The organism is Flavobacterium cucumis (assembly GCF_900148835.1).
Classification (GTDB): Bacteria; Bacteroidota; Bacteroidia; order Flavobacteriales; family Flavobacteriaceae; genus Flavobacterium; species Flavobacterium cucumis.
The window spans coordinates 1-52,642 of sequence record NZ_FRYK01000007.1 but is presented as its reverse complement, the minus strand read 5'-3'; the positions used below and the strand labels follow the sequence as shown (position 1 = coordinate 52,642).

Sequence of the window (52,642 nt, the reverse complement as noted above, 5' to 3'; positions counted from 1 at the left end):
CCTCGCTTAAAAGTACTTAAACGAGGTCGGAATTTTATATTTTTTGTCCCGATCCTTCGGGATATTTTAAAAAATGGTAGTTGTGCAACAGTTACCGCTGTTACAAGCAGTATTTTTAGAATTCTTCGTTTAAATATTTTTCAATTTCACTTTCGTCTTTTAAATCAATTACGACTGTTAAGTCCCAATCGTTTAATAGTAAGTTCAGTTCATCGCCAATTTTCCATAATACACTTTTCAGTTTGTTTTTAGTTTCATCATTTTTATGGAATCTAAAACCGTCAACCCAAAAATCATGAACTAAATTGTCTTTTAAGGAAACGAAAATTTGAGCACTATCATAAACATAAGCAAAAGTATTTTCACATTTCCATTTTTCCGAACCATAACCTTCATAAACTTCTGTTATCTTTTCAAGACCTAGTGTTAAAAGAATTTTATCAAGTTCTTCAAAATCTATTTTCTTGTCAGCTATTGTTTTGGGACTTTCATCTCTTATATAAATATCTGTGAATCCATGTCCATCAAAATTTTCTTTAGAAAAGTTTTCAATCTTTTGATTTTCACTTTTCAGATATTCTTTATTTTCCCGAGGCAAAAATTCAACTTGATTGAAAGTGTCTTCGTGAAAATAAACTCCAGTTTCATTTTCTTCGATTACGTTCTGCTGTATTTTTTTTCTTCTAAATATGTCGAATATGCTCATCGTATGTATATTGCTTGTAACTAGTAAATATCACCAAATATATACAACTTTTTTAAACCTTAATAGTAATAATTTCATCAATTCTTGTTGTGTAAGACTTTGATAATTTTTCTTGTTTCATTTTCCATTGTCTGCCTAGGGATTGGTTGGCGAACTTGATTTTGTTTTTGCCGTAGGCTCTATTAAGTTTATCAACTACTGACATTAATGGTTGATGTTTTGGATTTGAGGTGTTGAATAATGATAATTGGGTTTGGTCGTTTGGTGTTAAACCCATTACTATTACGCCTGCTTTTTTGTAATTATAACCTTCTTTGAAAATTGCTTTTAAACCAATTTGTGCATATTTGTTTAACTCGATTGTTGAGTTTGTTGGGAAATCGGTATTGATTACTATGTTTCTTGAGTATTGTGGTTGGTCCTTTCTGAAATAATTGGTGTGTAGAAAAACCATTATCATGTTGCAATGACTGTTTTGTTTTCTTAGTTTTTCGGCACAGGAAGTTGTGAACGTTGCAATGCGTTCAGAAACATCTTCCATTTTAGTCATTGGTTTTTCAAACGATCTTGTAGTAGCAATCATTTTTTTACTTTTTGGAGTTTCTAAATCCAATGTTGGTTTTCCTTCTAATTCGTGTTTTAATCTCAACCCTACAACTGCCATTTCTTTTCTAACCCAATCATCGTGTAATTGTGTGAATTGATATGCATTAAAAACATTTACTGCTTGTAAGCGTTTTGCGTGTTTTCTTCCAATACCCCAAACATCTTCAATTTTAGTCCATTTAAGGGCTTTTATTCTCTTTTCTTCATTGTCTATTATATAGACACTTTTGGTTCGTTCTGGGAACTTCTTTGCTATTTTATTGGCTACTTTTGCTAATGCTTTTGTTGGTGCAAATCCTACACTGATTGGAATACCTGTATTTTTAGTTACGGTTCTTTGAATCTTAATTCCGTACTCTTCCAGGTTAAAGAATTCAAAACCTTCGAATTTTAGAAAAGCTTCGTCAATACTATAGACTTCTATTTCCGGTGTGTAGGTTGCAAGGATGTTCATTACTCTGCTGCTCATATCACCATACAAGGCATAGTTTGAAGAATAGACAAATACATTATTGTCTTCGAATAGTTTTTTGAATTCGAATGCAGGAGCTCCCATTGGAATGCCTAATGCTTTAGCTTCGTTAGAACGCGCAATAACACAACCATCATTATTGGAAAGTATTACTACTGGTTTCCCAATTAAATGTGGTTCGAATACTCTTTGACAAGAGGCGTAAAAGTTATTGCAGTCTACTAAGGCAAACATTCTTTTTGAGTGATTAGTAATTAGTGAATAGTGATTAGTCTTTTTTGAACTTTGTTCAAAAGGATAGCCTACTATGTAGGAGATACTTTGGCAAGCTCAGTATGACAAATTGCGGTTAAAATGTTTTAATGCTATGGATTACGATTCCCCAAATCATTAGTTCGTTTTCTTCTGTAACTTTTATGGGTTTGTAGTCTTCATTTTCGGCAATTAACCAAACTATGTCGTTTTCTTTTTTGATTCTTTTTACTGTAAAATCTCCATCTATTTGACAAATAGCAATTTTACCATCCTGTGGTTCTAAGCTTTTATCAATGATTAGTAAATCGCCATCGAAAATACCTGCATTCTTCATGGAATCCCCTTTTACTTTAGCGAAAAAAGTACTGTCTTTATGTTTTATTAATTCTCTATTTAAGTCGATTGTTAGCTCAATAAAGTCATCTGCAGGAGAAGGGAAACCGGCACTAATACCTACATCAACATATGGTAGTTCCAATTCTGTTGAGAAATCTGGTGCATAAAAATCGAACACCTTTGTATTATGTAAATTTTTTAATTTCATTATTAAACAAAATTAGGTAAGTATTGTAATAGAAAATAGTAATATTGAAAAAATAGTTATTAACCCTTCGACAAAGCTCAGAATGAAGTAATAGAAACCAGGAATGCCTGATCGCTTCAAAAAATTCTATATATGAGTACTAAAATAGAAAACCGGCATCTGATAGTTTTTTTACTCTATGCTCAAATGTTCCAATCTTCTTACGAGTGATTCCAAAGACATCAAAAAATGCGTCTAAAAATGGTTTTGCATCGGCTTCTTCATTAGTTGTATCTTTCCATTCTTTAGAAAACTTAACTGCTCTGTCTTTTATCTCATTCCAGCTTAACGCCATTTGTATTTTGTTTTAATTGTAGTATAATTCCCAAACATAACGAAAAAAAAGGGTATTTACAACCCGTAAAAATTCCTGATTTTGAAACCAGGTAAAAATACATAGGAAATTACAACAGCTAAGGTAAAAAAAGGGATTGAGATAAAAATGAGGAAAACCGTACAGAAGTTAGTTTTCTGTACGGTTTTCCTCATTCGAAGAAAATTTTTAGTTTTCTGCTGTAGTTGATTTTTGCAAGGTAGTCAATGAATTCTGGGAGTTCGGATAGTGAGAGTAAGCCGTTTGTGTTTCTTGGTAGTGGTTTGAAGTGGACTTCTTTTATGTGTTTTTTGAAGTTTACTTCTCCGAGTGTAAAATAAAGCAAAAAAGATAAATTGAATTTTTCCAGAGATTCTGGTACATAAATTATCAAAACCACTTTTTTGGTTGCTGTGTTGTAATCTTCTAATTTGATGAAGACTTGTTGCATTGCAATTGAAATAAAAGAAGGCAAAATGTGCTTATTGTCTGGAGCTATTGGTTTGATAAAAGTATGGATTGTAAAGTGTTCTAATTTAGGAGCTGCATCGCCCAATGCGATTACTTTTGGAAATAGTTTTTTATATCCTAATGCCGAAATCATGATGTGTAATTTATTAACTTGATTCGGGACTTCATAAATAATAATTTCTATTCTTTTTGAGATATAGTTGAGGTTTCTTTGGATGTGAAAGAAAACTTCTTCTTTGTTGATTTCCAGTTTGCAAGCGTTGTAGATGGCTTGTTCGTTGTCTTGGAACCAGTTCCAGAAATTTTGGATGGTTTTTATTTGGCGAGGGTTTAATTGTTTGTTCATTTTTTTGGATTTTACGTTGCACTTGGTTGGCACGCGGATGAAGCGGATTTTCAAGCGCGGGTTTGACGGATTTTTTTGTTGTCTGTTGTAGGTTGTCTGGGTGGTTTTAAGCTGCGCTTAAAAGGTTTGGACTACTGGGTAGTTTAGGTTTTACCACATAGGAACATAGGTTTTGTTTTTAGGCGTTTTACTTTGGTTAGGACGTTTAGCTGTTTAAGCTGCGCTTAAAAGGGAAAGCCTGCTTTACAGGAGATTCCTAGTTTCACTCGGAATGACACAATCATTTTCATTATCATTGAAAATTTTATCTTTTATCCCTGGATTCATTGCTGAAGGTGATTAGGTTGAACATAGATCTCATCCTTGAGCGGAGGCGGTTGCCGTAGAGGGCTTCGATTTCGCTGGCGGATAGGTTAGTGGTGATGTGGGTGATGGATTGATTTTGAACGAAGTCTTCGTAGCGTGAAATGATAATTTCTGCCATGACGTTGAGGTCGTTGCCGTAATGTTTGATGTTTTGTTCGGCTCCTAAGTCGTCAAAACAGTAGCCGGTTAAACGTGATTGTGTGTGTTCTTTTTGGGTGTAATGATGAAGTGATTCGAAGCCGTTTTTTGCGAATTCGAAAGATATTTCTCTACACGTCTTGATTTTGTAGTCGTGTTTGTGGTAAAAAAATGGTCGAATTAACGCCATAATTGACGTTTTCCCGCAACCAATTGGTCCCGACAATAAAATACCTTTATTGAGGTCTAAATTGAGCTCTAAAGCCTTTTTTTCGTCTCGAATGGCATAAATTACCAATTTGAGAATGGTTTGGTGGTCGATGGCTTCAATTTTGAAGTAACGTCCGTAGATGATTTTGCCTTGGTACTCGATGTAGTTTAAGCACCAATTGAAGTTGTAGACTTTGATTCCGTTTTGAATAACGAAAGTGTCTTTGACGGTGTTAAAGTGCTTCTCCATAGTTTTTTTGATTTGTTACGTGGAGGAGTTTTGGGTTTAAATTGATTGTTTTGGGTTCTGTTTGAGCTGAAGCATTAGTTTTATTTTCAAACTTTCTTGCGTTGAGCATCCAATTTCTTGCTGCAGCTTTCCAGTCTTTCATTTTGGTTCTGCCACCGACTAACCAGCCGTTGCTCTCGAAGTAATTGAAAAAGCGTTGTGCTTCGATTTCGGGAAAGTTTTTTTCAAGGAAGTAGATTTGGGTTTCTTCCTGAGTGGGTTTTGAAAATTTTGAAAGAAGCTTCTCGACTGAGTTTATGGAAACAGAAGAATCATTTGAAAAATTCTTTTTCTTTTTTTCGCGCAACTTTTTTTGACAACTTTTTTCAGTTTGTTTTTTATCGGTGTTGTCGAATGCAAGCATTTCTTTTTCATTTTCAATTTTTAAATCCGATTCTTGAACCTCATCAAAAATTGAATTTGTAAAAATTGATTTTTTTTCATTTTTTGAAATTTCTTGCTTAGCTAAGTTTATAATGTTTGTATTGTTTATATTGTTTATATAAGGTACATGTTTAGAGCTTGTTTGATGCTTGTTTAGAGCTTGTTTAGTAACCTGTTCATTAACCTGTTCAATGACTTGGTTATTTTTTGACTTGGTTGCACGCTTTTTTAGTTCTTTTTTTGGAACTGGTTTGGTGTAAAAATCCAACTTGCAGACTTCCAAAATTGACCCTTTGAACGGGTTGAATGATGGTTTGTAAATCACGTATTCTCTATCCGTTAAATCCTTCATGCATTTGTGATAGGTTGCTGTAGATGCAATTTTGCTAATACGCATAAGTTCGTCTCGTGAAATGCTAATTGGATTTTGAAAGCGGTTTTGGTTCCATAATTGGAATATGGCCATGTAGAGGCTTATGTGGGTGGGGTTGAGGTCGTAATCGGCGCTTACTTTTTCGAAGAAGCCGGTTAGGTGTTTTATATAATTCATGGTTTTAATGTTTCAAGTTTCAGGTTTCAAGTTTCAGGTTGTGGTTTTAAGCTGCGCTTAAAAGGTTTGGACTACTGTGTAGTTTAGGTTTTACCACATAGAAACATAGGTTTTGTTTTTAGGTGTTTTACTTTGCATAGGTTGTATAGTTGGCTTGAACTTTGTTCAAGGGTTAACCTACTCTGTAGGAGATACTTTGGCAAGCGCAGAATGACAACTTTGTGTGTGCGATTTGCAGGTGCCGTTGCAGGTGTTTATGTTTTCGTTCATATTACTTCTCAAGCATTTTTACGATGTCTTCGTAGTTGTAGTAGATGATGCCGCCGATGCGTTTGTATTTTAGCGTTCCGTTGATGCGGAGGTTTTGAAGGGTCCCTGGAGAGATGTTTAGGAGTTTTCGAACCTCGGTTGATTTTAGCCATTGTTTGGTTGGGGTTTCGCTAGTTTTTACGTTTTTGATTTCGTTTAGAAGTAGATTGCCTAAGTTTAGTAAATCTCTTTTGGTTACTACTTGGTGGTTTAGTAGTTCGATGTTTTCTGCTTCTGGAAACAGAACTTTGTGATTGAAGTTCATTTTGTTTTGTTTTAAAAATTATTAGGGCAAAACAAGTGGATTTGAATAAGAATGTTTCCCAAGTTGGTACCAACTTGGGAACGATTTTTATGCATTTTTGATGAAAATTGTACTTTTTGGTTCGAAATAGGTTGGTTTTTTTAAAAAAAAGTATCAAGTTGGATTTTAAAAATGGTGTTTTACTCTTGAATGAAATTGTCTTAATTTCTGATTTATCTTAATTTATACATTTAGGTCTTCTTAAATTTGAATAAGCTGTATGATGTTGGTTGATTTTCGAATTTCAGATTTGGTGTTTGGAGGAATTTTGATCGGTAAAATGTGGTTTATTGGAACTGTTATTTTAAAAAGAAAAGTTCCCAAGTTTGTACCAACTTGGGAACGATTTTTACTGTTATATTGTGGGAAAAGGTAGTTTTATTTCATGTCACTTTCAATTTTATCGTCTAATGCATAAAGTAGTTGGTAAATAAAACGCTTTGGTTCAGTTTTTCGGTTTTTAATATCGATGAAGCTTCGTGTGATGTTTTCGCCTAAGTCGATTTGGAATGCTTTTTCAAAAACATTGGTGATTTCTTTGATGTCGGCTTGTCCATTGTCGAATACTTTTGCTTCGTGTAGCGCATAAATTAGTTCGATTAAATCTATTTTTTTGGCTGTCCAGTGTAGGTTGGATTGGAGTTGGTTTGAATTTATGGTACAGGATTGGTTGAGGTTGTCAATTCGGTTTTCGATATGAAGTGTTAGTAATTCATAAGCCAGAACCTCTGCTACTAAGAAGTCGTGTGAGGTGCAAAGTTTAGCATCATGATTGATGATTATGCAATCGGTGAGGAATAGATCTCTATACATTTTCCTGGAAAAGTAGAGTTCATCAAAATGCGTGGATTGGCTTTTGATGTATTTTATAAATTCTCTATTCTTCCTGTTGAAATGTCGGATTGCTTCAAGCTTTTTTTCGTAGTGCTTTACTTTTTTGTTTTTTTCTACTGGTAGTGTGGCTACTAAAAACAATAATTCTTTGTAGAAGATCAGTTTGGCAACAATGTTGGGTTTTATTTCTTTAAAAAATTTGATTTCGTCTTGAATGGAATCGAAAGTGTGTGTTTTTAACCAGTCTGTTAGCTGTAATAATATATTATCTATAAAAATGATAATCTTTTTAGCTTTTTCTACTTCGCTAGTATTTGAATTTAATATTTGTGCGAGCTCGTGTTCAAAATCTACCAAAGAGTTGTTTTTTATAGCAGTAATCATAAAAAAAATAGATTTTAGTTTGCCAAAATAAACTAAAATCTATTAATGGATTTGCTAATAAAATACTAAAAATATTACAATTTTATTTAAATTTTTAGCAATTTATTGATTTGCTTTGGGTTTGCGTATTAGCATTGAATTTAGCTTTCAATATTTGCATATCCTCACTGATTTTCTTGTCTAAAATCTTAGCGTAATGTTGTGTTGTTTTTAGGTTTGTATGCCCCAACATTTTACTTACGGTTTCGATTGGAACTCCGTTGCTCAATGTTACAGTTGTTGCAAAAGTGTGTCGCGCTATATGGAATGTTAGTTCTTTGTTGATTCCGCATACATCAGCAATTTCTTTTAAGTAAGCGTTCATTTTTTGATTAGAAAATATCGGAAGTAATTTATCTTCATTTTTACAAACTGGATGATTAGCATATTTATTCAAGATATATTGAGCTGTTGGAAGTAATGGAATTTTGGAATTCGTATCGGTTTTTTGTCGGTTTTTGTTTATCCATTTATCGCCATCGATACCTAATACAATGTTGTCCTTTGAAAGTTGTTTGACATCAATGTAAGCTAATCCCGTAAAGCAGCTGAATATGAAAATATCGCGTACCAATTCTAGACGATCCGATACCAATTCTTTTTCCATCAAATCTTGAATTTCTTGTTCTGTAAGGAATTCACGAACTACTTCTTTGACTTTTGCTTTATAATTTGCGAATGGGTCCTTATTTAGCCATCCATTGGCCAAGCAAATGTTTATAATCTTGTGGAAGTTTTTAATATACTTTACAGCTGTATTGTTCGCACACTTTCTTTCTGTACGAAGATAAAATTCATACTCGGTAATAAAAGCATGATCTATTTTCTCAATATCAATATCAGAAACTCTGTATTTCCATTGAAGAAATTCTTTAGTATGTTTTAAAGATGTTTCATAACGTTCTAGTGTTCCTGGAGCGTACTCGCTTCCAACCAGTTCTTTAATTTTTCGGTTGTGTTCTGTGAAGATTGGGATTAGTAGGCGTTCGCGTTCTTTGATGCCCAAGTACTCATTTTTGAAATTTTCAAAATTTAAAGTTTCGTTTTTGATTAATAATTGTTTTTCTATCTCGAAAACATGCATTCTTAATAGTTCAAGATGATTGTTTATCAAACGAGCTTCTTCTGAATTACCTTTTAAACGTGATGTTTCTGTACTCCATTTTTCAGGTAGTACATATTTTCCGGTACTCTTGTCGATACGCTTTCCTTCGACTGTAATACGGATAAAAATTGGCACAAGTCCGTTGCTGTTGATTTTTGCTCTTTTAATGTAAAAAAGCACATTTACTGTTGCATTCATTTTTGGTAACCTTTAGTGTTAATTAAATTTCGAAAAACTAACATCAAAAGTCAAGATGTTTAAAAGCTAAACAGCCTATAAATACTGGCTATTACGACTATCGAGGGGTACATTTTTTTATAAAATTAAAGTACCCCTTTTAGTACTCCTACATTTTGATTAAAAATGAATAAAATGATAAAGTGGTAAAAGAAAAAACCCTTTAAATACAAAGATTTAAAGGGTTTTGATTTAATTTGCTTTCCAGCTGGCGGAGAAAGAGGGATTCGAACCCCCGGACCTGTTACAGTCAACAGTTTTCAAGACTGCCGCATTCGACCACTCTGCCATTTCTCCAATAAGTCGCGCAGTCATTTCCTGATTGCGAGTGCAAATATAGAACGAATTTTTGTTTCTGCAAATGTTTTTAAAAGAAAATAAGAAAAAAAATAGGTCTAAAGATTCTGATTTTTATAAATATTTGAATATCAATAGTTGTTTGGGTCGGGTGCTGAATAAAATATTTTAAAAATAGCAACTATTATCTTGTATTATCTATGTTTACTAATAAAACAGCAATTGTTTTTCCATACTATCAAAGACTTAACCTTTACTTATATTTTTTCATTTAAAAATTTTAAAAATAATGCCTGATCCTCTTTGTTTGAAATTTTAGCTAAATTTTCTACTTTGTTTCTGTACTCTTGATTCTTAAGTAATCTTCTAATGTTATCTCTTCCATATTTGGTAAACTGCCATTTGTGATGTATCGTTGTCTTAAATAATAAGGAAATTACTTCCTCATCATATGGATTTATTTGCAATAACAATTCTAAAGCATTTTGCCTCACCGAACTTTCGTAGTTTTCAGATGCAAAATCCAACAATTGGTTATACGAATTTGATTTTATGTCTTCCGTTAGCTTTTCAGTATTCATTGCTAAAGCCAACCAAGTAAGGCGGAAACTTTTATCGTTATTTCCAATGATTTCTTTCGTTTGTTCTAAATAGCGCAAATGATCTTCAGGAAAATTTTGCCATAGATTGAGCAATGCAATTTCTTTGGTTTGATAGGAAGCATCATACAATAACGTCTCGTATTGTGATTTAAAAGCCTCTGGAATTATCGGTGTTGATTCGGCAACAGCTCTTCGTACTAAAATATTATTTGTAGCCAAAGCGGTTTCTAAAATCACTTTACGCTCTTCAAATGGTACATTTTGTGTTTGATATACAATGTGCTGTTTGATAGGGTAATAGGCATCGGATTTCAGAATTTCAGTTAATTCGCCTAATGATTTCTTACTTTTCTTTACAGCAAAATAGTTTTGAAGGAATTGGTTTTTAAACAAATATTTTTGTGCGATTTCCATTTCAAATCCGGGTTTTTCCAACCAGACTTTTTTAAAATGCTCCACATCATAATTCGAAACTTCTTTTATAATTTTTAAAAAATCATCCGTGTTTACATTCTTATATTGGTATTTCTTCAAATATTTTTTAACTGCTTTCTGAAAATTCTTGACTCCTATATCTTCACGCATCACATGTAAGGCCCAAGCCCCTTTTTTATAAAACGATAACGAGCTCGCTTTTTCATTCATTACTGGAATTGTATCGGTTTTGGAAGCGCGTTTTAATTGTTCGGCATAATCATTTAATTCTTCATAGAAATAATTATCTCCAAATAAATGACGTTCTGCCAATAATGCGTAATAAGTAGCAAAACCTTCTTGCAACCAATGGTGTTTTCCAGACTGAGCCGTAATCAAATCGCCAAACCATTGATGGGCTAATTCGTGTGCGTTGACGTTCACATAGTTTCTATCGTTAAATCCTATTTCATCCACTACAAAATCTTGTGCAAAAATCGTAGAAGTTGTATTCTCCATTCCCGCATATAAAAAGTCCCGCACCGGAATTTGTCGGTAAATACCCCAAGGGTATTTTACGCCAATTTCTTGCTCCAAATAATCAAACATTTCTTTGGAATAACGATACGTAGGTTCAAATTTGGAAACATCCTTTTTGTTTAGGAAAAATTCTAAGGGTGTACCTGATTTAGTTCTCGCCGTTTGCTTTTCAAAATTCCCAATGGCTAACATAACTAAATAAGAAGACATTGGTTTTTTCATTTCAAAAGAGTAATGATCAATGTACATTACATCTGGTTTTTTCTTTGGTAAACCATTAGAAATAATCTTAAAAATTGGATTTACATCTGTTACAGTAATATTAAAAATCACTTTTTCATTCACATCATCAAAACTAGGTAACCAATGGCTGGTGTAGCGTCCTTGACCTTGTGTCCAAATTTGTAAATTTTCATGATAACCCGTAAAATAAAGGGTTTGTTTCGGTTTTACTGAATAACTGAAAGTTAGCTTATTTTTTCCTTTTTTAAATCCTTCAAACAAATCCAATGTTTTTCCTGAATTCTTGTATTGTACAGATTTTCCGTTAATCATAACTCTTGAAAATTCCATATTCTTCGCATCAATTTTAATAGTATCAATGGCATTTTTCACTTTAAATTCATAAGTAACATCACCATAAATTGATTTTTCTGAGGCATTTGGAGAAACTGATGCATCACATTTGATAAAATCAACTTTATCTGTTTGTTGGGCAAAAGATATAGTAATTAAAAAAAAAGCTAAAAGAATACGAAACATCTTGATGGATTTTAATAATGTACGAATATAAACATTTTCAATTTCACAGATTTTAAATTAACAAATTATCAACTATCTTCGCTTTTGAATCCACACATAAGTACAGACAAGTCGCGACTTGTCACTACGATAATTAATAATAAATGAATTTACTTGAAACTCCCATAGAATATCTCAAAGGCGTTGGTCCGCAACGTGGCGATTTATTGCGCAAGGAGTTGGGTATTCATAAATATATCGATTTACTTAATTTATTTCCCAACCGTTATATCGATAGAACCCGTTATTACAAAATTAACGAGCTCCAAAACAGCAATTCCGAAGTTCAAATTGTAGGTAAAATTATTAATATCAAAACGGTTGAACAAGGAAAAGGGAAATCAAGACTAGTGGCCACTTTTGTAGATGATACAGGTCAAATGGAACTCGTGTGGTTTCAAGGTCAAAAATGGATTCGTGAAAGTATCAAAATCAATGTTCCGTATGTGATTTTTGGAAAAGTTAGTCAGTTTGGTGCTACTTACAATATGGCGCATCCCGAAATGGAAATGTTAGAAGAACACAAATCCAGCCTTCGTTCGGCGATGCAACCCGTTTATCCGAGTACAGAAAAATTAGCCAATAAAGGGATTTCGAATAAAGTCATTAATAAAATGATGCAACAATTGTTTGTGGAAACGCAAGCTCTGTTTTCTGAAAACTTACCGAATTATCTTTTAGACGAATTGAAGTTGATTCCTAAAAATGCGGCGTTGTTCAATATTCATTTTCCAAAAAGTCAAGATTTATTAGCAAAAGCGCAATTCCGATTGAAGTTTGAAGAGTTGTTTTTCATTCAATTGCAATTGATTACGAAGAATCTTATTCGCAAGCATAAAATTAAAGGAATGCCATTTGAAAGAGTGGGGGAAAACTTCAATAATTTCTACAAAAATCATTTGCCTTTCGATTTAACCAATGCCCAAAAACGCGTACTAAAAGAAATCCGAAACGATTTAGGGAGTAACGCTCAAATGAATCGTTTGCTCCAAGGCGACGTAGGTTCTGGAAAAACGATTGTAGCTTTAATGTGTATGCTTTTAGCAAAAGACAACGGATTTCAAAGTTGCTTAATGGCGCCTACAGAAATTCTAGCCAACCAGCATTTTAATGGAATAACCGAATTAGCGAAAGAATTAAATATAACAATAAAAATTTTAACAGGTTCTACTAAAACTGCCGAAAGAAAAATAATTCACGAAGCGTTAGAAAATGGAACTTTAGATATTTTAATTGGAACGCATGCTTTGTTAGAAGACAAAGTGCAATTTCATAATTTAGGTTTAGCCATTATAGATGAACAACATCGATTTGGTGTAGAACAAAGAAGTAAACTGTGGGGAAAAGCCTCCCCTAACCCCTCCAGAAGAGGGGAAACGGAACGTGTAATACAGAAATATCAAACAGCACGCCCTTCAACTTATGCACTTTTAAAAGAACTTAAAACTGAGAATAAAAAAAATAGTACCCAAGCAGAAAATGTTCTTTGGGAATGTTTAAGAAATAAAAATCTAAAGTATAAGTTTAGGAGACAACATGTTATAGATATTTTCATTGCTGACTTTATTTGTTTAGAAAAAAATCTAATAATTGAAGTTGATAGTGGTTACCATAATACGTTAGAACAAAGAGAAGCTGATGAATTACGAACACAAATACTTAGTGAATTTGGTTTTAAAGTGATTCGTTTCACCAACGAAGAAGTAATTAATAATACCGAAAATACACTAAAAAAAATAACCAGAATTTTGGAGAGCCTCCCTTCTGGGGAGGTTGGAGGGGCTGTTCCTCCTCATGTACTCGTAATGACTGCTACTCCAATTCCTCGAACTTTAGCGATGAGTTTGTATGGTGATTTGGATATTTCTGTTATTGATGAATTACCTCCTGGAAGAAAACCAATACAAACAGTTCATCGCTATGATTCTAACCGATTAAAAGTTTGGAAATTCTTAAAAGATGAAATTGCCAAAGGGCGTCAAGTGTACATTGTGTATCCGTTAATTCAAGAATCGGAAAAAATGGATTACAAGGATTTGATGGACGGTTATGAAAGTATTTCTAGAGATTTTCCATTACCTCAATATTCTATTTCCATTGTTCATGGAAAAATGAAACCCGCGGATAAAGATGAAGAAATGCGCCGTTTTGCAGAAGGGAAAACCAATATCATGATTGCAACAACGGTGATTGAAGTTGGGGTAAACGTACCAAACGCTTCTGTCATGGTGATTGAAAGTGCGGAACGTTTTGGTTTGTCGCAATTGCATCAGTTACGCGGTCGTGTAGGTCGAGGAGCAGAACAAAGTTATTGTATCTTGATGACAGGTCATAAACTCAGTAATGATAGTAAAATTCGAATGGAAACAATGGTTCGCACGAATGATGGTTTTGAAATTTCGGAAGTTGACTTAAAATTGCGGGGACCTGGAGATATTATGGGAAAACAGCAAAGTGGGGTGTTAAATCTTCAAATAGCTGATTTAGTAAAAGATAAAGAAATTCTACAATTAGCGCGTTATCATGCTATAAAACTCCTAAAGGACGATGCTCCTATGGAAAAACCGGAACATGTCAAATTACGCGAAGCCTTCATCGAATTAGGAAAGAAAAAGACTATTTGGAATTATATTAGTTAGAGGTTATGGGTTATGGGTTATGGGTTGGTTGAAAATAAATTACTTCAAATTTCTATGAGAACATTTGTATCTACAACAATGTTAAATAAATGGTAAGGTTTTGGCATTTTTAATTCGTAAAACATAGTTTTGTAGCGTATAAAGTAATTCTCATCATGAAAATAAAAACCATAAGCATCACGTTACTAATTGTAGTAATCGTAGGATTAATTGGATATCGTATTGTATCAAACAAGGAAGCATCGGGTAAGGGAGGACAAAAAGGAGATAAAAAACCAGCAGTAACAGTTGATGGTGTAGTTTTGGCTTCGAATGACTTTGCAAATGTTATTTCTCTTTCTGGATCTATTGAAGCAAATGAAAATGTTGAAATTAGAAGTGAGGTTTCTGGTATAGTTGAAAAAATATATTTTACAGAAGGTACAAATGTGAGTAAAGGACAAGTGCTATTGAAGGTTAATGATGTTGAATTGCGTGCCCAGTTATCGCAAGCGATTACCAGACAGAATTTAGCTGCTGAAAATGAGAGAAGAGCAAAATTGTTACTACAGAAAGAAGCTATAAGTCAAGAAGAATATGATATTGCTAGTGCGGAGTATAGAAGCTTAAAAGCGCAAGCAGATTTGATACAAGCTCAAATTGCAAAAACCACGATTAGAGCTCCTTTTTCAGGACGTATAGGTTTGAGAAATATTTCGCCGGGCACCTATGTTACGCCTACTACTTTGATTACCAAGTTGGTAAGTTCTAATCAGGTTAAAATTAGTTTCTCAATTCCAGAAAAATATGCGTCTGAAGTTGAAAACAATACCCAAATACAATTCACGATTCCTAATCATCCTGAAAAATTTACGGCCAAAATTTATGCTATTGAACCTGAAATTGAGATTGCTACTCGTACTTTAAAAATTAGAGCTTCGGGTGAAAATCCTGACGGGAAATTGATAGCAGGTACTTTCGCTACAGTAGAATTACCCCTTAAAAATATTAAAAATGCAATTCGTATTCCTTCAGAAGCTGTAGTGCCTGTTCAGGATGGTAAAGTGGTTTACATTGCCAATAACGGAAAAGCGAAAGAAGTTAAAATAGAGACGATTACAAGAACAGCGAAAGATGTTATTGTTACTGATGGTGTTAAATCAGGAGACACACTTTTAACGTCAGGCATTATGTCATTGAAGAATGATGCCGATATTAAAGTTAATTTAAAGCAAAAAACCAAATAAAGGTTCTTTTTTAAATCATAAAAAACCTAACTACCAATGACTTTATCAACACTAAGTATAAAAAGACCCGTATTCACCATCGTAATAAATCTTTTGATTATATTATTTGGAATTTTGGGCTACAGCTATCTAGGAGTCAGAGAATATCCTTCTATTGACCCTGCAGTAATTAATGTGAGAACAAATTATACCGGTGCTAATTCCGATATTATTGAATCGCAAATTACGGAACCTTTAGAAAAGGCGATCAATTCCATTGATGGTATTCGAAATATTAGTTCGTCAAGTAATCAAGGATCCAGTAATATTACAATTGAGTTTAAACTTGAAAAAAATCTGGAAGAAGCGGCTAATGACGTACGAGATAAAGTTTCACAAGCCATTAGAAGTCTTCCGCAAGATATTGATGCACCACCAGTAGTATCAAAAGCGGATGCAGACTCCGATGCCATTATTTCGATGACCGTTCAAAGTAATTCCAAAAACCCCCTTGAACTGAGTGACTATGCTGAAAATGTTATAGCAGAGCGAATTCAAACTATACCAGGAGTTAGTAGCGTTCAAATTTGGGGTCAAAAAAGGTACTCTATGCGTATTTGGATGGATCCAATAAAATTGAACTCTTATGGGATTACGGTTTCTGATGTTAGAGCTGCACTAGACAAACAAAACGTTGAACTACCATCGGGAAAACTTACAGGAGCTAACACCGAACTAATGGTAAAAACTCTTGGAAACCTATCTACTGAGAAAGAATTTAATGAAATCATTATCGTATCAGATGCTAATAAGACGGTACGCTTGAGCGATATTGGTTATGCTGTTTTGGCTCCTGAAAATTTGGAAACAAAATTAACGGCTAATGGTAAGCCTATGGTTGCTGTCGCAATTATTCCTCAGCCTGGGACCAATTATTTAGAAATTGCGGATCAGTTTTATAAAGAGTTTGAGCGATTAAAAAAAGAGTTACCTTCGGATATAGAGCTTAATATTGCTCTTGATAACACTTTATTTATAAAAAAATCGGTAGTTGAAGTTGCTGAAACGTTATTAATCTCTGTAATTCTAGTTATTATCATTATCTTTTTGTTTTTTAGAGATTGGTCCATAGCGTTTCGACCATTGATTGACATTCCCGTTTCTTTGATAGCAACTTTTTTTATCATGTATTTGTGTGGGTTTTCAATCAATGTATTAACTCTTTTAGCAATTGTTTTAGCCACGGGATTAGTGGTAGATGATGGAATCGTAGTCACAGAAAATATCTTTAAAAAAGTAGAGGAAGGGATGTCGCCAATCGAAGCAGCTATAAAAGGTTCAAACGAGATTTTCTTTGCTGTAATTTCGATTTCTGTAACGCTAGCGGCTGTATTCTTACCAATTGTTTTCTTAGAAGGTTTCGTTGGGCGATTGTTCCGAGAATTTGGTGTAGTAATCGGCGCTGCGGTATTGATATCTGCTTTTGTTTCACTTACGCTAACCCCAATGTTGAATGCTTATTTAATGAAGGGTGGTGAACAAAAAAGAACCAAGTTTTATGAGTTTACCGAACCGTTTTTCTTGAATTTGAACAAAACGTATGCTAATTCACTTGCTCGTTTTTTAAGTAGAAAATGGTTAAGTTTCCCGATAATTGTAGGATGTGTAGGTTTGATTGTATTGTTCTTTTCTATTCTTCCAAAAGAGACAGCTCCTTATGATGATAGAAGTTTAGGAGTAGTCAGTGTTACTACCCCAGAAGGTTCTACCTACGAATATACAGATCGATTTATGCAAGAATTGTCGCAATTGATTACAGATTCAATTCCTGAGAGAAAAATTGCTTTAGTAATTACTTCACCTGGATTTTTATCATCATCAGTAAATTCAGGGAGAGTACGTTTAGCTTTAGTTGAACCTAATGAACGAGAAAAATCTCAAAAGGACATTGTTAATGATTTAAATAAATGGACTAAAAAATATCCACAAGCTAAGGTAAATGTTTCTGAACAACCCACTATTTCAGTAAATCGAAGAGGTGGTTTGCCGATACAATACATTATTCAAGCCCCTAACTTTGAAAAGTTAAGAGAAAAAATTCCACAATTTATGGAAGAGGCAAGTAAGAATGAAACCTTTTCTAATGTGGATGTTAACCTGAAATTTAATAAGCCAGAAATCAACGTTACCATTAACCGAGAAAAAGCAGAAAGTTTAGGAATTTCTGTTTTAGATGTGGCTCAAACCTTGCAATTGTCTTTAAGTGGTCAGCGTTTTGGTTATTTTATGAAAGATGGGAAACAGTATCAAGTTATTGGTCAGTTTGATGAAAAAGACCGTGATGCCCCATTGGATTTGACGTCGATGTTTGTTAAAAATAATGTAGGGGATTTGATTCAGTTAGATAATGTGGTAGAGGTTGAAGAGCAAAGTAATCCACCGCAATTATTCCATAATAATCGTTACATGTCGGCAACGGTTTCTGCTGGTTTGGCTCCTGGTAAAAGTATGATTGATGGTATTAATGCCATGGACGAGATTAAAGAGAAAGTTTTGGATGAAACGTTCACTACAGATTTAGGGGGTGAGTCTCGAGATTTCGTAGAAAGTAGTTCCAATACCTCTTTTGCTTTCGGATTAGCTTTATTGTTGATTTATTTGATATTAGCGGCTCAATTTGAAAGTTTTGTTGACCCGTTTATTATTATTTTAACTGTACCAATGGCTGTTGCTGGTGCCTTATTTTCACTGTGGTTATTTGGACAAACATGGAACATATTCAGTCAAATTGGAACCGTCATGCTGATTGGTTTGGTTACTAAAAATGGTATTTTAATTGTCGAATTTGCGAACCAACTCAGGGAACAAGGTGTAGCAAAATATGATGCGATTTTAGAAGCTTCAGAAGCGCGTTTGCGTCCTATTCTTATGACAAGTTTGGCCATTGCTTTAGGAGCATTGCCAATTGCGTTATCTTTAGGAGCGGCTTCTGCGAGTAGAATGGGAATGGGGGTTGTTATTGTAGGGGGGACCATGTTCTCACTAGTATTAACGTTGTATGTTATTCCAGCAATATACTTAATGTGGTCGAAGGCAAAAAAACACCGCCCAGAATTTGATAATATAGACGCTTTAGAAAAATAAGATATGCAAAAGATTTATAAGATAGTTTTTTTATTCTTTTTCGGATTATCCGTTCAAGCACAAGAATTATTGACATTAGAGAACGCTGTAAAAATAGCTTTAGAGAACAATTATGATATTAAGATTGCATCTAATAATTTAAAAATTGATGCTACTAATAATAATTTAGCTAATGCGGGCTTGATACCTTCTCTTAATGCTAATTTTACCAATAACAACAGTCAAATTGATACGAAGCAAACTCAGATAGATGGTTCTGTTAGAGAACTAGACAATGCTAAAAATATGAACTTGAGCTATGGTGTTGGGCTAGATTGGACTATATTTGATGGTTTGAGTATGTTTGCTCGTAAAGAACAATTAGCCGTTTTAGAACAACAAGGAAAGTCTGAACTACAAGCAGCCATTTTGACCAGGATTAGTGATGTTTATTTGACTTATTTTGATTTAGTACAGCAACAACAAGTTATTACGTCTTTAGATACTGCAATTGTAATTTCTAATCAGCGTTTAACTACCGCACAAAATCGTTTCAGTATTGGAAAAGCATCCAAGTTAGAAGTATTAAATGCACAAGTTGACTTGAATAGCGATTTAAGTTTGTTATTAAAACAAAAAGAACTTTATAAAGTAACCAAAATTAGATTGAATGAATTATTAGTTCGAGATATTCAAACCGATTTTGTTGTGGATAGGGATATTGTTTTTGAAGAAAATTTAAGTTTTGAAGATTTGAGAGCTACAGCAGAACAGCAAAATCCACAACTTCAAGCCCAAATTTTGTCCAAGAAAATAGCCGATTTGAATTTAAAACAGGTAAAAGGCAATCGATATCCGACTATTCGTGTTACCTCTGGTTATAACTTTACTCGATCTGAGGCCTCTTTAGGATTTATTACGCAATCATCGGGGCAAGGTTTTGTTTATGGTGTTACAGCTACTGTTCCAATTTTTAACGGGTTTCTTCAAAACAAAAATGAGAAGGTAGCCAAATATCAGGTGGAGAATGCAAGTTTGGTGTTAGCGCAACAAAAGCTATCGTTATCTTCTCAATTAGGGGCTCTTTATGCCAGCTATCAAACCAATTTAGAATTGGCTAAAGTAGAAGCAACCAATCTTGAAATTGCGAAACAAAATTTGGATATCACATTAGCGAAATTCAAGATAGGTACTATTACTACGATTGAATTTAGAACGGCACAGCAGAATTTTATTGAAGCATCGGTTCGCTATTCAAATGCACAATACTTGACTAAATTGTCGGAAATTAATTTAAAAGAATTAGCAGGTACTCTAAAATTGAATTAATATTTTATTTTTGTGAAAGTGTTGGTGTTTTGCATCATGTTTAAACGCTCAAACATCGTAAACTATAAAAAATAAAAGATGGTTCAATACAACCCAAAAGATTGGATTACGTTCATTTTCCGTTTTCATGAATCGGATACCTTTCGGCAATTAATTCCAATGATGGTTTTTATTGGTTGTTACGCTGCTGGTGTTGCCTATTTAGAGCTTGAATATTGGAAGCTTTCTGAAAATAGCCATGTAAAGAACTTAACGGTTATGCACACTACTGTTGGTTTTGTTTTATCTCTTCTTTTGGCTTACCGAACGAATACTGCATATGATCGTTGGTGGGAGGGAAGAAAGCAGTGGGGTTCTTTGGTTAATAATAGCCGAAACTTAGCCCTTAAACTTTCAGCTTATTTACCAGAAGAAAGTGATAGGAATTTTTTTAAGAAGGTAATTCCAGCCTATGCATCCGTACTTTCAAAGCATTTACTGAATGAAGACGTTAGCAAAATGTTGTTTGAAGGTTTAGCATTGGAAATGGATCATCATAAACACCGTCCCAATCAAGTTGCCAAGATGTTGTTTCAAAAAGCTAATGATTTATATATTTCAGGAAAAATTTCTGGAGATCAGTTTTTTATCATTAATGCCGAATTGCAGTCCTTTACCGATATTTGTGGTGCTTGTGAACGAATAAAGAATACCCCTATTCCTTATTCTTATAGTTCGTTCATTAAAAAGTTCATTTTCTTTTTTGTCATGACCTTGCCTTTTGGATTTGTATTTAGTCTCGGTTATTATGTCATTCCTGTCGTTATTTTTATATTCTATGTATTGGCCAGTTTGGAGTTGATTGCAGAGGAAATTGAAGATCCTTTTGGGAATGATGCTAATGATTTACCAATGACTAAAATGGCGGCTAATATTAAAAAGCATGTCGAGGAAATTCTTTAAATCGAAATAAGATAGCATGTTAATCGATGAATAGGAACCAAAAAAAATACTGCTCAGAAGCAGTATTTTTTTTATTTATTATTCATGATAGTCTTTTTAATTCACCATGATTTTCTTAGTTGTAAGGGCATTTTCTGAAGCCAATTGAATCAAGTAAAATCCGCTAGGTAAGTTGTTTATTTTATAAGAACTATTTGTAACAGGTGTTGGATTTTTAATTTCTTGAACTATTTGACCGTTAAGATTGAAAACTGTAATTGATTTTAATTCTATTTCAGAAGCAATGCTAACTTCGTTGTTAATCGCAGGATTAGGATAAATTGAAACACTATTTTCAAAAGTAAAATTATCGGAAGATAGTGTGTCAACTGTATCACAAAAAGAAGACCAAATTAAGCATACATAATTTGGATTATCTATGAAGGGATTTCTATTTCCTTGAAAATTATAAATTGCGTTGTTCTGAGCGATTTCTTTTGCAGAAACAGGGTCTTGTTTGTGCCATTTGATAAGCAATAAAATGAAATTATCCGAAAAAACTTTATCTGTAGAACCATCAAACATATTTCTTGCTTGACAAGTTGCTGGATCAGCGGCATTGTAAAAATTATCTATTAAATCTTCATATCGGGTAGCAAAATAAAAAAAGGCTCTTGCTATATCCCCTTTGAATTCGTCAATTGGCTCAAACACAATTCCATTGTAGTTTGAAAAAGAATTCATAGTGTTAGCACCTCTTTTTGAGCCGTTTAGAGAAGTGTAATTTACAGAGGCAACTTTACCGAAAGGTAAATTTCCTCTATCACCATTAACTTTACCATCAGAAGGTACAACATGAAAAGGGTCGTTTTTCATCGGGTCTACTGCATAATCATCAAAAAAAGATTGTGGAACCAAATGCTCTCTGTTATAACAATCACCTTCACCAGAATAATTACCACATTGATTGGCTATTGGCGTAAAATTGTAAGGGTCGTTGGTATTTGGTTTTTCAGAATAAATGTCATAAATAGTTCCATCGTTTTCATCATAGATATCATGAAATGCATTGTTATTTGCATATAAACTCCACAAACCAGAATAGCCTTGATCAGTATGGCCAGCGGTAATAATTGCACTCAATTGGGTTTTTAATGCATAACCATTTCCTGTTGCACTATTGTAATAGCCTGTAGGTATTTGTGCCCAGCTAGTCGCTGAAACTAGTAAAAAAAGTAGTAAGGTAAAGTTCTTTTTCATAAACTATTTATTTTTTCTTTCTAATAAAGCCATATAAAATCCGTCGAAGCCACTTTCACTTGCTAATACTTTTTGGTCTTTAACAAAAGTAAATTCTTTACCAATTTCGGTAGTTAAGAAGTGTTTGATTTGCTCTTGATTTTCTGAAGGTAAAACGGAACAAGTTGCGTAGACCAACTTACCTCCAGGTTTTACGATTTTTGAATAATTTTCTAATACTTCTGCTTGTACTTTACGGATATTGTCAATGAATTCAGGTTGTAATTTCCATTTACTGTCCGGATTTCTTTTTAAAACTCCCAATCCACTACAAGGCGCATCGATTAAAACTCTATCCGCTTTTTCATGTAATTTTTTTATGGTTTTTGTACTTTCAATAACTCTTGGTTCGATATTGAAAGCGCCATTTCTTTTCGCTCTTATTTTTAATTGCTTTAATTTACTTTCGTATAAATCCATAGCAATTAATTGTCCTTTGTTTTCCATTAATGATGCTAAATGGAGTGTTTTTCCACCCGCACCTGCACAAGTATCTACTACTCGCATTCCAGGTTGCACATCTAAGAAATACGCTACTAATTGTGAGGAAGCATCTTGTACTTCAAACAACCCATCTTTAAAGGCATCTGTTAAAAATACGTTGGCTCTTTCTGTCAAAATTAAAGCATCTGGATAGTCTTTATGAAATTCGGTTTCAATATTCAAATCCATTAAAAGCGCTCTTAATTTTTCTTTGGTTGTTTTGAGACGATTTACTCTCAAAATCACCTTAGCTTGTTCGTTTTGAGCCGCAATTTCTTTTGTCCATTTTTCTTCACCCAATTCCTTAACCCCTAATTCATCCATCCAATCCGGAATTGATTCTCTGAATTTTCTGGTTTTGGTTAATTCATCAAATTTTCCTTTGATTCTTCTTACTGGTGTATCTTCAAAATATTTCCAATCGGGTAGATTGTAGCCTCTTAATACTGCCCATACGGCAAAGATTCTCCAAATCTTATCTCGATCAAAAGGTTCTTTTACTTCTGCGATTTCGGTGTATAAACGTTTCCATCTTACGATTTCGTAAATGGTTTCGGCTACGAATTTTCTATCGTGACTTCCCCAACGTTTGTCTTTTTTAAGTGCTCTGGCCACCACTTTATCAGCATACTCACCTTCGTTAAAAATCGCCATTAGCGAATCGATAGTAGTGAATACTAAATTTCTGTGTAATCTCATTCTTTATTTTAAATAGCTGGCAAAGATACGAATAAAAACAAAAAGCTGTCAAATTTGACAGCTTTACTTTTTAACCTCTTCCGTTACCTCTCGATTCTGATCCTCTTGAGTTTGAATTCTCTCTAGGAGCAGTGTTTCTGGATGGGGCGTTACCTCTTGATGATGCGTCTCTGGCGTCACTATTTCTTCTACTGCCCGTACTCATTACATTTCTTTCACGAGGTTCTGAATTTCTTTTTGCATTATTAGAAAAGGTACCTCTTTCTCTCGCCGTATTTCTGTTTCGCTCAGAGTAGGTTCTATTATTATCAGTTCTAGAAGCTTCGTTTCTTGTTCTGCTTTCGGTATTTACTCTTGCTGTGTTTCTTCTATTTTCTCGTGTTTCGTTATTACCTCTTGCCTCATTGTTTCTAGATGTTCTAGCCTCATTTCTTGTTCTAGTAGCGGAACTGTTAAATGTTCTTGATTCGCGATTGCCTCTTGTAGCGTTGGAAGCGATGTCATTTCTACTTCTAGGACCATTTGAATTTCTTCTTGAATCCAATTCATAACGGTTAGCATATCCTGCATTTCGGTGCGTAAAAGAACGGTTCGGATATCTTCTTTCATAGCCATTTCCTCTTCTTCCATAATAGTTGTTATACACTACAGCACATCTTCTGTGAGTGGCATAATGATAGGTGTGTCCAAAATTAATATGCACATGAATGTGGTTTCTGTATCGGAAAATAGGAAATGGATTCCAATAGGTATAATAACTTGGATAATAGTTCCAATACCATGAAGAATAGTAAGGACGATAGTTTCGTACCCAAAAAGTGGTGTAAATCAAAGGTGTATGTACATAAACAGGTTCGTATATATAATTGGCACCATACATATAAACATCACCTACCACCTGTACTTGTACTCGGTTATTACCATCACGCTCTACCTCAATGGTTGCCACATCTTGATACACATCTCTATCTAAAACCGCTTGAACTACAACCAAATGTACATTCCCTTCAACAGTTTCAATAACCCTTAAATAATCAACGTAATTATCGTTATTCAAATCTAAATTCGAAATTTGCGTTTTTGGATCATTCAATCTTCTTTCAAAATCTTCTAAATCCCTCGCGTCTCCAAAAACGGTAGCCACCGCTCGTAAATCTAAGTTGTCGCTGATGTCAGAATTTTTAGCAACAACGGTAGTTTTGTCCTGTGCAAAGATAGTACCTATTGTCAATGAAGCCAGTAAGCTCAGATGTATCAATTTAGTTTTCATAATAGTTTCGTTTTAAGGTTCTTATTTCTTTTCATAACTTATCCAATTACTGTGCCAAAATTTTTAAACAAAAACAAAGTATTGGTTATGAAGTATTTAGAAATTTATTTTTTGTTCTAAAATCATTTCAAGTATATTTGATACCTAATCCAATTCTCATGAAAAAAATATTTTTATTTCTGAATTTTATAACTATTTCTGTATTAGCACAGCAAGAAAAATTTCAATCAGAAGTTATTCTTGAGACTAAATTGAGTTGTAGAGCAATTCTGGTTGACGATGAAAGGGTGTGGATGGGAATGGACAAAGGACGTTATGGATTTTATGACAAGAGAAATGATACTACCATCATAAGTGATATTCAATTGGTAGCTAGAACTACTGAATTTAGAAGTATCGCCCAAACAAAGGCAGCTATTTTTATTTTGGCTGTTGGGAACCCAGCCCTGTTAATTCGTATCGATAAAAAAACGTTGGAAGAAAGTGTTGTGTATAGAGAAGTGCACGAAAAAGTGTTTTATGATAGTATGCAGTTTGTTGATGATTTGAATGGTTTTGCCATGGGTGATCCTGTTGAAAATTGCTTATCATTCCTCAAGACTAATGATGGAGGCAAAACTTGGCAAAAAGTAAATTGCGAGCTATTACCAAAAGTTTCAGAAGGGGAAGCTGCTTTTGCAACTAGTAATACGAATTTAATTATAAAAGGGAAATCAATTTTCATGGTTTCAGGAGGAAAGCAATCTAGGGTTTTTGTTTCTGAAGATTTTGGAAGTTCCTGGAACGTTTATGCAACACCAATAGTTCAGGGCGAAACCATGACAGGTATCTTTACAGCCGATTTTTACAATGAAAAAATCGGAATTATTGCCGGTGGAAATTATGAAAAGCAAGACCAAAATTGGGCTAACAAAGCGATTACCAAAAACGGCGGTAAAACTTGGAAGTTAGTTTCCGATAAAGAAGCTTTTGGTTATGCCTCTTGTATACAATTTGTTCCGAATAGTAAAGGAAAAGAAATCATTTCTGTAGGGGGTACAGGTATGTATTATTCCGATGATTTTGGCAAAAGTTGGATTAAATTTTCTGAGGATAAAGCTTTTTTTACCTTTAGATTTGAATCGGAAAAAGTGTTTTATGCTACTGGAAGAAATAAGTTGGTTCGATTTCAAATAAAATAAAATTAATTCAAAAATAAATAGACCTAACCTCTTCTTCTTTCTCGCATTTGTTTTAAAAGTACTCTATTAAAATCTTCTTCAGCTTTTTTAAGTTTTATGATTTTTTTAGCGCTAATAACACTTTGTAAGTCTTTAATAAATTTCTTTCTCAATTGAAATAAATCGTCTTCAATTTTTTCCATTTGAATTAGAGAAGCAGAGGCTTCTTTTTCACTTAAGGCTTCTACATTTCCTGGTTGAAATCGGTCCAAAATAGCATTCATTTTTTCATTGCGTAAAACCGATTGCTTCTCATTAAACGCATTATAGATGGGCCAAAATTTTTGTGCTTCTTCTGATGTTAATGCTAGTTGCTCTGTTATGAACGCAACTTTTAAGGCTTTTACTTTTTCTTTTCGCGCTTTAAAATTTTGAGAAAATAAAAAAGAAGTTGTAAAAAAACATACAATTATAAGTATCCATTTTGTTTTCATAAGTACTTTTTTTAAAATTCGTTACTATGATATTCTAGGTTTTCTGATTCCAAAAGATGATCTTCAATCGCTTCTAAATAAGCTTCATTGGGATATAAATTTTCTTCCAAAGCTTCTATATCGTCATTCGTTAGATGTTTTGTTAATTCGGAAGTACTTATCCTTTGTTGTGCTAAATAATTTTCGATTGTAACGGCATCAATTTTGTTTTCCTGGGCATTGTTCCAATAGGTTGTAAACCCAATGGATAATAAAAGAACAGCTGCTAGAGTACTGATCCAAATTTTTTTTCTAGAGCACAAAGGCACAACCTTTGATCCTTGTTCTTTTAAAATTTCCTCCATTAGCGTTGCTTCAAATTTATCAAAGTAATGGTCGGGGACTTTGAATCCGGATGCTATTTTTTTATTATTTTCTAAATCGATAGGTTTCATGATTATTAGACAAAGATTAGGCGTAATGGTTTAATTAGTTTTTAAAAAATCTTCAATTTTCTTTACCGCAATGTGATAACTTGCTTTTAGAGCGCCTACTGAGGTATTCAAGATATCCGACATTTCTTCATATTTTATTTCTTCAAAGTAGCGCATTGTAAAGACAATTTGTTGTTTTTGAGGTAAGGTCGCTATAGCTTTTTGCAGTTGTAATTGTAGCTCAGTTCCTTCAAAGTATACATCACTTTCTAATTTTTCTATTGCTTTTTGTTGGGCTTCCACATTTGAAATTCCTTGTTTTTTTGCCCGTTGTTGCAGCAATGTTAGTGCTTCGTTAGTAGCAATTCGATACATCCAAGAGTATAATTTGCTCTCTCCTTTAAAATTCTTGAGATTCCGAAATACCTTTAACATCGTGTTCTGAAGTACATCATCGGCATCCTCATGATTTAAAACCATATTTCGTATGTGATAATACAATGGTTTTTGATACAATTGCAAAAGCTTTTGAAACGCTACGTTTTGCGTTTTAGGATTTAATAATTCCAAAATAAATGCTTTTTCGTCTTGCAAAGTGTTTGGGTTTGTATCTAAGACTAAAGATATCTAAAAAGGTTTAATTCGTTGTTTCGATGGGTATACTTTATTTGCATTTAAATAACACTAAGTTTAGATAATGTAAATCGTCAGCAAAAAGCTTTATATGGTTTAATTTTTAACTTACACACTTTTTAGAATAGTGTCTTTCAGTAGCGACTTTCGTACAAAACAAATAGTCGCTATTAAAATTTTATTTACCATTCTTCACTTCAATCCACTTGCTCATGTATTTAGTACTTTGTAAGCTTTGATGTTGTAAAATTTGTCCCAAGAAATTTTGGTTTCTATGTTTTTTTAAATTGCCTTGAAGGTGTTCTATTTTATTCATAAAATCAGTTGCAAATAATTCTTTTTTAAAACGTTTTTTAATAATTTCATAACCATTATTTTGAGCGGTTTCCCAAAAGGATTTGTTAGTATACAATTCGACAGCTTTTTCTACAAAATCATTTTCATCTGAGGTGATAAAACCATTCCAGGCTAATTTTCCGTGCATGCCTTCAGCGCCTATTCTTGTTGTTATGGAAGGTAATCCCAAATTCATGGCTTCAAATAATTTTCCTTTCAAACCAGCGCCATAAGGAATCGGTGCTAATAAAACTTTTGCTTTTGCATATATTTCAGCAACACTTTCGGCCCTTCCTTTAATTAAAAAGCCTTCTTTTTCGTTGTGTAATTGTTTGGCCTTTTCGGTTACATAAGCACCATAAACATGTAATTCAGCTTCTGGAAGTTGTGTTTTTATTGATTTCCAATATTTTTTTAACTGTAAAACCGTTTGCCAATTCGGCTCGTGTAAAAAGTTACCAATACTCACAAAATTTTTTCGTTCTTTAAAACTAGCACTATTAAAAGGTGTTTTTTCAGATAAGAAAGGTAAATAATACAAAAGAGAAGTATCAATTTTAAAAGTTTCGGTTGCCAGTTGCATTTCGTATTCCGAAATCAATAAGGTTATATCGCATCGGTATATGGAAGCCATTTCACGCTTAAATGTATCCGAAATATAATCTTCGAATACCAATTCCCGATTTTGTTTGAACGCTACTTCTCGAGCTTTTCTTAGGAAATGCAAATCTTCGGTATCTAAAATTCGCAAAGCATTCGGACAGTTTTCCATCACACGCCAACTGTATTGTTCTTCTATCATGAAACGGTCAAACAGTACCACATTAGGATTCAATTCTTTTATGATGCTATCAAAGGAGCTGTTATTTAGTTGAATAGCTTTCGTTTGAATGCCAATGGAACTCAAGTCAAAAGAGAAATCAGAAGGGGTAGCTGACGATAGAAATGTAATTTTATACTCATGGTTTTGAAATAACGAAAGGAGTTGCAACATTCGACTTCCAGCTGCTGTTGAATTAGGTTCTGGCCATACGGCTCCTATGATGACTAAATGCTTCATGTTGTAAAAGTAGTTATTTTTTAAAAAGTGAGAAGTGAGAAGTGAGAAGTGAAAAGTGAAAAGTGAAAAGTGAAAAGTGAAAAGTGAAAAGTGAAAAGTGAGAAGTGAGAAGTGAGAAGTGAGAAGTGAGAAGTGAGAAGTGAGAAGTGAGAAGTGAAAAGTGAAAAGTGAGAAGTGAGAAGTGAAAAGTAAAAAGTAAAAAGTAAAAAGTAAAAAGTAAAAAGTAAAAAGTAAAAAGTAAAAAGTAAAAAGTAAAAAGTAAAAAGTAAAAAGTAAAAAGTAAAAAGTAAATTTGCACTAATCACTAATCACTAATCACTAATCACTAAATTAAATGACTTTTTTTAAATTTTGTCCAAGTTGTGGGTCGACTCATTTTACATTTCCTGATAATCGTCGTTTTTTGTGTGATGATTGTGGCTTTACGTATTATCATAATATAGCAGCGGCTGTAGCAATTATTTTTACGTTTGAGGATAAAGTATTGTTTACGGTTCGAAATGTGGATCCAGACAAAGGCAAGTGGGATTTGCCAGGTGGGTTTATCGATCCAGATGAAACAGCTGAGGAAGCGGCTTGTAGAGAGATTAAAGAGGAGTTGGGTATGAATTTAAAACCCTCTGATTTAAAATATATCACAACTTCACCAAACAATTATTTGTATAAAAATGTACCGTATAGAACGATGGATATTTTTTATGAATGTAGTTTGGCAAGTGATGTGATTCAGGTAGCTGCTGAGGATGAGATTCAGGAGTTGATTTGGGTAAAACGCGCTGCAATTGATTTGAATCAAATAGGCTTTGTTTCAATACGAAAGGTGATAGGTACTTATTATAGCGTCTGAAAAATAAAATCGGATAAATTCAAAGAGAATTCATCCGATTTCAACAACAGATTTGGTATAAAAAAGAATTACAGTTTATTGATGTAGCTTCCGAACGGATCTTTGAAGTGATATCCGTTTTCAAATCTATCTTTGCTTAGTTTTTTATAGGCTACCAATCCCCATAATACAAATTCTTTGAGAAAGTATTTGTCTTCTGGTAGCGTATTCGGTTGGTATTCGTTAATAAGTGCTTCTAGAGGTGTTACATCGTCTAGAATTTCTTTATATTCTTGATCGCTACACTCGTCTAAAAGTTCAAATCCAGACGCTATAAACCATTCAATAACATCACTATAGACGTTTTTCTCATCTAATTTCTCAATTCTTTCGATTTTAGGGAAATAGGCAGGAAAGAAAGTGTGTATGGCATTTTCAATCAGGTTAATAGCTACTTGAGCAGCACCTTCTTGCTCCCCTTCATAAACGAGTTCTACTTTTCCTGTTATAGCTGGTATTACCCCCATAAAATCAGATAGTCGTAGTGTTGTTTTATCGGTTCCGTTTCGTAATGCTCTGCGCTCTGCGGTACTGAGTAAGTTTTCATAAGCAGTGATGCTCATACGAGCTGAAACACCAGATTTGTAATCGATATATTCGCTATCTCTAGCCTCAAAGCTTATTTGTTCTAATAAATCTTTTGCTAAGTTAGGTACATAAACCGTATCTGTTTGTATCTTATCCAGTTTGGCCTCTTGATGGGTAATTGTTTTCGCAATCTCGATTGTTTCGGGATAGTGGGTTAAAATTTGAGAACCAATTCTGTCTTTTAGCGGTGTGACGATACTTCCTCTGTTGGTGTAATCTTCAGGATTGGCCGTAAATATGAATTGCATGTCTAACGGCATACGCAGTTTAAAACCTCTAATTTGAATATCGCCTTCTTGTAAAATATTAAATAAAGATACTTGAATTCTCGCTTGCAAATCGGGTAATTCATTGATGACGAAAATACAGCGGTTGGCTCTCGGAATCATCCCAAAGTGAATCACGCGATCATCGGCATATGATAATTTTAAATTGGCTGCTTTTATGGGGTCGATATCCCCAATTAAATCTGCAACGGTAACATCTGGAGTTGCTAGTTTTTCATAAAAACGATCGTTTCTATGCAGCCATGAAATAGGTGTTTCGTCTCCTAATTCTGCGATTTTATCTTTAGCATATCTTGAAATGGGTTGAAAGGGATCATCATTAATCTCAGAACCTGATACAAACGGAATGTATTCGTCTAAAAGCGTTACCATTTTTCTTGCCAATCGTGTTTTGGCTTGTCCTCGTAATCCAAGAAGATTTATATTGTGTTTTGATAAAATAGCCCTTTCTAATTCAGGTATCACCGAATTTTCAAAACCATGAACCCCTTCAAAAGTAGGTTCTCCGTTTTGAATTTTTTTTCGTAGGTTATCTCTGAGTTCGTCTTTAATTGATTTTGATTGATATCCCGTTGCTTTTAAAGCGCCTAATGTTTTGATTTGATTCATAATGTTGTTGTTTTAATCTATTAAAACAGGGTATAATTATTTAATTTTTTTCTTTCTGTTGTTTTCATAATCCGTGAAAATCATTTCACCTAATCCTTTTAATCCCGTATAGAAAGCCTTACCTTGATTGGCTTCTGTAAAATTATCAACAAATTGCTGCAAGTAAGGATCGTTGGCAATCATAAAAGTGGTTATGGGAATGTGTAATTTTCTTGCTTGCTGCGCTTGGTTGTAACATTTATCCACGATATATTCATCGAGTCCATTACTGTTCATGTAGTACCTGCCATCTTTTTCACGCACGCAGCTGGGTTTACCATCGGTAATCATGAAAATTTGTTTATTGGTATTTCTTTTTCGTCTTAAAATATCCATTGCCAATTGCAAACCTGCCACCGTATTGGTATGATAAGGTCCCACTTTCAAATAAGGTAAATCTTGAATTTTAATGGTCCAAGCATCGTTTCCAAAAACCAAAATGTCTAAAGTATCTTTTGGATAACGGGTTGTTATGAGTTCGGCAAGCGCCATAGCTACTTTTTTTGCAGGAGTGATTCGATCTTCCCCATACAATATCATGCTGTGCGAAATATCAATCATGAGAACTGTAGACATTTGAGATTTAAATTGAGCTTCCTCTACAATTAAATCTTGCTCCGTGATTGAAAAATTGGCAACTCCATTATTGATTTGCGCGTTTTTCAAACTTTCGGTTAGAGAAATTTGTTCTAGACTATCGCCAAACTGAAATTCTCGGTACTCCCCAGTATGTTCGTCCCCAATACCCGCATATTTGGTTTTGTGATTTCCATTTCCAGATTTGTTGAGGTTACCAAAAATTTGTTCCAATGCGCTTTGTCTTATAGCGCGTTCTGTTTTAGCCGTAATTCCGATGCCTCCTGAAGTTCCGTCGTCTTCAAATTCTTCTCGGATGTAGCCTCTAGCTTTTAAGTCTTCAATGAAATCATCTATGGTATACTCCTCGGTGGTGAGTTTGTATTCAACATCTAGTTGTCTAAGCCAGCTAATAGCTTCATCAAAATCGCCAGAGGTATACGTAATTAACTCTTTGAAGATGTCAAATAGTTTTTCAAAAGGGGTTTGAAAAGGGGCTTCATACGGTTTGAAATAAAAACCTTTTTTACTCTCTTTTTTCATAATTATAAAATTACGCTGTTTTACAGCGTAAAGTTCAATAACGAGTATTAATTTTTAGTTAAAAGTAGTATGAGGTTGAGATAGTACGATTGGTTTTTGATGTAAAAGTTATTTCAACAACCCTATCAATTTTTCGATTGATTTTGCCTATGAAAATTGTTTTGTAGCTGAAGTTGTATGATTTTCGTATTATTTTTCTGAGGTATTATCCGTTTTAGAGTCAATATTTACAATTAACAAACATTCGAAGAGAGGTGTGAAACTTATGATTTAATGATAAACAATAGCTAAACCTAACACTTAAGAACCGGTGCAATTCGTAATTTTGAAAAATAGTTTCATGAAATACTTCTCGTTAGTACAGCAACTTTTTGTCAATAAATTATATTTCGAATTCTCGATAAGCGTAATATTGTAGTACTTCTTCTATTGCCATTTTCATGGCTTTGTTTACAGGTAGAAATATATTTCCTAACTTGAAATCTATTTGTGAGAGCTGCATGTAATATTCCGTAAAAATAGGTGCTGATAAATTTGAATTTATAGCAGTAGTAGCCTTTTCAAAATTTTCTTTTTGTCCTTCTTTAATGATGTTGCAAGTTGCAATTCGAAGTTTTCCGTATTTGTCTGTAGTAGCTCCAAAGCCGAAAAGGCGACAAATTAATCCTCGATATTGGTAGGTACTACAATTTCCTGAAGTAAACTCGGTTAGCGATTTTGGACGGTAAAGGAAACAAGTGCTAGTTGTGTTTTGTTCTAATTCTTGGAGTGTTTCCTCAGCTTTTCCGGTTTTAAAAATATGAAATGCCCAAGGTAGGAACTCTAGTGGTGAAGCATCAATTTCTGGAGTGGAACAGCATTTTCCACAACCGGCAACACAACTTAGTTTGGTTTCTTTTTGGAATGTAGTGATCTCTATTTCAAGGTTTTGATACAGAGTTTCTACTGATGCAACTTTTTCCTGAATGGACATTGTTTTTTTTTGCAATTTAAGCCAATTTTCTTGATTTTTTATTTTTTGTTTTGGTATGCGGATGACGTGGATTCGCTGAGGTGGGGTGTTGGTTATTTTTGTTTTAAGTTTCTGGTTATTAGGAACACGGATTGGAGAAATTTTGGGAATTTTTAAAATTTTAATTGGGAAGGAATGGTTAAAATTTGGGACGCGGATGACGCGGATTTGATTGGTGGTCGCGGGTTTTTCTTTGGTTTTCTTTGCGGTTAAATAAAGGTTCGCTAAAGCGAAGGCGGATGGCAGCGGATTTTTTGGAACACGGATTGAAGAAATTTTAGGAATTTTTAAAATTTTAATTGGGGAGGAATCTTTGAAATTTTGAACGCGGATGATGCGGATTTGACTGGTGGTCGCGGGTTTTTCTTTGGTTTTCTTTGCGGTTAAATAATGGTTCGCTAAAGCGAAGGCGCATGGTAGCGGATTTTTTGGAACACGGATTGGAGAAATTTTAGGAATTTTTAAAATTTTAATTGAGGAGGAATCTTTGAAATTTTGAACGCGGATGACACAGATTTGACTGGTGGTCGCGGGTTTTTCTTTGGCTTGCTTTGTGGTTAAAAAGGGTTCGCTAAAGCGAAGGCGGATGGCAGCGGATTTTTTGGAACACGGATTGAAGAAATTTTAGGAATTTTTAAAATTTTAATTGGGGAGGAATGGTTAAAATTTGGGACGTGGATGACGCAGATTTACTTTGGCAAAACGCGGATGGGGACGGATTCACTAAAGCGAAGGTGGATGGTAGCGGATTTTTTGGAACACGGATTTTAGAAATTTGAGAAATGGAAAAAATCTTGGAGTGTTTGGTGTAAATCTTGGTATGGTTTTGGTTTTATAGATTGCGAATAGGTAGGGTGGGATAATTTTAAAATTGGAATGCTTTATAGTGCTTTTTGAAGTGCATGTGTTATTTTTAAAAAGCTTCATTAATTTCAAAGCACAATTTTCATTACACTCTTGCTATTTTTTTGGTTGATGAATTATCAATAAAAATGGATTAAATGTTATAAATCTATAAAAAATTTATTTATATCTTATTGAATAGTTAAATTTGAAATAAAACTAACACAAATGACTATTTCAAAAAAGTTACTTATTTTAGGCTTATTTGGCTGTTTTTTCTTCACAGCAAAAGCACAAGTTAAACAAGAGACAAAGAAAGATTCAAGTTTGACAGGATTGAAATTTAGAAGTATTGGCCCAGCATTTATGTCGGGGAGAATATCGGATATTGTTATAGATCCAAACAATCAAAGTGTTTGGTATGTAGCGGTGAGTTCGGGTGGTGTTTGGAAAACAGAAAATTCAGGAACTACTTGGATTCCATTAACCGATAAAGAGTCGTTTTATTCCACAGGTTGTATAACACTGGATCCTAGCAATCCCTCAACTATTTGGTTGGGTACTGGAGAAAACGTTGGTGGACGTCACGTTGGTATAGGTCATGGTATATATGTAAGTTATGATGGTGGAAAGAGTTGGAAAAATAAAGGTTTAAAAAAATCGGAGCACATTTCAAAAATCATTGTTAACCCAAAGAATTCAAATGAAATTTGGGTCGCTTCTCAAGGTCCATTATGGAGTTCGGGCGGTGAACGCGGCCTATATAAAACAACTGATGGTGGTGCCACTTGGAAGTTAGTTTTAAGTAGTAATGAATGGACAGGAGTTACCGATTTAGTTATTGATCCCAGAAATGCGAATGTTTTATATGCTGCTACTTGGCAACGGCACAGAACTGTAGCTGCTTATGTAGGTGGAGGTGAAGGTACTGCATTGTATAAAAGTACTGATGGTGGTGAAACTTGGGGTAAATTAACTACAGGTTTACCAACTACTGAAATGGGAAAAATAGGTTTGGCGATATCACCTATTAATCCCGATGTTCTTTATGCAGCTATAGAGTTAGATAGAAAAAAAGGAGCTATTTATCGTTCCGATAACAAGGGTGCTAGTTGGGTAAAAATGTCAAATACTGTTTCAGGCGGTACAGGACCACATTATTATCAAGAACTCGTTGCTTCACCCTATAAGTTTGATAAAATTTATTTGATGGATGTGCGTGTGCAAGTTTCTGAAGATGGGGGTAAAAATTTCTACATGATGAATGAGAGCAATAAACACTCCGATAATCATTCTTTAACTTTTAAGTCTAATGATCCGAATTATTTGTTAGTAGGGACAGACGGTGGAATTTATGAGTCATTTGATGATACCAAAACATGGAAATTTATCAATAACTTACCCATAACTCAGTTTTATAAGGTTGCTGTTGATGATGCCCAACCCTTTTATAATGTTTTTGGAGGAACACAAGACAATAATTCGCAAGGAGGTCCTTCTAGAACCAATAAAGTTGATGGTATTGCCAATTCGGATTGGTTTGTACTCTTAGGAGGCGATGGACATCAACCTGCAACAGAACCTGGAAACCCTAATATTGTTTATGCTCAATCTCAACAAGGAAATTTACATCGTATTGATAGAACTACTGGAGAGGCAATTTTTATAAAACCTCAAGAAGGGGTTGATGAACCTTATGAACGCAATAATTGGGATTCTCCAATTCTTGTAAGTAGTCATGATCCAAAGCGAATTTATTTTGGGACTCAAAGAGTTTGGAAATCAGAAAATAGAGGGGATAGTTGGACTCCAATTTCTAAAGATTTGACTAAAAATGAAGAGCGTATTACACTTCCCATAATGGGCAAACAAAAGAGTTGGGATGCCGCATGGGACGTCTATGCAATGTCTACCTACAATACCATTACTTCGCTTTCTGAATCAGCAGTTGATGAAAACATTATTTACGCAGGAACAGATGATGGGATAATCCAATTTACAAAAAACGGAGGTACCTCATGGACAAAAGTTCTAGTTTCCAATTTACCGAATGTACCTGCTAGTGCTTTTGTTAATGATATTAAAGCCGATTTACATGATGCTAGTACGGTTTATGTAGCTTTAGATAATCATAAATTTGGGGATTACAAACCTTATTTATTGAAAAGTACGAATGGGGGAACTGTTTGGAAGCCTATAATTAAAGGGCTTCCGGAACAAACTTTAGTTTGGCGTATTGTTCAAGATCATGTTAATCCAAATTTATTGTTTTTAGCGACAGAATATGGAATATACGTTTCATTTAATCAAGGGGAGGAGTGGATTAAATTTTCAGACGGTTTACCGACAATTTCGTTTCGAGATTTAGCCATTCAAAAAAGAGAAAATGATTTAGTGGTAGCTTCTTTTGGACGCGGGTTTTACATTTTAGATGATTACAGTGCTTTAAGAGATTTTAATAAGGATAATTTATCTAAACCAACGTTGTTTAAACCAAGAAAGGCTTTGCAATATAAGCCAATAAGTGGTGGAACCTCGAGTCAAGGCGAGAGTCATTACACTGCCTCAAATCCTGATTTTGGTGCTTTATTTACGTATTATCTTCCTAATGAAATTGAAACTTTAAAATCGGTTCGTCAGAAAAATGAAAAAAAGTTAAAAAAAGAAAACAAAGACATTCCATTTCCTGGTTGGGAAGCATTAGATAACGAAAAGAATGAATCGAATAGTTTTGTTGTTTTTGAAATTAAAGATGCTAAAGGAGGTATTGTTACTCGAATTAATGCTCCCTACAGAAAGGGTTTTAACAGAATATCGTGGAATTTAAAAAGACCAATTGCTACATCGTTGACAAGTGATAGAATTAGTGATAACCCATCTGATTCAAGGGCTAGTACGTTTGTATTAGCAGGAACTTACACGGTAGCGATGTATGTTAATATTAAAGGAGAGGTTACTGCAGTATCACAACCCCAAACTTTTGAAGTAGAGGCTATTTCTAATAATGTTTTGGAAAATCCAATGCAAAATGGTGTTGAAAGTTATTTAAATGACTTAACAACATTTAAAACCAAGGTTGATGTAGCTTTAAGCAATTTCAGAAAAGCATCTAAACGACTTATAGCCCTCGAAAAAGCTGCTGTATTCGCAACACAACAACCAGGAGTTCTTGAAAAAAAATTAAGTAATTTGAAAATGGAAATGTATGCAATTGAGCAGCAATTGAATGGTAATTCTTCAAAAGATGAAATTGGTGAGAAAGATGTACAATCTATTTCTTCTAGACTATCTGTAGCTCAAGGTGGATTTAATACAACTTATGGTCCTACAAGAATGCATATGGAAAGTTTAGCTATAGCTAAAATACTTTTTGAAAGGTTAGAACCTTCAATCACTAAGTTTATAGAGGTTGCTCTGCCTGCTTTAGAAAAACAATTAGCTACAGCAGGTGTTCCACCACTATTAGATTAAAATGTATTTATACGATAAGGGGCTGTTTTTTAATTAAGACAGCCTTTTTTGTTGTTATAATTTTAGTCAATATCCATTGCGTTTTTAATGAAACCTATTATGTTTCAATCTGTAATAACCTGGATATGTATAGTTTTTGTGAGATGCCTTTTTTCGAGAATTCATTTCACATACTTTTCAATTATATAGGTACTAACTGGTTTTAAGGCTTTGCCTGTTTCTGGATGAACGCCATGTGTATTAAAAAATTCAGGTTTGCCATTTACTTTACAATACCAATATAAAGGTTTTCCCATTTTAAAAAAGGTAGTTGTATCTGAAACTTGTATTTTGACTAGTTTTATTTGATGTTCATCAAATGGAATGATATCATTTTGTTGTAGCAAACTATGTTGATTTTTGTTACAGTCTACAATATCATAATGATTTTTTTGCCATTGCATGCATTGTGGTTCTGGTGCAATGAAGGTTTTTGTGGCAAGTCCGATTGATACTGTTCCAATTATTCCTATAAAACCTCGTGCAACATTTTTCTTTATTCTTTCATGTTTCCCAACTTGAGTAGCTGTAAAATCATGCTCATTTTTGTTCTCTTTGACAGCATAATTTTCATCTTCAATCTTTATGATTTGATTTTTTTCTCCATTGTTAATTGACCTCAAATCGCTATTCAAAAAATTAGCATAGGGCCTAGGTAAGAAATCAACCATGATACTTGCCATTTCAATTCTTAGGGCTATTTCCGAGTCTCTTTTATCTTTTAAAAATGAAATAATTGTTTTGAATTTATCGGTATTACACAATTCAATTGATTTCTTGAGTTTTTCATCCTTTTTTGTTTCAAAGAACGCTTTGAATATTTCTTCATCTGTTGCAGTAAGACCTTTATCAACCAACATTGCGCAATAATTTCTTAATTGGGCAGGAGAAGGCGTTAATAACACACTTGTTAAATCGCTATTTTTCACAATATCGTAGTGATTTTGAATAGCTTCTTTATAGCTATTGAAAGTAATTTTTGTCATAATCATCCTTGTTTTTCGGAATTCTTCGGAAATATCGGAAATATCGGAATTTCCTATAAACACTCATACAAGTTCGCTATTCCTTTGCTTCAGAATCCGTTATCGTTTTAACTAGCTATTAAAACAAATGTACAAAACTGATTTCAAAAAAGTGTCGCTATACAGAACTGAATTTTTATTCGGGAAGTATAGAATGAACGTTCTGTTTTAGCACACTTCTACTTCCCAAAACAAAGAGTACTCAAAAAAGAGTTGGGTTTAACAAGCCCTAAAAACTGACTTCGGAATAGTTCCGAGCAGCCAAACTTATGTCCAATTTTTAAATTCTAAAAAAATGAAAAAATATTTATTTCTAGCTATTGTAGCTATTGGTGGTTTAGCAACTTCTTGTACAACAGACAATGATTTTCCAACTTCAAAAACAAATCTTGAACTTCAAGAATTTGATTATACCCTGATGCAAAAAGACGGAGACACTTTAGATGAAGGTGATACTGGTGGTCAAGGAGGTTCTACTCCTATTAAACCAAGTAATTAATTTTTGTATTAAAAAATTATTTATCTAATTTCGGGAAATGATACTTAAAAAGGCACATTTCCCGTTTTTTTATTTACTACTGATTATATGTAGTTTATTTTCTTGTGAATCTAATGTAAAAAAACATCCCACATATTTAGCATTATTTGGTAAAGCTGAGTTAAATTTCGAAAACGCAAAATTTGATTCAGCTTTTTATTACTATCAAAAAACAAAGGTATTTTGTCACAGTCAAAATGATTTCAACAACATCCTATATCCAATATTAATGATGTCAGAAATTCAACGGTTGAAAAATGATTTTTCTGGAAGCGAAGCAACGGTTACCGAGGCGATTAAATATTTGAAAAAAGACACCAAAAAAAGCTATTATACTTTTATCTACAATAATTTAGGATTAGCATATCTAGAACAGTCTAATTACAGTGAAGCTAATAAATATTACTATAAAAGTTTAGAATTCACATCGGATGAATTGTCAAAATGTATAGTTAAAAACAATATAGCATATAATTATATCCATCAAGAAAATTATATAAAAGCTAGAGAAGTTTTAGAGTTACTAAGGCTTAATGATTCGTTAAAAATTAACTTTATAGAGTACGCTAGAGTAATTGATAATTTAGGATATGTTTTATATAAACTTAATGATAAAAAAGCATTCGATTATTTAATTCAATCTAAACACCTCAGAGAAAAAAATCGGGATATTGTTGGATTAACTTCTTCATACATGCATTTAGCAGAATATTATCAAAAAGTAGATTTAGATGTTGCCAAAAATCATGCTTTGAAAGCTTATGAAATGGCAAGAAAAACAAATAATCCTGATGATAAAATTGAGGCATTACAATTTCTTACCAAGCTATCCGAAGGCGTTGAAGCAAAAAAGTATGCTATACAAACTTTTAAATTAAACGATAGTATACAAACGGCAAGGCAACAAGCTAAAAATCAATTTGCAAAAATAAAATACGATTCACAACAAGCTCTTGAAGAACTTGAGAAACAAAAACAATTAAAAGAATTTTCAGTCATTGGTATTGTTTTACTTTTTGGAATTGGAACATTTGCTTACTACAGAATCAAAAAGAGAAACCGCAAAAAAATTAAAGAGACTGCCTATCAAACAGAAACTCGAATTGCGAAAAAATTACATGATGAATTAGCAAACGACGTGCACAATACCATTGCCTTTGCCGAAACACAAGATTTATTAAACCCTAAAAATAAAGATACTCTTTTAGAAAATTTAGAAACCATATACAACCGCACCAGAAATATTTCCAATGAAAATAAAGATATTGATACGGGTGAACTTTATCTAGAAAAACTAAAAGCTATGCTTGCCACTTACAATTCCTCAAATCGAAACGTAATTGTAAATATGGATGCTTTTAATCATTTAAAAACATCGAAAGAAGTTAAAGTTGTTATCCATCGAGTGCTTCAAGAATTAATGGTCAACATGAAAAAACACAGTCAATGTTCTTTAGCGAGTATTTCGATTAAATCCAGCAAAATAGGATTGCAAATCAACTATTCTGATAACGGAATTGGAGTTGCTAATTTGTTAAATATTAAAAATGGGCTTCAAAATGCGGAAAACCGCATTCTTTCTATAAACGGAACTATTACTTTTGACACTTTACCTGAAAAAGGGTTCAAAGTAAAAATTGAGATTCCAAAACAATAGTATATGTTTAAAAAAGTTTTAATAGCAGAAGATTTCGACAGTATTAATATCGCCGTAAAGCAAACTCTTGAATCGCTTGGAGTGGAAGAAATTCAATACGCTAAATATTGCGATGATGCGCTATTAAAATTTAAAAAAGCCAAGCAAGATAACGAGCCTTTTGATTTACTAATTAGCGACTTATCTTTTGTTGCCGATTACAGGAAAGTGGACATTCCTTCCGGAGAAAAACTTATAGAAGTTATAAGAAATTTGCAACCTGAACTTAAAGTGATAGTTTATTCTGTAGAAGATAAAGCTTACACTATAAAAACTCTTTTTGAGGGACAAAAGATTAACGCATTTGTACACAAAGGAAGAAATAGCATTAGCCAACTCAAAACGGCAATTGAAACCTTGCTTTACGGAAAAATTTTCATATCGCCTGATTTAGCTAATATTTTACAAGATAAAACAGCAAAAGAAATTGATAATTATGATATCGCCCTGTTAAATCATCTCGCAAATGGTGTAGCGATAGATGATATGGTTGCAATGTTTAAAAAATCAAATATTACTCCAAATAGTAAAAGTGCTATTGAAAAGCGAGTGGCAAAACTCAAAGATTACTTCAAGGCGAGTAATAATGTTCATTTGATTGCTATTGCTAAAGATTTAGGCGTCATCTAACTTACTCATTATCAATTTAAAAAAAAATAACCACTTTACGGATTCCCGTAAGGAATACTTTTTTATTGGGTTTAAGTTTGAACATTATTAACTATAAAAAAATTAATTATGTCAAAATTACCAATTGGGACAACCGCCAGAACAGGTGAAATTTGTCCAGAATCAGGAATTTGGAAAGTTGTAAGTACACCATCAACAACATCACCAATAGCAAAAGGAAATAAGATGCCTCCATATTCTGGAAGTGCAGTAACATGGAAACTTATTCAACATGCTTAATTAAAATCATGAGTTGTTTATTCATTTAGACAACTTATATTCTTTAATTTAAATTATGAAAAAAGTTAAAACATTATTATTTCCATTTCTAACAATCTTATTGGGTGGTTTTATATATGTCTTTTTTAGAGTAGAATCGTTAAGAATGTTTTCATGGTTCAATTCAATTAGCCTAACCAAAGTAATTATAACTATAAGAGATTACACCTTGAATTATGATTTATTAATTCCTGACTGGGTAAAATTTTCATTACCAGATGGTTTATGGCTATTTTCATTCATAAGCTTAATACTTATTACGTGGAAAAATGAAATCAATTCTAGTAACCTCTTTTGGCTAATTGGCTTACCCATTATTGCTTTATTATCAGAAATAGGACAAAGCATTTCAATTGTGCCAGGAACTTTTGACTGGATTGATATAGCTATGTACTTAACTGGATTTATGCTACCATTTATAATCAACAAAAAATCATTAATAATTAAACTATAACAATTATGAAAAAAAGAGTACAACATTTAATATCTGGTTTTGTTTTAGCAGGATTTCTATTTATGGCTTTCGGAAGTGATGATAATAAAAAGGAAGAAGAAACAAGTGTTGAGGCTACAAATAAAACAATAAACACTACCGAAAAAAAACTAACTGATGTTGAAATAAAAGAACAATTAGATAGAGAAATAAGTTCAATAGATAAAGGTATAGATTTCACGTCATATAAAGAATCTATTGAATCAATTCAATTGGAACTTGTTTTATTTCAGGTTTGGGCAAAGAAAATTAATGAAGCTAAAAGCTCAAATAATAATGGTATAAAAGAACTTGGTGAAAAACTTGAAACTAAAGTTAAAAAGATACAAGTTTCAGAATTTCCAAAACTAAGAAAAGCGTACGGAAAAATCGTAGCAAAAAAATTATGGGTTGAAAATATTGAAGTAGAAGTATTTGGAAATAATTCAAAAACTATACAATTCACAGGTGGGATTTTTGCCAACAATAAAAATAAACAAGAAACCCAAGAAACACTTTCCGAGATGCTAAACTTTCTTCGTTTTAAAAAAGTCAATTATAAATGGTACGAATATGATGATGAATATACTTATTATGATTTAGACTCTAAAAATGACAATGAAATAGTTGAATTGAACTAATTCAACTACGTTTTAAACAAAAAAGATATATGGATAGAAAATCATATAATGTTAACACAAAATCTGGTAGGAGAAATATTAGAAATAAATATCAAAATGACTATAACAACAAAAGCCCAAAAGAAAAAGATGAATTAGATGAAATGATTTTTTGGGGTAGAGTAGTATTATTTATAGTTGCAATGGCTATTTGTATTGCAATAATTGCTTTTGGAGGAAAAATTAACTAAACAAATTTAAAATGAAAAATTACATCACAATTATGTTGTTGTTAGCAACAACAACCATTTTCGCACAAGAAACAAAAAAAGAACTTGAAAAAGAAAAAACAAAAATTGATGCATTTGCTTCAAAAACTGGAAGCATAATCAAATTAACCGACTATAAACTTTCGGGGATTAAAACCCTTTATGGAGGATTGTCTGAAACAAGAATTAGAAAGATAAATTCAGGTTCTTTGATAAGCTATTTTTTCCAGATTGAAAAACAAGGAAAATATAGCACAGCAACTGCTTCAATAGAATATTCAGATTTATTAGAGGTAATCAAAGCTATTAATTCTTTAAAAACTGAAGTAGAAAAAGATCTTGCAACAAATCCAGAATATCTTGAAAATAAATTTACAACTGTAGATGGTTTTAAGGTTGGCTATATGATGGGTAAAGGAAAAATCACATGGTTTTTACAACTTGAAAAATATGGTTCAGATAATACCATATTCATAGAAAACCTTGAAATGATAGAGAAAGCTTTTGAAGAAGCAAAAATTAAAATTGATGAATTAAAAAAATAAAACAAAATGGATAGACAGTCCGTAAGATCATCAAATATATCTTCAATAGGATACGATGAAAAAAATGAAATATTAGAAATTGAATTTTTAAGCGGTGGGATTTATCAATATTTAGATGTTCCAAATTATGTTTTTGAAGAACTGATGGATGCTGAATCTCAAGGAAAATACTTCAATGCATATGTAAAAGATAATTATGAAACTACGAAAATTAGATAATGGAACGATATAGAAATTCAAGCGGAAATTCTCCAATAACACATTTTCATATATCAGACAATTCAATTTCAGTTTGGTTTAAAGATGGTAAAAAAAATCCTTATATTTATCCTGTTTATGAAATAGGTAATTATCATTTTCAACAACTAATTCAAAGAGCAATTAGTGGTAAAGGATTGAGTTCCTATATAAATCAAAATGTTAGAAATGACTTTATCAAGTAAAATATGACTACAACAAATTTTAGAAAGGTCCTTATCAATATTGCAACTGAAGATAATAGTAATACTATTTCTAAAATCATTGCCAATTATTATCCAAGTTTAAATATTTCGAGTAGAGAAACTTTATTCGAAAGTTTAATGTTTTTTTTAGAAAGTTCAGAAAATCAAGATTTCAATTTTGCAGATTTAGAAGAAAAAATTAAAACTGAAAGTTTAGATGTTTTAGAATATGAAGGAAAAGACTATAGAATTAAACAAGTTGAAATTTCAAACTTAAGAGGAATACCTTCAATAGAAGGAAATAATGATATTCCATATGGAATAAATCTAGCCGATGAAGATGGAAAAATTAATAATGCAATAATTTTAGCAAATAATGGGACAGGGAAATCTTCTGTTTTTGCAGGGCTTGAGATGATTTATACTCAAGAAATTGGAGAAAAAAAACTTCGCTCTAAAGTTCCAGATTCAAACGAATTGAGTGATTACAATAAATATTTAAGACGAGTTAATGAAATTGGAAAACCATCCTGTAAAGTAAAAACAGTTGAAGGAGATTTTGACTTAGAAAACATAATCTTTAAAAATGAAGATTTTGTGAAAGTTTTTAATCCTCATAGTCATTTCATTACCGAATACGATATAATTAGTAATGGTCAGCTTGAATATGAAAAAGACGATAAGCACGAATATTCATTTCATAATAAAATTGCAATATCTTTAGGTCTCACAGAATTTATAACATTTCAAAAAATCGCTCAGTTAATTCCAAACTACAGAAGAAGTAAAGAAACTACAGCAAGAAATAATCTTGAAAGAGAAATTGAAAACAATAGAACAACCATTAAAAATAGACAAACCGAAATACAATCAAAAACTATTGAAATTGAAGAATTAAAAAAAGGCATTTCCTCTGAAAATATTTCTAACGAGCAATCTAAATTAGAAGTTTTAAACAAATTGAAAAGTAAAAGCTTACAGATAAGTTTTGATGAGCTAAAATATCTTGATGATATAATTGAATTTGAAAATAAGTATAGAGAGTTAAGTAGTTTAGAAAGAAATAAAAAAGCATCGGTAGAAAAGAATTTCTTAGACATAGGAAAGGAATTAATTCATGAATTTGATAACTGTCCTTTCTGTTTGAGTTCAAATAAATCATTAGAAGAAATCAAAATTGAAGTTGAAAAAAGATTACTAGAATTAGAACAGTTCAAATTACTCGATGAACAATTAAAAAATAAGTTCCGATCAGTTTCTGAAAATTTATGGAATATTACTAGAGATCTAAATAACGTGAATGAAATACTAAATATTGATAGACAAGAATTAAGTAGTTTTTCAAACTTAGAAACAATTAGATTGGAGGAAAACAGATTATATGTAGCATTATCTCCATTAATAAGTGATACTGAATTAAATGATTACATCTATTCTTTTACTCAAAAATTAGTTCCAACCGATAAAGATTACTCGGATTTATTTGAATTATTAAATAAGAACAAACAAATTTTTGAAAAAAGATACATTGAACTAGCTAAAGAAGTTCAATCTCTAATTGAGGAACGAAAAAATGGAATTGAAACTGAAATAAAAGTATTTTTTGAAAACAATGAAGGTTTAACCGTTGAACAGAAAGTAACTAAACTAGAAAACGAAATCAAAGAATTCAACGAACAAATTAAATTAATCGATAGTAAGAATATAGACTTAGAAATAGAATTTATATCAGCTAATAAAAAAGTGGGGTACCTTAATCAAATAAAAGAAGAAATAGGTGTATTTAATTCAAAATTCAAACTAAAAGTTGATGAATTAGTAAATAGCGTTTTTGAACCCATTAAAAATACTGTTGAAGAAATTTTAAATGATTATTTTCAAGATGATCCACAATACAAACTTGAGATAAATTTAAAAGAAAATAAGCTAATCATTGAGGGTGAAGAATATGTAACTAAATATATAGTGACCGAAATAATTGATAAGAAAACCTATGAAATAGTTACTACTCCACAAATTTATTTCAACACTTTCAGATATAAATTATTTTCATTGATGATAGGTTTAAGTATTGCTTTGGCTTCACGAAAAAAGTATAGAATAAATTTTCCTTTAGTAATGGATGATTTGTTTTTTGCGAGTGACTTTCCTAATAAAAACTCATTTGCAGAATTTTTAATAAAGATTATAAAAATATTTCAAAAACACACTCCTAATTTACCATTACAATTCATTATTTTCACGCATGATGATATGATTTTTAAAAGTGCTATTGATGCTTTAAATTCTTTTAGCAATAACAATGAAAAGTTTGAAGAAGAAAATAGAATTGATTTATTGAATCAAACAATGATTGGAAGATTTTTTAAACCTCATGATAAAGATGAAGTAGCATTAAGTTTTCCTAATGAACAAAAATATTGGAATTTAGTTTATTCTCTCCCACAAAAAATATTAATTGACTAAAAAGAAGATAATGAGTGAAGAAAAAATAACAAAGCATATATATAATAAAAAGATCTTAATCTTTGGGTCTATATTGCTTTTATTAATAATTGCCTTATTTTGTTGGCAATGGTATTGCCTAGATAGAAAAATTTCAGATTATAAAACTGAAAAAGAAATTCAAAACAAAAGATTCTTTAAAACAAAAGACTTTGAATTTATTAATTTAGATTCATTAGAGAAAAATGGTCAAAAAGTTATCTTGACAAAAAAAGATATATATAGAATTAACGAAAATATAAAATCATTAAGTGAAATAGTTTATCAAGAATCAAATCGAGCTGAAAGCATAATTGATAAAGATTTAGATCGTTTAAACTTATATATGGCAATTGGAATAGGTTTCATTGCAATTCTAGGGGTTTTTATACCTATTCTGGTTAATATTTTAAGTGTTGAAGATTTACGTGAAAAAATGAAAGAAATGCCTTCAGCAGATGAAATTGGTAAATTATCAGAAGATGTAAAAACAGCATTAGATAAATCAACAGAGATTGCTGGAATATCTGAATCGTTTGATAATTTAAAAAATAAGACAGATAAGGCATTACCTAGTATTTCTACTTTAATCCTTCAAAATGCAATTGGTCGTTTTTTTAATATCAGCCCATATATTCTAACTAATTTAAATAGAAAAAAAGACAGACAATATTTTATTGATTTATTGGAATATATAAGAAAGGGTTTTGATAATTGTAAAAACGATAAAGAACATTTTATTTCCAAAGATGATTTTTTAAAGGCAACAATTAAGGATTTTTGTACTTACATCAAAGACCCAAAATCACATTCATCTGCATTTACAAGAGAAATTTCAACTGAGTTTTACCATATCTACAATGTTTTGAAAGAACTTCTAGCATGTACAGATGAAAAAGAAATTGAATTGTATAACAAACTTGATGAAAAAATTAAAAGAGTGATTGATCTAATAAATAATATTGATGCTTAAAATCAACCAACAACTCAAACGCATTGAAATCAAAGAATTTGAAATTGAAAATCAAATTGTTTTCAATTACTTTGATAACTTGTCAGCGACTGAACGTGACGAAAAATTACTTCGTGCCATTTACATAGGTGTTTTGGCATTAATGGAGGATAGAATTTCAGCCTTTTTAGCCAAAACCAATAATGAGTTGGGAACAGAATTAGAAAGTCTAAAAATGATTTTTGAAATGAAAAAAGAGTTGTTCTACAAATCAACCATTAAAGGAACTCTAGCCGAAGATGAAATTGCTGATTTCTTAAACAACTATTTTTCTGAAAGAAGATTAAAAGACAAAGCTTTCTTAACTGGAAATACTGCAGGAAATCTTCCAAAAAATAAAACTGGAGACATAATCTGTGAGGTAAATGGCTCACTAGATTTAAAGATTGCCATTGAATGTAAGTTTGATAAAAGCATTCGTTTTGGAGAAATTGAAAACAAAGAAATTTTTACAAGAAAATCTGATACCGCTTGGAGTCAGTTAATAGAAGCGCAAGCCAACAGAGATTCTAAAGTTAGTATAATTGTTTTCGATATTTCATTGATTGATAATTCCATTTTAAAAAACTTTGACAATGTTGGCTACATTCCAGGTGTTGGTTTTGTATCAATAATTAATTCACAAAAAGGAGATTATTCAAATCTTGCAATTGCTTACATGTTAGCTCGTGATATTGCTTTAAATTCAAAGGAAATAGAAATTGATAAGGATATTTTAGCAATGATTGTGAATAGAATTATTAAAGACATCAATGAAGTTTTAACAATAAAATCTTTGGTTTTAAATAACATTGAAAACAATAAAAATATCCTAAAACAATTAGATAAATCGATGCTTCTAATGGAATTTAATCAAGAATATTTAAAACGTTTTTTAAGTCAAGGAACATTAACCAAAAAAGATTTACTAGATTTCTATATGGCTGATGATGTTAAAGATAAATATAAGTTAATTGAGAAGGATATTGAAAACATTTAGTTTTTTATTACTTCTCCTAACCACAACAACTTTCTGCCAAGTCAAACTACTTTCTTGGAATGTAGAAAATTTAGGAAGTTCAAAATCTGACACGGATATTGCTTTCATTGTAAAAACAATTAAAGATTATGATGTTGTAGCGTTGCAAGAAATTGTTGCAGGAGATGGTGGTGCACAAGCTGTAGCTAAATTAGCGGAAGAACTCAATAGAAAAGGTTCAAAATGGGATTACACCATCAGCGATCCAACCAGTAGTAGTGCTTACAAAACGGAGCGCTATGCGTTTTTGTGGAAAACGAGTAACGTTAAAAAAGTAGGAGAGGCCTGGTTAGAGAAAAAATACCATTTAGAAATCGACCGAGAACCCTTTTATTGTACGTTTGACTATAATGGTAAACAGTTTACAATTGCTAATTTTCACGCCATAACAAAGAGCAAACAACCTGAAACCGAAATAAAGTTCTTTAAATTCTTACCTGCGCAATATCCAAAACTAAATCTATTGTTTGTGGGGGATTTTAATTGTCCGCAATCCCATTCCGTTTTCAATCCCTTGAAGCGAATGGGATATGCTTCCGTGTTTGTCAATCAAAAGACTTCATTGAAAAAAGAGTGTATTGAAGACGTTTGTCTGGCTTCTGAATTTGATAATATTTGGTACAATACTTCAAAAATCCTTATTCGTAACACTAAAGCTATTCATTTTTATAAAACTTTTTTAACCCTTAAAGAAGCAAGGAAGATCTCAGATCATATTCCAATTGCTACAGAAATTTCTTTTCAATAAATTATCTTTATTTACGTAAATCCGTAAAATTTTGAAATGTGGCTGGGTTACTTTTGAAGGAAACATTATGTAATGAAAAAACGCTATCCTTCAAGTACCCTTTTATTTTTATTCTGCTTTTTGATTTTTTTCAATTGCAAAGAAAACAATTTTAAGAAAAAAGCTGTTGAAAAGGAGCTCATTGAGAAAAAGCAAATTAAGCCTTTTTTAGAAACACCTCCCAAAGATGATGTTACGTATCAAGAAGATTCTACAAAAGAATATGAGTACAGAACAGGTACGGCTGGGGATTATACTTATGTCTATGATATTTATGGTTTTGATAGTGAAGGAAATGAAGTGACAGGTACAATAGTTGTCAATGGGAAATATGGGAATGGACTCCTAATTAATGTGAATGGAGCAGAAATAGAAATTACTGTAGCGTGGATTGGTAAAGGAGAATTACGAGGAAAGGATAAGGAAGCGAATGAGTATGCGTTATTTGTTAGAGAGGATTAATCCGTACTTAAATATTTTTAATGAAAAAGCTCTTTTCTATTTACATCAATCGATTCGATAGCATATGATGTTTCTATTTGCGGTGTTAAAGACGCAAAAAAGTATCATTTTTCTAAAACACATAAAGGATTAGTAAACATGAACTGAAAAGGTTACACCAAAAGCGGTAGAAAGTTTAGGTTTTACGCTTTTTGGTGGAGGATTCGTTTATGATAGACTAATTGTTTTTGAATTCCCTTTTCAAGAATCAGAATATGGAGCCTATGAGAGAGGTGAAAAAAAACTCCAAATCCTGATTTGTAAGGAATTGGAGTTGTTAAAGTGACCTCGACTGGATTCAAACCAGTAACCTTCTGAGCCGTAATCAGATGCGCTATTCAGTTGCGCCACGAGGCCGATTTTGTGAGTGCAAATATAGATATAATTGTGTAAATTGCAAACCCTAACAATAAAAAAAGTAAATAAAAATGAACTTACATGACTATATCCGTGATATTCAAGATTTTCCAAAACCAGGTATTGGGTTTAAAGATATAACACCATTGTTAATTTCGCCTGAGGCGACTGCTTTTTGCTTGGAAAAATTGTCAAATTCATTGCAGCATCAGAAAATTGACAAGGTAATAGGTGTTGAGAGTCGTGGTTTTTTCTTTGGGATATTACTAGCACAAAAATTAAATGCGGGATTTATTCCAGTTCGCAAGCCTAAAAAACTTCCCTTTGACACGATTAGCGCTTCGTATGAATTGGAATATGGGACTGATACTTTAGAAATGCACATAGATGCTATTCAGCCAGGAGATAAAATTTTAATTCACGATGATGTATTGGCAACTGGTGGGACGGCTAAAGCAGTGTGTGAATTGGTAGAACAGTTAGGAGGTGAAATTGTACAAATGAACTTTTTAATGGAGTTAACTTTCTTAAACGGAAGAGCGAAAATAGCTCATATGCCTATTTATGCTGCTTTAACTTATTAGTTTTTCAAGTGTCAACTGATTTGCTTAAGCTTTTTTTAAAAAGGAAGTTGGGACACCATGTTTAATCCAAACTCTTGATGGTTATATAATAGCGATAGGCAATAATCATTTTTTGCCATTTTTTTGCTTTAGCAATATCCAGGCCTTGCTTTGTGAAACTTGGTAATAAAAACTTGTTTACTTTGGCTAGTGTTTTGTACATCTTTTTTTTTACAAATATAGAAAATGAATAATTAGGTAGGAGTTAATTCTTTAGTTCACATAAAAAATTTGTGTTGTTGTAAAAAAAAAAATTGATAATTTCTACTATTGCTTGTTTATAATTAAAAAAATATGTTAAATTTGCTTCATTAATCTACAAAAAATAAAATAGCCTATACAGAAAAATACTTTTTAGAACTTAATTTTAAATAATTAAAAGGTATTGTTATGGCTAATCTTTTACTTTCTGATGCTATATTGGTAAAGAATTATATTGACGGAGATGAGTCTGCGTTAGCATCTTTAATCGAAAGGCATCAATCTCGAATTTTTGGATTCATTCACTCTAAAGTTAACGATAGGGATTTGGCGGATGATATTTTTCAAGACACCTTTATTAAGGTCATTAAAACCTTGAAATCAAAATCTTACAATGAAGAAGGTAAGTTTTTACCTTGGGTAATGCGTATTGCGCACAATTTAGTTGTGGATCATTTTCGAAAATCAAAAAAGATGCAATTCAACAGAGAGACTGATGAATATGCAATTTTTGATTTTTTTGTAGACAATTCCCCATCCATTGAAGGAAAATTAATCACAGAACAGATAGAAACGGATTTGGTTCGTTTGTTAAAAGAACTTCCTCAAGATCAGCGTGAAGTTTTGTTAATGCGTATGTATCAAGATTTAAGTTTTAAAGAAATTGCAGACTTAACAGGTGTTAGTATTAATACCGCTTTGGGTAGAATGCGTTATGCGTTGTTAAATTTGAGAAAGATTATTGAAAAAAATCAGATAGTTCTGCTTGATTAATACTAAATTTAAATTTCTTGCGTTATCATAATATAAAATTATTATTGATGGCAAAACTTTACTCTAAAAAAAATGTACGCTCAAAAAGAACATTACCAAGTAACGAGACTATTTCCTTTTTGTTAAACTATTCAAAAGCTTTAACGATTAAGAAAGTTGGAAAAATAACATTTGAAATCATTGCGAATTGAGTTAGTCTTTGATTTATATTAAGCCATATAGTTACTGTGTACAACCTGTTTTTACAAATCCTTATATTGGTTTTGTGGGAGCAGGTTTTTTTTTGGACTTTTTATTACCTAATTATATTATTATATGGTATTAAAAGATTGAAAGCAGGTATTTGGTATTTTGAGAAGGCTAATCCTAAATATAGGTGATGTTTTATTTTGTTTTGTTTATTTGGGTTTTTCTGTAAAAACTTTTTCTATACCTATTATATATAGGTGTCAAAATTCATTTCTGCGTATCGGAGATTGTAAATGGAGCTAAAAGCGATTCTGTTTTTAATGCAGTTTGGTTGATTCGATCTTTTTTTATGTGTTTTTTAATACTGTTTTTATAAACAAGAGGTTCTTGTGTTTGTGTGTTATCCTTGTAAATCTACTATGTTGGGATCTTGTGCTTAAAATAGGTTGGGTGAGGATAAAAAAACTTTTTTCATTAAAACCTTGTTATCAATGAGTTATAAAAAAGATTAAAAAAAAGGCAAAAAAAAGAAACTAAAAGCCTTGTGGGAACGAAAAAGATTTCTACTTTTGCACCCGCATTAGAGCAGAAGTTCACACACAAACTGGAGAATTAAACAAGTCAAAAA

At 32.5% G+C, this 52,642-nt stretch carries 49 protein-coding genes and 2 tRNA genes; 27 read left to right on the top strand and 24 right to left on the bottom strand.

Annotated features, from left to right (window positions below; translation table 11 throughout):
* Positions 1-115 precede the first annotated feature (115 nt).
* The 12 genes from BUE95_RS13215 to BUE95_RS13160 all read right to left on the bottom strand — a co-directional run bounded on the left by BUE95_RS13215 (position 116) and on the right by BUE95_RS13160 (position 11,516).
* A complete protein-coding gene (locus tag BUE95_RS13215; RefSeq protein WP_073585294.1) occupies positions 116-706 on the bottom strand; it encodes a hypothetical protein in 591 nt (196 codons plus the stop codon).
* Positions 707-758: 52 nt separating this feature from the next.
* Entirely contained in the window at positions 759-2,018 is a 1,260-nt protein-coding gene (locus BUE95_RS13210) for a Y-family DNA polymerase (RefSeq protein WP_073585292.1), read from the bottom strand.
* A 115-nt stretch (positions 2,019-2,133) separates the two neighbouring features.
* Positions 2,134-2,583 (bottom strand): LexA family protein, encoded by a 450-nt coding sequence (locus BUE95_RS13205; protein WP_073585290.1) that lies wholly within the window; start codon positions 2,581-2,583, stop codon positions 2,134-2,136.
* A gap of 139 nt (positions 2,584-2,722) precedes the next feature.
* Complete coding sequence (locus BUE95_RS13200; protein ID WP_200778627.1) at positions 2,723-2,917, bottom strand: type IIL restriction-modification enzyme MmeI; 195 nt, start codon at positions 2,915-2,917, stop codon at positions 2,723-2,725.
* A gap of 190 nt (positions 2,918-3,107) precedes the next feature.
* Positions 3,108-3,752: a hypothetical protein gene (locus BUE95_RS13195; protein WP_073585288.1), complete on the bottom strand. Its 645-nt coding sequence runs from the start codon at positions 3,750-3,752 to the stop codon at positions 3,108-3,110.
* Positions 3,753-4,056: 304 nt separating this feature from the next.
* On the bottom strand, positions 4,057-4,716 hold the full coding sequence (locus tag BUE95_RS13190) for an ATPase (protein WP_073585286.1): 660 nt from the start codon (positions 4,714-4,716) through the stop codon (positions 4,057-4,059).
* Positions 4,700-5,689 carry a hypothetical protein gene (locus BUE95_RS13185; protein WP_073585284.1) on the bottom strand — a complete coding sequence of 330 codons (990 nt, stop codon included), beginning with the start codon at positions 5,687-5,689 and terminating at the stop codon, positions 4,700-4,702. The genes BUE95_RS13190 and BUE95_RS13185 overlap by 17 nt, the downstream gene beginning before the upstream one ends.
* Positions 5,690-5,960: 271 nt before the next feature.
* A complete protein-coding gene (locus tag BUE95_RS13180; protein ID WP_073585282.1) occupies positions 5,961-6,263 on the bottom strand; it encodes a helix-turn-helix domain-containing protein in 303 nt (100 codons plus the stop codon).
* 417 nt (positions 6,264-6,680) lie between these two features.
* Positions 6,681-7,520 carry an RteC domain-containing protein gene (locus BUE95_RS13175; RefSeq protein ID WP_073585280.1) on the bottom strand — a complete coding sequence of 280 codons (840 nt, stop codon included), beginning with the start codon at positions 7,518-7,520 and terminating at the stop codon, positions 6,681-6,683.
* Between the two features lie 94 nt (positions 7,521-7,614).
* Complete coding sequence (locus BUE95_RS13170) at positions 7,615-8,862, bottom strand: site-specific integrase (protein WP_073585278.1); 1,248 nt, start codon at positions 8,860-8,862, stop codon at positions 7,615-7,617.
* A 248-nt stretch (positions 8,863-9,110) separates the two neighbouring features.
* A tRNA-Ser gene (locus BUE95_RS13165) sits at positions 9,111-9,198 on the bottom strand.
* A 257-nt stretch (positions 9,199-9,455) separates the two neighbouring features.
* Positions 9,456-11,516 (bottom strand): M1 family metallopeptidase, encoded by a 2,061-nt coding sequence (locus BUE95_RS13160; RefSeq protein ID WP_073585276.1) that lies wholly within the window; start codon positions 11,514-11,516, stop codon positions 9,456-9,458.
* Positions 11,517-11,659: 143 nt separating this feature from the next.
* Between BUE95_RS13160 and BUE95_RS13155 the strand changes: the two genes are divergently transcribed.
* The 5 genes from BUE95_RS13155 to BUE95_RS13135 all read left to right on the top strand — a co-directional run bounded on the left by BUE95_RS13155 (position 11,660) and on the right by BUE95_RS13135 (position 20,793).
* Positions 11,660-14,194 (top strand): DUF559 domain-containing protein, encoded by a 2,535-nt coding sequence (locus BUE95_RS13155; protein ID WP_073585274.1) that lies wholly within the window; start codon positions 11,660-11,662, stop codon positions 14,192-14,194.
* Between the two features lie 155 nt (positions 14,195-14,349).
* The gene (locus BUE95_RS13150; protein ID WP_073585272.1) at positions 14,350-15,420 is read left to right on the top strand and encodes an efflux RND transporter periplasmic adaptor subunit; all 1,071 of its coding nucleotides are present in this window, start codon (positions 14,350-14,352) and stop codon (positions 15,418-15,420) included.
* A gap of 36 nt (positions 15,421-15,456) precedes the next feature.
* Positions 15,457-18,543 (top strand): efflux RND transporter permease subunit, encoded by a 3,087-nt coding sequence (locus tag BUE95_RS13145; protein ID WP_073585270.1) that lies wholly within the window; start codon positions 15,457-15,459, stop codon positions 18,541-18,543.
* A gap of 3 nt (positions 18,544-18,546) precedes the next feature.
* A complete protein-coding gene (locus BUE95_RS13140; RefSeq protein ID WP_073585268.1) occupies positions 18,547-19,851 on the top strand; it encodes a TolC family protein in 1,305 nt (434 codons plus the stop codon).
* A gap of 78 nt (positions 19,852-19,929) precedes the next feature.
* A complete protein-coding gene (locus BUE95_RS13135; RefSeq protein ID WP_073585266.1) occupies positions 19,930-20,793 on the top strand; it encodes a bestrophin family protein in 864 nt (287 codons plus the stop codon).
* Between the two features lie 96 nt (positions 20,794-20,889).
* Here BUE95_RS13135 and BUE95_RS13130 read toward each other — a convergent pair whose 3' ends face one another.
* The 3 genes from BUE95_RS13130 to BUE95_RS13120 form a co-directional block, all read right to left on the bottom strand.
* Positions 20,890-22,032, bottom strand: a complete 1,143-nt coding sequence (locus BUE95_RS13130; RefSeq protein ID WP_073585264.1) for an endonuclease — start codon at positions 22,030-22,032, stop codon at positions 20,890-20,892.
* Between the two features lie 3 nt (positions 22,033-22,035).
* The gene (locus tag BUE95_RS13125; RefSeq protein WP_073585262.1) at positions 22,036-23,253 is read right to left on the bottom strand and encodes an RsmB/NOP family class I SAM-dependent RNA methyltransferase; all 1,218 of its coding nucleotides are present in this window, start codon (positions 23,251-23,253) and stop codon (positions 22,036-22,038) included.
* 70 nt (positions 23,254-23,323) lie between these two features.
* Positions 23,324-24,523, bottom strand: a complete 1,200-nt coding sequence (locus BUE95_RS13120; protein ID WP_073585260.1) for a hypothetical protein — start codon at positions 24,521-24,523, stop codon at positions 23,324-23,326.
* A gap of 158 nt (positions 24,524-24,681) precedes the next feature.
* On the opposite strand from BUE95_RS13120, the gene BUE95_RS13115 reads away from it, so the two are divergent.
* Positions 24,682-25,704, top strand: coding sequence for a WD40/YVTN/BNR-like repeat-containing protein (locus BUE95_RS13115; RefSeq protein WP_073585258.1), 1,023 nt, complete (start codon positions 24,682-24,684; stop codon positions 25,702-25,704).
* Positions 25,705-25,727: 23 nt separating this feature from the next.
* On the opposite strand, the gene BUE95_RS13110 is transcribed toward BUE95_RS13115, so the two are convergent.
* The 4 genes from BUE95_RS13110 to BUE95_RS13095 form a co-directional block, all read right to left on the bottom strand.
* Positions 25,728-26,177: a sensor of ECF-type sigma factor gene (locus BUE95_RS13110; RefSeq protein ID WP_073585256.1), complete on the bottom strand. Its 450-nt coding sequence runs from the start codon at positions 26,175-26,177 to the stop codon at positions 25,728-25,730.
* A gap of 11 nt (positions 26,178-26,188) precedes the next feature.
* Complete coding sequence (locus BUE95_RS13105) at positions 26,189-26,611, bottom strand: hypothetical protein (RefSeq protein ID WP_073585254.1); 423 nt, start codon at positions 26,609-26,611, stop codon at positions 26,189-26,191.
* 30 nt (positions 26,612-26,641) lie between these two features.
* On the bottom strand, positions 26,642-27,184 hold the full coding sequence (locus tag BUE95_RS13100; RefSeq protein ID WP_073585252.1) for an RNA polymerase sigma factor: 543 nt from the start codon (positions 27,182-27,184) through the stop codon (positions 26,642-26,644).
* Between the two features lie 217 nt (positions 27,185-27,401).
* Positions 27,402-28,619 (bottom strand): glycosyltransferase family 4 protein, encoded by a 1,218-nt coding sequence (locus BUE95_RS13095; RefSeq protein WP_073585250.1) that lies wholly within the window; start codon positions 28,617-28,619, stop codon positions 27,402-27,404.
* A 334-nt stretch (positions 28,620-28,953) separates the two neighbouring features.
* Between BUE95_RS13095 and BUE95_RS13085 the strand changes: the two genes are divergently transcribed.
* Positions 28,954-29,466, top strand: coding sequence for an NUDIX hydrolase (locus BUE95_RS13085; protein WP_073585246.1), 513 nt, complete (start codon positions 28,954-28,956; stop codon positions 29,464-29,466).
* 68 nt (positions 29,467-29,534) lie between these two features.
* Here BUE95_RS13085 and BUE95_RS13080 read toward each other — a convergent pair whose 3' ends face one another.
* The 3 genes from BUE95_RS13080 to BUE95_RS13070 form a co-directional block, all read right to left on the bottom strand.
* On the bottom strand, positions 29,535-30,989 hold the full coding sequence (locus BUE95_RS13080) for an AAA family ATPase (RefSeq protein ID WP_073585244.1): 1,455 nt from the start codon (positions 30,987-30,989) through the stop codon (positions 29,535-29,537).
* A 36-nt stretch (positions 30,990-31,025) separates the two neighbouring features.
* Complete coding sequence (locus BUE95_RS13075) at positions 31,026-32,147, bottom strand: vWA domain-containing protein (protein WP_073585242.1); 1,122 nt, start codon at positions 32,145-32,147, stop codon at positions 31,026-31,028.
* A 382-nt stretch (positions 32,148-32,529) separates the two neighbouring features.
* Complete coding sequence (locus BUE95_RS13070) at positions 32,530-33,120, bottom strand: YkgJ family cysteine cluster protein (protein ID WP_073585240.1); 591 nt, start codon at positions 33,118-33,120, stop codon at positions 32,530-32,532.
* Positions 33,121-33,815: 695 nt separating this feature from the next.
* On the opposite strand from BUE95_RS13070, the gene BUE95_RS13900 reads away from it, so the two are divergent.
* Both BUE95_RS13900 and BUE95_RS13065 read left to right on the top strand, forming a co-directional pair.
* On the top strand, positions 33,816-33,938 hold the full coding sequence (locus tag BUE95_RS13900; protein WP_262494375.1) for a hypothetical protein: 123 nt from the start codon (positions 33,816-33,818) through the stop codon (positions 33,936-33,938).
* 292 nt (positions 33,939-34,230) lie between these two features.
* Complete coding sequence (locus BUE95_RS13065; RefSeq protein WP_073585238.1) at positions 34,231-37,473, top strand: WD40/YVTN/BNR-like repeat-containing protein; 3,243 nt, start codon at positions 34,231-34,233, stop codon at positions 37,471-37,473.
* Positions 37,474-37,634: 161 nt separating this feature from the next.
* Here the strand turns inward: BUE95_RS13065 and BUE95_RS13060 are convergent, their stop codons facing one another.
* Positions 37,635-38,498: a hypothetical protein gene (locus tag BUE95_RS13060; protein WP_143165313.1), complete on the bottom strand. Its 864-nt coding sequence runs from the start codon at positions 38,496-38,498 to the stop codon at positions 37,635-37,637.
* Positions 38,499-38,832: 334 nt separating this feature from the next.
* Between BUE95_RS13060 and BUE95_RS13055 the strand changes: the two genes are divergently transcribed.
* The 15 genes from BUE95_RS13055 to BUE95_RS12990 all read left to right on the top strand — a co-directional run bounded on the left by BUE95_RS13055 (position 38,833) and on the right by BUE95_RS12990 (position 49,831).
* Positions 38,833-39,036, top strand: a complete 204-nt coding sequence (locus BUE95_RS13055) for a hypothetical protein (RefSeq protein ID WP_073585234.1) — start codon at positions 38,833-38,835, stop codon at positions 39,034-39,036.
* A 271-nt stretch (positions 39,037-39,307) separates the two neighbouring features.
* Complete coding sequence (locus BUE95_RS13050) at positions 39,308-40,732, top strand: tetratricopeptide repeat-containing sensor histidine kinase (protein ID WP_143165312.1); 1,425 nt, start codon at positions 39,308-39,310, stop codon at positions 40,730-40,732.
* 3 nt (positions 40,733-40,735) lie between these two features.
* Entirely contained in the window at positions 40,736-41,401 is a 666-nt protein-coding gene (locus BUE95_RS13045) for a helix-turn-helix domain-containing protein (RefSeq protein ID WP_073585230.1), read from the top strand.
* 108 nt (positions 41,402-41,509) lie between these two features.
* Positions 41,510-41,680 carry a hypothetical protein gene (locus BUE95_RS13765; RefSeq protein WP_200778626.1) on the top strand — a complete coding sequence of 57 codons (171 nt, stop codon included), beginning with the start codon at positions 41,510-41,512 and terminating at the stop codon, positions 41,678-41,680.
* Between the two features lie 55 nt (positions 41,681-41,735).
* Complete coding sequence (locus BUE95_RS13040; RefSeq protein WP_073585228.1) at positions 41,736-42,173, top strand: hypothetical protein; 438 nt, start codon at positions 41,736-41,738, stop codon at positions 42,171-42,173.
* A 5-nt stretch (positions 42,174-42,178) separates the two neighbouring features.
* Entirely contained in the window at positions 42,179-42,832 is a 654-nt protein-coding gene (locus BUE95_RS13035; RefSeq protein ID WP_143165311.1) for a hypothetical protein, read from the top strand.
* Positions 42,833-42,861: 29 nt separating this feature from the next.
* On the top strand, positions 42,862-43,062 hold the full coding sequence (locus BUE95_RS13030) for a hypothetical protein (protein ID WP_073585224.1): 201 nt from the start codon (positions 42,862-42,864) through the stop codon (positions 43,060-43,062).
* A gap of 32 nt (positions 43,063-43,094) precedes the next feature.
* Positions 43,095-43,625, top strand: coding sequence for a hypothetical protein (locus BUE95_RS13025; RefSeq protein ID WP_234977659.1), 531 nt, complete (start codon positions 43,095-43,097; stop codon positions 43,623-43,625).
* A gap of 6 nt (positions 43,626-43,631) precedes the next feature.
* Complete coding sequence (locus tag BUE95_RS13020; RefSeq protein ID WP_073585220.1) at positions 43,632-43,844, top strand: KTSC domain-containing protein; 213 nt, start codon at positions 43,632-43,634, stop codon at positions 43,842-43,844.
* The gene (locus tag BUE95_RS13015) at positions 43,844-44,068 is read left to right on the top strand and encodes a hypothetical protein (RefSeq protein WP_073585218.1); all 225 of its coding nucleotides are present in this window, start codon (positions 43,844-43,846) and stop codon (positions 44,066-44,068) included. The genes BUE95_RS13020 and BUE95_RS13015 overlap by 1 nt, the downstream gene beginning before the upstream one ends.
* 138 nt (positions 44,069-44,206) lie before the next feature.
* A complete protein-coding gene (locus tag BUE95_RS13010) occupies positions 44,207-46,534 on the top strand; it encodes a coiled-coil domain-containing protein (RefSeq protein WP_143165310.1) in 2,328 nt (775 codons plus the stop codon).
* Between the two features lie 10 nt (positions 46,535-46,544).
* The gene (locus tag BUE95_RS13005; RefSeq protein ID WP_143165309.1) at positions 46,545-47,525 is read left to right on the top strand and encodes a hypothetical protein; all 981 of its coding nucleotides are present in this window, start codon (positions 46,545-46,547) and stop codon (positions 47,523-47,525) included.
* Entirely contained in the window at positions 47,518-48,543 is a 1,026-nt protein-coding gene (locus BUE95_RS13000) for a hypothetical protein (RefSeq protein ID WP_073585212.1), read from the top strand. Before BUE95_RS13005 ends, BUE95_RS13000 begins: the two co-directional genes overlap by 8 nt.
* Positions 48,527-49,330, top strand: coding sequence for an endonuclease/exonuclease/phosphatase family protein (locus BUE95_RS12995; protein ID WP_394333990.1), 804 nt, complete (start codon positions 48,527-48,529; stop codon positions 49,328-49,330). The genes BUE95_RS13000 and BUE95_RS12995 overlap by 17 nt, the downstream gene beginning before the upstream one ends.
* 72 nt (positions 49,331-49,402) lie before the next feature.
* Positions 49,403-49,831 (top strand): hypothetical protein, encoded by a 429-nt coding sequence (locus tag BUE95_RS12990; protein ID WP_084530312.1) that lies wholly within the window; start codon positions 49,403-49,405, stop codon positions 49,829-49,831.
* Positions 49,832-50,153: 322 nt separating this feature from the next.
* Here the strand turns inward: BUE95_RS12990 and BUE95_RS12985 are convergent.
* Positions 50,154-50,227 (bottom strand) — tRNA-Arg (locus tag BUE95_RS12985).
* A 71-nt stretch (positions 50,228-50,298) separates the two neighbouring features.
* On the opposite strand from BUE95_RS12985, the gene BUE95_RS12980 reads away from it, so the two are divergent.
* From BUE95_RS12980 to BUE95_RS13760, 3 genes are all read left to right on the top strand, one after another.
* Entirely contained in the window at positions 50,299-50,811 is a 513-nt protein-coding gene (locus BUE95_RS12980; RefSeq protein ID WP_073585208.1) for an adenine phosphoribosyltransferase, read from the top strand.
* A 429-nt stretch (positions 50,812-51,240) separates the two neighbouring features.
* Complete coding sequence (locus tag BUE95_RS12970) at positions 51,241-51,825, top strand: RNA polymerase sigma factor (RefSeq protein WP_073585204.1); 585 nt, start codon at positions 51,241-51,243, stop codon at positions 51,823-51,825.
* Between the two features lie 47 nt (positions 51,826-51,872).
* Positions 51,873-52,016, top strand: coding sequence for a hypothetical protein (locus BUE95_RS13760; RefSeq protein WP_200778625.1), 144 nt, complete (start codon positions 51,873-51,875; stop codon positions 52,014-52,016).
* The last annotated feature ends 626 nt before the right edge of the window (positions 52,017-52,642 follow it).

Excerpts from the sequence above, each read along its gene's own strand:
- BUE95_RS13215 (WP_073585294.1), bottom strand. The coding sequence starts at position 706 with ATGAGCATATTCGACATATTTAGAAGAAAAAAAATACAGCAGAACGTA.
- BUE95_RS13210 (WP_073585292.1), bottom strand. The coding sequence starts at position 2,018 with ATGTTTGCCTTAGTAGACTGCAATAACTTTTACGCCTCTTGTCAAAGA.
- BUE95_RS13205 (WP_073585290.1), bottom strand. The coding sequence starts at position 2,583 with ATGAAATTAAAAAATTTACATAATACAAAGGTGTTCGATTTTTATGCA.
- BUE95_RS13200 (WP_200778627.1), bottom strand. The coding sequence starts at position 2,917 with ATGGCGTTAAGCTGGAATGAGATAAAAGACAGAGCAGTTAAGTTTTCT.
- BUE95_RS13195 (WP_073585288.1), bottom strand. The coding sequence starts at position 3,752 with ATGAACAAACAATTAAACCCTCGCCAAATAAAAACCATCCAAAATTTC.
- BUE95_RS13190 (WP_073585286.1), bottom strand. The coding sequence starts at position 4,716 with ATGGAGAAGCACTTTAACACCGTCAAAGACACTTTCGTTATTCAAAAC.
- BUE95_RS13185 (WP_073585284.1), bottom strand. The coding sequence starts at position 5,689 with ATGAATTATATAAAACACCTAACCGGCTTCTTCGAAAAAGTAAGCGCC.
- BUE95_RS13180 (WP_073585282.1), bottom strand. The coding sequence starts at position 6,263 with ATGAACTTCAATCACAAAGTTCTGTTTCCAGAAGCAGAAAACATCGAA.
- BUE95_RS13175 (WP_073585280.1), bottom strand. The coding sequence starts at position 7,520 with ATGATTACTGCTATAAAAAACAACTCTTTGGTAGATTTTGAACACGAG.
- BUE95_RS13170 (WP_073585278.1), bottom strand. The coding sequence starts at position 8,862 with ATGAATGCAACAGTAAATGTGCTTTTTTACATTAAAAGAGCAAAAATC.
- BUE95_RS13160 (WP_073585276.1), bottom strand. The coding sequence starts at position 11,516 with ATGTTTCGTATTCTTTTAGCTTTTTTTTTAATTACTATATCTTTTGCC.
- BUE95_RS13155 (WP_073585274.1), top strand. The coding sequence starts at position 11,660 with ATGAATTTACTTGAAACTCCCATAGAATATCTCAAAGGCGTTGGTCCG.
- BUE95_RS13150 (WP_073585272.1), top strand. The coding sequence starts at position 14,350 with ATGAAAATAAAAACCATAAGCATCACGTTACTAATTGTAGTAATCGTA.
- BUE95_RS13145 (WP_073585270.1), top strand. The coding sequence starts at position 15,457 with ATGACTTTATCAACACTAAGTATAAAAAGACCCGTATTCACCATCGTA.
- BUE95_RS13140 (WP_073585268.1), top strand. The coding sequence starts at position 18,547 with ATGCAAAAGATTTATAAGATAGTTTTTTTATTCTTTTTCGGATTATCC.
- BUE95_RS13135 (WP_073585266.1), top strand. The coding sequence starts at position 19,930 with ATGGTTCAATACAACCCAAAAGATTGGATTACGTTCATTTTCCGTTTT.
- BUE95_RS13130 (WP_073585264.1), bottom strand. The coding sequence starts at position 22,032 with ATGAAAAAGAACTTTACCTTACTACTTTTTTTACTAGTTTCAGCGACT.
- BUE95_RS13125 (WP_073585262.1), bottom strand. The coding sequence starts at position 23,253 with ATGAGATTACACAGAAATTTAGTATTCACTACTATCGATTCGCTAATG.
- BUE95_RS13120 (WP_073585260.1), bottom strand. The coding sequence starts at position 24,523 with ATGAAAACTAAATTGATACATCTGAGCTTACTGGCTTCATTGACAATA.
- BUE95_RS13115 (WP_073585258.1), top strand. The coding sequence starts at position 24,682 with ATGAAAAAAATATTTTTATTTCTGAATTTTATAACTATTTCTGTATTA.
- BUE95_RS13110 (WP_073585256.1), bottom strand. The coding sequence starts at position 26,177 with ATGAAAACAAAATGGATACTTATAATTGTATGTTTTTTTACAACTTCT.
- BUE95_RS13105 (WP_073585254.1), bottom strand. The coding sequence starts at position 26,611 with ATGAAACCTATCGATTTAGAAAATAATAAAAAAATAGCATCCGGATTC.
- BUE95_RS13095 (WP_073585250.1), bottom strand. The coding sequence starts at position 28,619 with ATGAAGCATTTAGTCATCATAGGAGCCGTATGGCCAGAACCTAATTCA.
- BUE95_RS13085 (WP_073585246.1), top strand. The coding sequence starts at position 28,954 with ATGACTTTTTTTAAATTTTGTCCAAGTTGTGGGTCGACTCATTTTACA.
- BUE95_RS13080 (WP_073585244.1), bottom strand. The coding sequence starts at position 30,989 with ATGAATCAAATCAAAACATTAGGCGCTTTAAAAGCAACGGGATATCAA.
- BUE95_RS13075 (WP_073585242.1), bottom strand. The coding sequence starts at position 32,147 with ATGAAAAAAGAGAGTAAAAAAGGTTTTTATTTCAAACCGTATGAAGCC.
- BUE95_RS13070 (WP_073585240.1), bottom strand. The coding sequence starts at position 33,120 with ATGTCCATTCAGGAAAAAGTTGCATCAGTAGAAACTCTGTATCAAAAC.
- BUE95_RS13900 (WP_262494375.1), top strand. The coding sequence starts at position 33,816 with ATGGTTAAAATTTGGGACGTGGATGACGCAGATTTACTTTGGCAAAAC.
- BUE95_RS13065 (WP_073585238.1), top strand. The coding sequence starts at position 34,231 with ATGACTATTTCAAAAAAGTTACTTATTTTAGGCTTATTTGGCTGTTTT.
- BUE95_RS13060 (WP_143165313.1), bottom strand. The coding sequence starts at position 38,498 with ATGACAAAAATTACTTTCAATAGCTATAAAGAAGCTATTCAAAATCAC.
- BUE95_RS13055 (WP_073585234.1), top strand. The coding sequence starts at position 38,833 with ATGAAAAAATATTTATTTCTAGCTATTGTAGCTATTGGTGGTTTAGCA.
- BUE95_RS13050 (WP_143165312.1), top strand. The coding sequence starts at position 39,308 with ATGTCAGAAATTCAACGGTTGAAAAATGATTTTTCTGGAAGCGAAGCA.
- BUE95_RS13045 (WP_073585230.1), top strand. The coding sequence starts at position 40,736 with ATGTTTAAAAAAGTTTTAATAGCAGAAGATTTCGACAGTATTAATATC.
- BUE95_RS13765 (WP_200778626.1), top strand. The coding sequence starts at position 41,510 with ATGTCAAAATTACCAATTGGGACAACCGCCAGAACAGGTGAAATTTGT.
- BUE95_RS13040 (WP_073585228.1), top strand. The coding sequence starts at position 41,736 with ATGAAAAAAGTTAAAACATTATTATTTCCATTTCTAACAATCTTATTG.
- BUE95_RS13035 (WP_143165311.1), top strand. The coding sequence starts at position 42,179 with ATGAAAAAAAGAGTACAACATTTAATATCTGGTTTTGTTTTAGCAGGA.
- BUE95_RS13030 (WP_073585224.1), top strand. The coding sequence starts at position 42,862 with ATGGATAGAAAATCATATAATGTTAACACAAAATCTGGTAGGAGAAAT.
- BUE95_RS13025 (WP_234977659.1), top strand. The coding sequence starts at position 43,095 with ATGTTGTTGTTAGCAACAACAACCATTTTCGCACAAGAAACAAAAAAA.
- BUE95_RS13020 (WP_073585220.1), top strand. The coding sequence starts at position 43,632 with ATGGATAGACAGTCCGTAAGATCATCAAATATATCTTCAATAGGATAC.
- BUE95_RS13015 (WP_073585218.1), top strand. The coding sequence starts at position 43,844 with ATGGAACGATATAGAAATTCAAGCGGAAATTCTCCAATAACACATTTT.
- BUE95_RS13010 (WP_143165310.1), top strand. The coding sequence starts at position 44,207 with ATGTTTTTTTTAGAAAGTTCAGAAAATCAAGATTTCAATTTTGCAGAT.
- BUE95_RS13005 (WP_143165309.1), top strand. The coding sequence starts at position 46,545 with ATGAGTGAAGAAAAAATAACAAAGCATATATATAATAAAAAGATCTTA.
- BUE95_RS13000 (WP_073585212.1), top strand. The coding sequence starts at position 47,518 with ATGCTTAAAATCAACCAACAACTCAAACGCATTGAAATCAAAGAATTT.
- BUE95_RS12990 (WP_084530312.1), top strand. The coding sequence starts at position 49,403 with ATGAAAAAACGCTATCCTTCAAGTACCCTTTTATTTTTATTCTGCTTT.
- BUE95_RS12980 (WP_073585208.1), top strand. The coding sequence starts at position 50,299 with ATGAACTTACATGACTATATCCGTGATATTCAAGATTTTCCAAAACCA.
- BUE95_RS12970 (WP_073585204.1), top strand. The coding sequence starts at position 51,241 with ATGGCTAATCTTTTACTTTCTGATGCTATATTGGTAAAGAATTATATT.
- BUE95_RS13760 (WP_200778625.1), top strand. The coding sequence starts at position 51,873 with ATGGCAAAACTTTACTCTAAAAAAAATGTACGCTCAAAAAGAACATTA.